The organism is Pseudoalteromonas sp. MMG006 (assembly GCF_018101025.1).
Taxonomy (GTDB): domain Bacteria; phylum Pseudomonadota; class Gammaproteobacteria; order Enterobacterales; family Alteromonadaceae; genus Pseudoalteromonas.
This window is the reverse complement of record NZ_JAGJEJ010000014.1, coordinates 57,183-109,173: the sequence shown is the minus strand read 5'-3', so window position 1 is coordinate 109,173 and position 51,991 is coordinate 57,183. Positions and strand designations below refer to the sequence as shown.

Here is a 51,991-nt window from a genome sequence, read left to right as displayed (position 1 = left end):
ACCCGAGCTTAGTCTCGGGTTTTTTAATGCCTGAAATTTAGCATGCATGAAGGTGGCGCTCTTACCTTAGGCGTAGGTGCTTTGTAGTAACGTTCAATGAGTAATAGTTAACTTTTAAGTTAATTATTAGAAAAAGGTCACTTAGGTGGCCTTTTTAATGTCTGAAGAAAAGTGATTAGTTTTAAGCTATCAGCTATCTGATCTGACCCCGATAAAGTAGCTCGGAGTTAAATTTAGAGGGCTACGTTTGTGTTTAAGTTTAAGTAATTTAAATATAATTAAGGCATAAAAAAGCACGACTTCAAGCCGTGCTATTCATTAAACTCTTTGGCAACTGACACGCTAGTGTTTCTTAGCGTACTTTTCAGCTTGTTTTAACACTCTTAATAAATTGCCACTTAAAATCTTTTTGATATCAGCATCGCTATAATCTCTGTCCATTAAGCCTTGAACAAGATTAGGGTAGCTAGATACATCTTTTAAGCCTATAGGTAGTGAATCACCTACGCCATCGTAGTCAGAACCAATACCAACATAATCAATACCAATTAGTTCAACAACATGGTCAATATGATCCAGCACCTGTTCAAGGCTTGCATATGGGTATGGGTTTTTAGCACGATACGCAGCATCAAAATCTTTACTTAGCTTGGTGCCTTCTTTTTTAGCTGACTCTTTTGAGTTTTTTAACTGTTTACCCCAGCTACCCGCTTTTGCGGTAACAAAGCTTGAGCCAAAGTTAATTTGAATAACACCGCCATTTTCTTTAAGTGCGAGTAGCATATCGTCATTCATATTTCGCTCAAAACCAGGCGTGTACTTGCGCAGCGATGAATGCGAGGCAATTACCGGCGTTTTAGAGAGCTCCATTACTTGATAAAACGCATCATCAGAAATATGCGATACATCGACCAACATACCTACATTGTTCATTTCAGTTATAAGCTTTTTACCAAATGGGCTTAAACCTTTCCATTTACGGCGTATATCGTAAGAAGAGTCAGAAATATGATTACTTTGCGAGTGAGCTAGCGTGATGTAGCGAATACCACGGTCATAAAAATGCTGAAGGTTTTTCATATCACCTTCAATTGGTGAACCGTTTTCCATACCCATCGCAATAGATAGCTTGCCTTGTTTAAACTGCTCTTCTATATCAGCGCTTGAGCTGGCAATGGCAAACTTATCAGGTGCTCGCTGAGCAATGGCTTCCATACTATCAATCATTTGATTGGCTAACTGGTAACTTTTACCTTTGCCTTCAAACTCTAAATGCGCAGGAATATAAATCGACATAAATGGGGCGTTTAAACCGCCTTCAACAGCACGAGGGTAGTCAAAGTCGCCGCCGTCGGTGGCTTTAGTTACATCAACCCAGCCTTCGTGTATACGATAAGGCACATCAATGTGGGTATCTATTAAAATAGTGTCTTTGGCAAGTTTAACTGCTTTGTCTGACGGGCTTTTTACTTGCTCTGCAAAGGCTTGGGGGGGTAATGCTAGTGATATGGCTACCACTAGAGTGCTGAGTTTTATCATGTTTTGGCTCTTTGGGTAAAAAGCCATTGTGTACGTTCAGTTCAAAAGTTACAAGTGTTACGCTTTAATCAAATGACGGCGTCTCATGCTCTTCACTTTGTAGTGCTTTAAATTCGCCTTTTGAAATTATAGTTACTGATTCATGTAGCTCTGAAAAAAACACCATCGCTTCGCCGCTTTTCAGTTGTTGGTTAACCTGAGCGACTTTGCTTTCAATTGTTATTTCTTGCTCGCCATAATCAGTGCCTTCGCGCAGTACATAACTTTCAATTAAATTGTAAAGAGTGTCTTTATCGAGTTGTTCAAAAGGGATAATCATTACTGCTTGTTACTCGCTTTATTTAATATGTGTTGGCCAAAATAATACGGCACGGCTTTCTCTAACCAAAATACAGGTTTAAAAGGGTTGTTACCGCTAATAAAACCTACGTGTCCGCCTTTCTCTGAGACGCACAGCGTAACATGCTCACTGACATCTTGCCTACTCGGTACGGCTTTAATAGAGAGCATGGGGTCGTCTTTAGCGTGAATAATAAGCGTAGGAATAGCGATGTCTTTTAAATACGGCATAGCGCTGGCTTTACGGTAGTAATCGTGTGCGTTTTCAAAGCCATGTAATGGTGCCGTTAGCTGGTTATCAAACTCTAATAAATCGTCAATTTCCATTAATTGGTCGGTAGTAATCGGTATTTTCTGCTTAATTTGTGGCAACTTACGTTGCATTGACTTTTTCATTCTGTCGAGCAGATACTTTTGATAAATTTTACCTAAACTTTTACGTATAACATCGCTTGATGACGATAAGTCATAAGGTGCCGATACTACCGCTGCTGCACTTAATGGGCATATTTCGCGTTCTTCACCTAGGTACTTAGCAAGTACATTACCACCTAGCGAAAAACCAACGGCCATAATTGGGCGGTATGGATATTGTTGACGCAAATAATCTATAAAAAAAGCTAAATCGGCTGTATCACCACTGTGATATGCGCGGGGAAGACGGTTTACTTCAGTCGAGCAGTTTCTAAAGTGCATAAGCACAACTGCATAGCCTTGTTTTTTTAAGGCCTTCATCATGCCTTTGGCATAAAAGCTATTTATGTTGCCCTCAAGACCATGTAAAACAACGGCAAGTGGTGCAGTTTCGTTATGTGGAAGCGACCACGCAAGCTCAATAAAATCACCATCAGGTGTATCAAGTTGTTCAAGTTCGTAGGACGTATTGTGAAATGGGCGGAAAAAACGCGGCATTATGGTCTGAACGTGACGATTGGTCATCCACCATGCTGGTTTGAACTGAGAGATCATGTTTGTACTACGCACTTTGTATTAAACGAAAAGCTAGTGTATCAAATTTTTCGCTTCAGAAAATAAAAAGCGCCTAACTAGTAAACTAATAAGGCGCTTTAGTGCGTCGTGCTTAATTTTTAATGCTAATCAGGAACTTCCGCTTCACTTATTTTTTTAATAAAGTAAAAAGCGTAAAATAAACAAAGAGAAATCACGACACCTAAGATCCCAAAAGACATAAATAATACAGGGTCGCTAAAAAAGTCTCTAAAGAATACGTTCATGAGTTTTCTCCTCGTTGGTTGATGAGTTAATCATAGAGGAGTTTGCAGGGAGTAATGTGATCGAGATCAAACTATTTTTCTAAGTGGGAAGAGTAACCACTCTAAGTTGATTTAGATCATGTTTTAAAGACTATTAGATTATTACCGAAGCGCTGTTTTAATTTAGGCTAGCTTTACGTATAGCTCGATATTATTAGGTTTTATCACTTCTAACATTTTAAACTGGTTAGCTTTATCAACAAGCATTTGCTGTTGCTGTTTTTCAAGTTTTAACTCGGCGCTTAATAGCGCTTTACGTATTATTGCGTAGTCACTAATCGTATGCTGATGTTCTTTCAAATAGCTACGGGCAGAGCGAAGAGGCTTAAGCGCTTGCGTATCAAATTCGTTAATTGAGGCTATTAAGTCACTCAGCTGCTCGGCGCTAATGCTAAGTTTAAGTGAGTCTAAATACAGTAAAAATAGACACACATTAACATTTTTACCTTGCTGATTTTGCAGTGCCAGCAAGGTTTGTTGTTGCCCAGGCTTTGCGTACAAGGTGCACGCAAATTGCCAAAAGTCATTGCTATTGAGCAAGTTCATCGGCAAAGGCCTGTTCTTTTTCTTCCATTTCTTCAAGCGCCATGAGGAGCTCTTCTTCAATGTCGTTAAGTTTAGGTGTGAGCATTGCTTGCTTAGCAATTAACTCTTTTAGCTGAGCTTTATTGTCGTCGTTGTAGAGTTCGTTATCGCCAAGTGCGACCTCTACTTCGCTAAGCTCTGCAGAGTATTTGTCTAGTTGCTTTTCAAGCTTTTCAATTTGTTTTTTAAGCGGTTGAATGGCTTTTCTAAATTCGGCTTCTAGGCGTTTTTGCTCTTTTCGGTTAACACCTGAGTTAGCTTTAGGCTCATCATTTTGCTGGGCTTTAACAGCTTCTTTATTGGCATTGAGTAACCATTGATAATATTCATCTAAATCGTAACCAAATTGAGTTACTTTGCCATCGTCTACTAAATAAAATTCATCAGCGGTGTTTTTAAGCATGTGGCGGTCGTGCGATACCGTAACCATGGCGCCTTCAAAACCTTGTAGTGCCATAACAAGTGCATGGCGCATTTCTAAATCAAGGTGGTTAGTTGGCTCATCGAGAAGCAGTAGGTTTGGCTTTTGATATACCAACATGGCAAGCACTAAGCGTGCTTTTTCGCCGCCCGAAAAGGGGGCTACCGGCTCAAGTGCTTTGTCGCCAATGAAAGCAAAGCCACCTAAAAAGTCACGCAGCGATTGCTCAGTGGCTTTAGGGTTTAAACGCTGTAAATGCGTAATAGCGCTGGCTTTTAAATCAAGCGATTCAAGTTGATGCTGCGCAAAGTAGCCAATGTTTAAACCATGGTGCTGCACAACCTTACCTGCTTGTGGCTCTAAATCACCAGAGAGTAGTTTAATTAGCGTTGATTTACCTGCGCCATTTCGGCCAAGCAAAGCAATACGACTACCAGGGACTAAATTAAGCTCTATATTATTTAAAATAGTGACTTCACCATAACCCGCTTTCGCTTTATCTAAGCTCATAAGTGGGTTTGGAAGGGCTGTAGGCTCTGCAAATTCAAAGTTGAACGGTGAGTCGGCATGAGCAGGAGCTAGCTTTTCCATACGCTCTAGGGCTTTTACGCGGCTTTGTGCTTGTTTGGCTTTACTGGCTTTTGCTTTAAAGCGCGTAATAAACTGCTCAAGGTGTGCAATTTGATCTTGTTGCTTTTCAAACATAGCTTGCTGCTGTAGTAAGCGCTCTGCTTTTTGGCGCTCAAATTGCGAGTAGTTGCCTTTGTACACATTAATAAGTTGCTTATCTACATGCCAGATTTGATCAACTACTGCATCTAAAAACTCACGGTCATGCGATATAAGTACAAGGGTGCCAGTGTAGGCACGTAGAAAGCGCTCAAGCCAATATACTGCGTCTAAATCGAGGTGGTTAGTTGGTTCATCAAGTAGCAGTAAATCGGCGTCGCGTATCAATGCTTGAGCAAGGTTTAAACGCATACGCCAACCACCAGAGAATGCGCTTACGGGGTTTTCTATTTGATTGTTGGCAAAGCCTAAACCATGCAGTAATTCGCCAGCCTTAGACTCTATGCTATAGCCTTTAATATTTTCTAATTGAATGTGTACTTTAGCTTGTGTATCGCCATCATTGATTTGCTCTGCTTCACGAAGGGCAATACGTAGCGCGTAATATTCAGGGTGGCCTTGCAGTACATAATCAATGGCGCTTATTTCAAGTGCAGGGGTTTCTTGCTTAACAGAGGCTATAGACCAATCTTTAGGGATGCTGCAGCTACCGGCGTCTAACTGTAGTTCTGATTTTAATAAACCAAATAACGTTGATTTTCCGCAGCCATTGGCTCCTACAAGGCCAACTTTATGTTCTGGAAATAAAGTGGCTGATGCATTTTTTAATAAGGCTTTACCGCCACGAAGTAGTTCTATTTCTGAGATTTGGATCATGAATGCGTTACTTTGCTGTGCCCTTGTTAAGTTGCCCCTATCATACCATAGAACTTAATGCGCTTATCAAGCGTATCAACAGGTGAAGTTATACGATAAAATAGCCACAGTTCAAACCACAGGAAAAATGTTGTGAGACAAAAGAAGCGATTTATTGCTGGTGCGTCGTGCCCTGAGTGTAAAGCTATGGATACCATGATGCTATACAGAGAACATGATGTTGAAAAAGTAGAGTGTGTTGAGTGTGGGCATAAAATGTCGCAACCCGATAATGCTGTTCAGGCGTCAACTCGCCAATTTGAACAAGTAATTGGTGTGTTTAAACCGGGCGATTAACCCGGTTTTTATTTTTACCCACTTTAGTAATGTGGCGGCGGAGGCTCTTGCATTTGCGACATTAACGATGGCTGCTGCGACTCTTTTAGCTTTTCTGCTAGTAGCTCAGTTTGGCGCTTCATTTTTGCAAGCTGCTGTTGGTGTGCTTTTAGCTCGTCATTTAATATATCAATCGTTTCGTCTTGAAAAGCCACTTTGGCTTCAAGTTCCATTAAGCGATGTTCAATTGTGTTCATTATCTTCTCGTATAATAAAGCGCTCAGCGATACCGCTTGAGCTCTCGGTTAACAACGACTTGCCGTTTTGTATAAACGTTACATCTAACACCACTGCCGATTTAGGCTTACTGCCTTCGCGCGGTGTTACTTGCCAAGTTTGAATTTTTTCACCGCTGGGTAATTGCCATAAATCAACACGCTTATTAGGCGAGCCCGTAGCAAGCAATGTGCCTTGCTCATTAAAGCGTACCGCAGTAAAAATTTTCTGACGCGCAATATACGCCAGTTTACTCACAAGGTCACCTGTAGTCAGCTTCCATACATGTGCTTGCTTCATACTATCTGCGGTAAATGCATAGCGACCTTGAGGGTCAAGCGTTACTTGGGTTACACGAGTAGGGTGATTAAAGCGATGAATTACTTGCCCTGTACGTGTGTCCCAAAAATAAGCAACGTAATCGTTAGAGCCGCTTAATGCATAGCGCCCGTTAGGTGATAAATCAACAGTGTTTACTTTATCTTGATGGCCTAAAAATTCGATACGACGTCCTGTTTCGAGGTTTATAAAAACCACAACACCGTCGCTTCGACCGTATAAAACACTACGACCTTGGTTACTAATAGCGATATCACGAATACTGGCTTTTTGTATTTCGTAGTAACCTTTATTTTTGCCTGTGGTTATATCCAATACGGCAAAGGTGGTTTTTTCTGCGGTAACAGCCACGCTGTTATCAAACGCTATAGCAACGGCATAAACTAAACTGTCTTGCGATTGCTGCTGATACCATTGATATTTTAATACCTGCTGTTGATTATCCCACAGTGCGACCCCATGGTTGATAGAAGAGATTAAGCTGTATTTACCATCGTTAGATAACGCTGACGAAAACGCGCCTTGCGCTGCGTGTTCGTAACTAGCTACAGCCTGCTGTTTTTTTTCGGTACAGGCGATAGCTAAAAAACAGCTAAATACGATTAAAAAAGTACGAAATATCGACATAATACAGGTATTTTCCCTTAACTCTTCGTGATTGAGAGGTTAGACTAGGTCACGTTTAAGGCCTAGGTTGTTTGTCTAATCACTGGATATGTTTTAGTTTAGCTAACAACGTGAAATTTAGTCATTAAACAAGCAGCCTATCATGTGGGCCGTTGATCTTTAACTAGTAATAATACATTAAAATGACAACTGCAAAGTGTGTCGGAGATTTAAAATGAAAAAGACGATTAGATTGTCATTGATTGCAGCGTCAGTTTTAGCGCTTACAGCTTGTAATCAAGAAGCAAAACAAGAAAAAGCTGAAGTTAAATTAGACACTGTAGAACAGCAACAAGCATACGGTATTGGTGCATCTGTAGGTAACTTTTTAAATAAAGATCTTGCAGAAAAATCAGAAATTGGTATTGAACTAGACCAAGCACTTTTAATTCGTGGTTTTGAAGATGCGCTTGCTGGCAATGCAAAAATTGACGAAGAAAAAATTCGTGAAGTACTTACTGAGCTAGATACATCAGTGCGTACTAAGCAAGAAGCAAAAGCAAAAGTAGAGTCTGAAAAAAGCAAAGAAGCAGGTAAAAAATACCTAGAAGAAAATGCTAAAAAAGAAGGCGTTACAGTAACTGAGTCTGGTCTTCAGTACGAAGTACTTAGCGAAGGCGACGGTGAAAAGCCAGTAGCAACTGATGTAGTTAAAGTTCACTACAAAGGTACTCTATTAGACGGCACTGAGTTTGATAGCTCATACGCTCGTAACGAGCCTACAACTTTCCCTCTTAACCGCGTAATTGCAGGTTGGACTGAAGGTTTACAGCTTATGTCTGTAGGGTCTAAGTACAAGTTTACTATTCCTTCAGAACTTGCTTATGGTGATCGCGATTTAGGTAAAATCCCTGCTAATTCAACATTAGTATTTGAAGTTGAATTACTTGAAATTCAAAATGAAGAAGCACCTGCGCAATAATAAGCTTATTGTACAAATGCAAAAAAAAGGGACCTTAGGTCCCTTTTTTAATGTGTTCAATTAATTTAGTGGTTGGAAAACAAGTTATCAATTAGCTCATCTTCAAGTGCAAAACGGGCTTCAAGTGCTTCTCCAACAATTGATAAATCTTTATCGAAATCAGCTAATAAGTCTTCTTTATCTACTTCGGCGTATTTATCGTTAAAATCTAGCGCTACATCAGTTGTATTTGAAATTCGCGGGTAAATAGAGTTTGCAAGCTCTTGGCTTTGTAAGCCTTTTTTTTCACACGCTTTTGCAATATCGTCATATACCTCAAAATGCCCAGCTGATAGGTAATCCATTAAGAGTTGGCAAAAAGACTCAATAACTTGCGGCTCTGGCAATGCATGATCTTTTTTATCGTAAGGCGAAAAACCAGCCATTTTACAATACAACACAATAAGTTCTTGGCGTTCGTTAAGCCATTTATCAATTACTGTGTGGCTACCACCCCATTTTTGTTGAGCTTTTTCTACACGCGTCAGCATAATTGTTCTCCTAGCTGGGTTGGTCTTTTAATTTAAAATAATAAAGTTTATGTACATCAAGATATATTTAATTAGCGCGTATATCAACAAGTAAAGTAGCCTTCTTACGGGTTGTACTTTTTAAAAGATATTTAGACAGGAAATTTTATTGCAGGCAAGAAAAAACCACCAGTTACGGTGGTCTAATTTCTTTCAATGACTTGTTAGTACAAGTTTTCTTATTTTTATGGGGTAATTTTTATTATTGTTATATTAAAACTATTATTTTTATTGTTTTAAGATTTTTATTATTGTTCTTGTTAACGCGGGACAAACAATATCAAGGTTTTCGTGATGTTGCAAACGTATTAACAAAAAGTTTTTATTGTTAGTTGTTTTTGCTTATTTACTAATCAAAAAGGTGTTTATTAGCAACAAACCTTGTTCTCAAACAGCTATCCAATCTTTTCGTCCCTAAGCAATAGAGGGGGGATGAATATGGTGATACAATCTTGCACAATTTCTACCAGCCTTAGGATCATTTACGCTATGAGCGAATTAAAAAACGACCGTTATTTACGTGCACTTGCAAAACAACCAGTTGATGTAACACCGGTATGGATGATGCGCCAAGCAGGACGCTATTTACCAGAGTACCGTGCTACACGTGCACAAGCGGGCGATTTTATGAGCCTGTGCCGTAATGCTGAACTTGCCTGTGAGGTAACACTACAACCACTTCGTCGTTACCCATTAGATGCCGCTATTTTATTTAGCGATATTTTAACCATTCCTGACGCAATGGGCTTAGGTTTGTACTTTGAAACTGGCGAAGGTCCTAAGTTTGAAAACCCTATTTCGTCACTTGCTGATGTTAAAAAAATTCCAAAACTCGATCCAACTGACGAGCTTGGTTATGTAATGAATGCAGTAAGTACAATACGTCGTGAACTTAAAGGCGAAGTACCACTCATTGGTTTTTCGGGTTCACCGTGGACACTTGCTACTTACATGGTTGAAGGCGGTAGCAGTAAAGTATTCGGTAAAATTAAAAAAATGGCGTTTGCAGAGCCGCAAACACTTCATTTATTACTCGATAAACTCGCTGATTCGGTGATTGATTACTTAAACGCGCAAGTAAAAGCCGGCGCGCAATCGTTGATGGTATTTGACTCATGGGGCGGCGTTTTAAGCCCGCGTGATTACAACGAGTTCTCATTGCAGTACATGCACAAAATCGTAGATGGTTTAATTCGCGAATACGATGGTCGTAAAGTACCGGTAACGCTATTTACTAAAAACGGTGGCCAATGGATTGAAGCAATAGCGGCTACAGGCTGTGATGCAGTGGGTCTAGATTGGACTATTAACATTAGCGACGCTAAACGCCGTGTAGGCGATAAAGTGGCGCTACAAGGTAATATGGACCCATCAATGCTTCATGGTACGCCAGATCGTATACGCCAAGAAGTAGGTACTATTTTAGAAGATTTTGGCACAGGCAATGGCCACGTATTTAACTTAGGCCACGGTATTACGCCTGACGTAGATCCTGAAAATGCTGGCGTATTCATTAATGCAGTACATGAGCTTAGTGCTAAGTACCATAAGTAATAGCCACTTAAACAAGCTTTAAAACTGTTTAAAAGTAAAAAACCCGCTAAGTTGCGGGTTTTTTGTTACCTATTTATAAAGGCTTTTAAAACTACTTATTGAAGCGATTATTTAAATAAGCGATTTAAACCATTTAACGCTGCAACACGATAAGCTTCAGCCATGGTTGGGTAGTTAAACGTGGTATTTACGAAATAATCGATATTATTGCCGCCATTTTTTTGTTCCATAATGGCTTGGCCAATGTGAACAATTTCAGAGGCACGTTCACCAAAGCAATGCACGCCAAGTACTTCTTTGGTTTCGGTGTGGAATAATATTTTTAAGCTACCTACTTCAGTGCCTGCAATTTGCGCGCGCGCTAAATGTTTAAACTGAGCACGGCCAACTTCATAAGGTACTTTAGCTGCGGTAAGTTCTTGCTCGGTTTTACCCACAGAACTCATTTCTGGAATAGTATAAATACCAGCAGGAATATCTATAATTAGCTTATCTTCACAATTACCACAGGCAATCGCATCAGCAGCTATACGGCCTTGATCAAATGCAGCACTGGCAAGGCTAGGGTAGCCAATTACATCACCCACAGCGTACACGTTGTCTACTTCTGTTTGGTATGTTTCGTTAACTTTAAGCTGGCCACGGCTATCAGCTTTTAAGCCAATGGCTTCAAGGTTAAGTGTATCAGTGTTACCAGTTCGGCCATTGGCAAATAAAATACAGTCAGCCTTTACACGTTTGCCTGATTTTAAATGCATAATAACGCAGTCATCACGTGTTTCTATACGATCAAACTCTTCATTATGGCGAATAACAATGCCGCTATTCCAAAAGTGGTAGCTAAGCGCATCTGATATTTCAGCATCCATAAAGGCAAGTAAACGGTCACGGGTGTTAACTAAATCAACTTTGGCGCCTAAACCTTTAAATATAGAAGCGTACTCACAGCCAATAACCCCCGCACCATATATAAGTACACGGTGTGGGTCGTGCTCAAGGCCGAGTATAGTGTCACTTTCGTAAATACGAGAGTGGCTAAAGTCTACCTCTGGTGGACGATAAGGGCGTGAGCCTGTAGCTATTACAATCGTTTTTGCTGTTAGGCGTTCAGTTGAGCCATCATTACGTTTAACTTCTACCGTGTGCTTGTCTACAAAGCTCGCATCGCCTTGAAACATATGAATGCGGTTACGGTCGTAAAAACTACTGCGTAAATTAGACTGTTTTGAAATAACCGAACTAGCGTGACGTAAAATATCAGGAAAGGTTAAACGGCTAGGGCGCTCGCCTACATTGAATAATGGGTTTGCTTTGTATTCAATGTAACGACTAACCGAGTGACGTAGCGCTTTTGAAGGAATAGTACCCCAATGTACACAGCCGCCGCCTACAGTTTCTTGGCGCTCAATAACCGCTACTTTTTTGTCGTTTTTTGAAAGGTTCATGGCGGTACCTTCACCGCCAGGACCCGTGCCAATAATTATTGCGTCATATTGGTATGTCACGGGTACTTTTTTTTGTTCTGGTTGTTTGGCCACAGCCACTCCTAAATTAATTAAAAGAGGCTTTTAATAACCTCGCATTAAGTGCTAGCCATGCCTGTTTTTGATTTTCCCAGGCGGCTTCCAACTCATGGTATTGTGCCATTAATGCTGATTGTTCACACTGCTTTGCCATGTTATTTTTTTTAACTTCTAACACTTGTTTTTGTAGTGAACAATAATTTTGCAGTTTTTTCAGCAATAAATCGTACTCTTGTTGTAATAATGTAAGCTTATCTTGGGCTAAAGGCAATTTTGCAAGGCGAGTTTGGGTTTTACTCATGAGCGTTTCGGCCTTTGCTTTTTCTATACGTTCAACCGGAGTGCGCTTTAATTTGCTGGCTAAACCTAGTGCCGCTAATGTGCGAATCATCCATTTTGTAGGATCGTAATGAAACCACTTAATACCGTTACGGTAGTCGCTTGCAAAAATATGGTGGAAGTTGTGATATCCCTCACCATAAGTAAATAACGCTAAAAAGCCATTATCACGTGCTGTATTTTTTTCAGTGTATGGGCGTGAGCCCCAAATATGCGCAACTGAGTTAATAAAAAAAGTAAAATGCTGACTTAGCACCAAACGCAGTAAACCGGCTAAAATTAGCATTCCCCACACATCACCCACCAATAAACCAAGCACAAGCGGAAGGCCTACATTCATTGCTATAACAAGTTTTAAGTAATGCTTGTGTTGCCACATAACTATTTTATTGCGTTGTAAATCGCGACAGTTACTGTAGTCACCGTAGCTGTCACCTTGGTAATCACGAAGCATCCAGCCAATATGGCTATACCAAAAACCGTTAGTTGCGGCGTATGGGTCTTTTACTGGGTCGTCGACTTGGCCGTGGTGTATACGATGATCGCTACTCCAATGCAGGGCACTGTTTTGTAATGCAAAAGCACCGCCAAGTGCAAAAATAAATTCAACTGCAGGATGTGCATTATACGCTTTATGAGCCCATAATCTGTGGTATCCGGCAGTGATAGATAGGCCTGCATAAAACATGCAGCCTACAAATGCAATCCAATGTGCGCTGGTAAATCCGTAGCTAATGCCGTACCAAGGTACAAGTGTGGCAGCCGCCAAAAAGGTTAGGCTAAAAAACAGGACATTTGTCCAAATAATCGGTGGTTTATTCATCGTATTTACTCTCAGCGTACAACTGTAAGCTAAAATAGTGTTTCAATCTCTTGGCGTCAAGTATTAGACTAGACAATTAAGCTAATTATCACTAAAACTTCATATAAATAACTTCAGGGAGCTGTGGATGTCGGGTGTTAGAGCACAACAGAAACAAAAAACACGACAAGCCTTAATTGAGGCGGCATTTAACCAGCTAAGTGCTGATCATAGTTTTTCTAATTTAAGTTTACGCGAAGTAGCGCGTGAAGCCGGAATTGCTCCCACCTCATTTTATCGCCACTTTAAAGACATGAACGAACTAGGTTTAACCATGGTAGATGAAGCCGGTTTAACCCTTCGTCAACTTATGCGCCAAGCTCGTAGACGCATAGCTAACGATGGTGGAAGTGTTATAAATACCTCCGTAGTGACTTTTATGGAGTTTATTGACAACTCAAGTAACCAATTTAGATTACTACTGCGCGAGCGATCTGGTACCTCAAAAGCTTTTAGAGCCGCAGTAGCGCGCGAAGTAAAACACTTTATTTTAGAACTTGCTCACTATTTAGAAAGCGAGACTAAATGCGATGCCATACATGCCTACATTCAATCTGAAGCCATGGTAACGCTTGTATTTAACGCTGGTGCAGAGGCACTCGATCTAGAAGGTCAGCAACGAGATGAGTTAACTGAACGTGTGATTTGGCAATTACGTTATATTACCCGTGGAGCAGGGCATTACAGTAGAGAAACAAATAAAGAAGCGTAGCTTAAAAAAATAGCAAAAAGTTAATATAAGCAGAGTATTCTTAAGCGCTTATTAAATTAAGCCTAAGCGCACCTGTTTTTGATTTTTTAATTCTCATAATGGAGTTTTATTGGATTGAATGTCCCTGTTGATTCGGTTTTAAATATGTTGTGTGGAATATTTATGCTTGCACCTACTGCGCTGTAATGTTAAAAATAGGCCTCACTGAACACACACAAGAAACAAGATGCAAAATATTCGTTTAATTACACTAAAACTTAACCTCTTACTGCTATGGTCAGTGAGCGGGGATTAGTGTGTTTGCATTGAGTTAAACATTAAAACCCCGCAATTGCGGGGTTTTTTTTATCTCGCGGCTGGGATAAATTGAAATTTGGGTAACACAGGAATGAGGGGCAGTTATGCAAGACAAAGATAAAGTATGGATTTTTGATACCACCTTACGTGATGGCGAGCAGGCACTTAAAGCAAGCCTTACAGAAGACGATAAAATTCAGTTAGCGCATACTATTAGCCGCTTGAATGTGGATGTGATGGAAGTGGGTTTTCCGGTTTCAAGCCCTGCTGATTTTCGCTCGGTGCAACGTATTGCAACCGAGGTAAAAGGCCCGATTATTTGTGGCTTAGCACGCTCTGTTGCCAAAGACATTGAAGCCTGTGGCGAGGCACTTCGCACAGCACAGCAAAGCCGTATTCATACTTTTATTGCCACAAGCCCTTTGCACCTTGAACATAAATTGCGCATGAGCCTAGATGACGCAACTGCAATGGCGGTTAAATCAATTAAATTAGCGCGTAACTACACAGATGATGTTGAGTTTTCGTGTGAAGATGCTGGGCGTACGCCGCATTGGGATTTATGTAAAATTGTTGAGCAGGCAATTAATGCGGGTGCCTCTACTATTAACTTACCCGATACCGTTGGCTTTGTAACGCCAGACGAATACGCTGCGATGATCCGCCACTTAATGAATAACGTGCCAAATATTGATAAAGCTCGCTTAAGTGTGCATTGCCACAACGATTTAGGTTTAGCTGTGGCAAACTCGGTAGCTGCGGTACAAGCGGGTGCTCGCCAGATTGAATGTACAATAAATGGTATTGGTGAGCGTGCGGGTAACTGTTCGCTTGAAGAAGTGGCGATGATCATGAAAATGCGCAAAGACCACTTAAACGTACACACCGATATTAAAAGCGAAGAAATTTATCGCGCATCTCGCCAAGTGGCAAAAATATGTAATATGCCGGTACAGCCAAATAAAGCCATTGTGGGCGAAAACGCCTTTGCACATAGCTCGGGCATTCACCAAGATGGCGTATTAAAAGCGCAAAATACTTATGAGATTATGTCGCCAGAAAGCGTCGGTGTGCCAAATAACCAATTAAATATGACTTCGCGTTCGGGTCGTCATGTTATTGAGCACCGCTTAGAAGAGTTAGGTTACCAAAAAGCTGATTACGACATGGACAGCTTATACGAGAGCTTTTTAGCGTTAGCTGATCAAAAAGGCACCGTATACGATTACGACCTTGAAGCCATGATTTACTTTAATCAAATTAACGACAAAGACGAAAAATACCAATTAGAGTTTGTAAACTCAGCGTCTAACTCGCAGTCGGTAGCCAGCTCTACCATTGGGATGTTAATTGATGGCGAAGCAAAGCAAGAAGCAGCCACAGGTAATGGCCCTGTTGAAGCGTCGTTTGCAGCTATTGAGCGCTTAACAGGTATGAGCGTTGAAATGATTGAATACAACTTAGAAGCGACAGGGCAAGGCGCAAGCTCGCTTGGTCAAGTAAACATTATTGCTAAATACGATGGTCGCCCTTATCACGGAGCGGGTATTGCTGCGGATGTGGTGGAGGCGTCGGTACGCGCCATGATCCGTGTTTACAACTTAATTTATCGTGCACAAAAAGTGTCTGATTTAAAACAACAAAGGAAAGCAGGATGAGTAAAACAAACTACAGCGTTGCAGTATTAGCTGGCGACGGTATTGGCCCAGAAGTAATGGCAGCAGCAGAGCAAGTGCTTGATGCTGTAAGCAATAAGTTTGGTTTTACCCTGAACCGTCAGCATCATGCTATTGGTGGCGCAGCTATTGACGAATTTGGTGAAGCATTACCACCAAAAACGCTAAGCGCGTGTGAAAACGCCGATGCCATTTTATTTGGCTCAGTAGGTGGCCCTAAGTGGGAAAACCTACCACCAAACGAGCAACCTGAGCGTGCATCGCTTTTACCACTTCGTAAGCACTTTGGCTTGTTTTGTAACTTACGCCCAGCACAACTTTTACCCGCACTTAGCGCTGCATCGCCATTACGTGCAGATATTAGCGAAAAAGGCTTTGATATTTTATGTGTGCGCGAACTTACTGGCGGCATTTACTTTGGTGAAAAAGGTCGAAGTGGTCAAGGCGCTGAAGAAGCCGCATTTGATACACAAACCTACTCACGTAAAGAAATCGAACGTATTGCGCGCTTTGCCTTTGAAGCAGCAAAATTACGTAGTAACCATGTAACCTCAGTAGATAAAGCAAACGTACTTGCATCAAGCGTATTATGGCGTGAAGTCGTTACCGAAGTGAGCAAAGACTACCCAGAAGTAAGCCTAGATTACATTTATGTAGATAACGCAGCTATGCAGTTAGTTAAACAGCCTAGCCAGTTTGACGTGTTACTTTGCGATAACTTATTTGGTGATATTTTGTCAGATGAGTGTGCAATGATCACAGGCTCAATGGGCTTATTACCTTCGGCCAGCTTAAATCAATCGGGCTTTGGTTTGTACGAGCCTGCTGGTGGTTCAGCCCCTGATATTGCAGGCAAAGGTGTTGCAAACCCTATTGCGCAAATTTTAAGTGCTGCACTTATGCTACGTTACTCATTAGGGCAAGACGAAGCTGCACGCACCATTGAAAAAGCCGTAGCCGAAGCCGTTGAAGCAGGCGTTGGCACGCCAGATATCTACCCACAAGGTGGATACAGCACAAGCGATGTGGCAGCAGCCATCGTTTCACGTATTTAATTATTAAAGCCGCAGCACCGTTATGCTGCGACGTAACAGAGTAGGGAATTAGCAAGTGGCCCAAACGTTATACGACAAAATTTGGCAAGCACATACCGTTGCCAGCATAAACGAGCAAACTGATTTACTTTATATTGACCGCCATTTAGTGCATGAAGTTACTTCTCCACAAGCTTTTGCAGGCTTGCGTGAAAAAAACCGTAAAGTACGTTGCCCAGAAAAAACCTTTGCAACGATGGATCATAACGTATCGACTAAAAGCCGATCACTTGATGCCGCAAGCGAAGTATCTAAAAACCAGTTAATGGCGCTAGATGCGAACTGTAAAGAGTTTGGCATTGTACTTTACGACTTAAACTCAATTAACCAAGGTATTGTTCATGTAATGGGGCCTGAACAAGGTATTACCCTACCTGGCACTACCATTGTATGTGGTGATAGTCATACCTCTACGCATGGTGCGTTTGGCGCATTAGCGCACGGTATTGGTACGTCTGAGGTTGAGCACGTATTAGCAACGCAAACGCTACAGCAAAAAAAGGCAAAGTCGCTAAAAATTCAAATTAACGGTGTGCTTCGCCCAACGGTAACCTCTAAAGATTTAATTATGGCGGTTATTGGTAAGTTAGGTACTGCTGGTGGTACAGGTTATGTTGCTGAATTTTGCGGTGAAGGCATTGAAGCACTTTCAATGGAAGCCCGTATGACGCTATGTAACATGAGCATTGAAATGGGTGCTAAAGCAGGTTTAATAGCGCCAGATAAAATTACCTATGATTACTTAAAAGGTCGTCCGTTTGCACCAAAAGGCGCTGACTTTGACGCCGCAGTTGAATACTGGGAAACCTTAAAAACAGATGACGGCGCTGAGTTTGATTTAAGTGTTGAGCTTGAAGCTAACGACATTCAGCCACAAATTACGTGGGGCACCAGCCCAGAGCAAGTAATAGGCGTTGATGAATGCATACCAGATCCAGACCAAGAGCCTGATTTAATTAAAGCCGACGCTATACGTAGTGCACTTAAATACATGGACTTAAAAGCAGGCGATAAATTATCAAGTGCAAAAGTAGATACAGTTTTTATTGGTTCGTGCACTAATAGCCGTATTGAAGATTTACGTGCAGCGGCAAAAATTGTTGAAGGCAAGCAAGTTGTAGCTGGCATAGAAGCGTTAATTGTACCGGGCTCTGGCCTTGTTAAAAAGCAAGCAGAGGACGAAGGCTTAGCCGATATTTTTAAAGCGGCAGGTTTTGAATGGCGCGAGCCGGGCTGTTCAATGTGTTTAGCAATGAACGATGACCGCTTAGAAGCTGGCAAACGCTGTGCATCTACGTCTAACCGTAACTTTGAAGGCCGCCAAGGCCGTGGCGGGCGTACGCATTTAGTGAGCCCTGCAATGGCAGCCGCTGCTGCAATACATGGTCACTTTGTTGATATAAGAGGAGAAGCCTAATGAGCGTATTTTTTAGTGGCTTAATGGCCCCACTTGATAAAAACAATGTAGATACAGACCAAATTATTCCTAAGCAGTTTTTAACATCAACTAGCCGTGGTGGTTTTGATGCAGCACTGTTTTACGATTGGCGTTACCTAGAAAACGGCGAACCAAACCCTGATTTTATTTTAAACCGCCCGTGCTACCAAGGTGCGCAAATATTATTAACGCGCGACAACTTTGGTTGTGGCTCATCACGTGAGCATGCACCGTGGGCACTTAAGCAATATGGTTTTGAAGTGATTTTAGCAGAAAGCTTTGCTGATATTTTCTTTAATAACTGTGGTAACAACCAAATGCTATCCATTGCGCTACCAGCCGACACGCTTGAGCAATTGTTTGTACTTAGCGAGCAGCACGACGATATAAACATTCAAATCGATCTTGAAAACCAAACACTAACAAGCGATAAATTTGCGCCAATTAGTTTTGATATTCGTAAAGACGTAAAAGAGCGTTTATTAAGTGGCTTAGATTTTATTGGTGTGACCGAAACGTTAAACCCACAAATAGATGCGTTTGAAAAACAACTTGCTGCTGAGCGCCCTTGGCAGTAAGGCTAAATCATTAAATTACATATGAAAACAAAGCGCGGCTGAGTATATTAGCCGCGCTTTTTTATGGTTACGTTTTTAGTTATTAATGTCTAAAATCAGCCATTAGCGCTGGTATGCCAGGCAGCATGCCAACAATGGCCATCACTGTGGTTAAAACCACAAACATAATTAGCGGAATAACCCAGCGGCTCATTTTAGTTAAATTAGCACTGCGCTCTTTACAGCCAATTAAGCCTAAGTTATCAAGCAGCATAGTCAGTGACCAACCAAAAGCAGGATTAACCAAGCTTGACGCAAACACCACAATAGCAGCCGATTGCGTTGTTTTACCTTCGCGTGTCATTTCCATACCCGCCTCAAGCAGCGGAATAAACACACCAACAATAAGCGCAACACACAGCACGGGTTGCCAAATAGCTAAATCCATTGGGTAACCCCATAAACCCGCAATAATACAAAATACGGCTGTTAAAATGGCGCCCGCCGGAATAGGGCGTTTAGCAATAGCGGCAGGTACAATGTAGGTTCCCCACGATGAGGTAAAGTTAGCACCACCGGCAAGTGAACCAAAGGTTTGTCTAACCGACGCACTTAGCATGGTGTCGTCTATGTTCATTTGTACTTTTTCAGTACGTTGCGGGTAACTAATTTTTTGAAAAACTTGATGCCCTAAAAAATCTGGTGACCACATAGCTACAGCCAATACTGCAAACGGCAGTACAACCACAAAACTTTCAAGCGTCGGTAGGCCAAGCATCCAACCCGTATTTTCGCCCCACCAATAAGCTGGGTTCATATTTGGTAAGCCCGGTGCTGTATGAAACTCAAATGGGGCACCGAGTGCAAATGCAACCACACCGCCAATGAGGCAGCTAAGCGGTACAGCTAACCAGCGCTTTTTAAAATGCTCAAGTAACGCATACAATAAAATGGTCGCCAAAATAACAATAAATGCAATATGCGCCATATCAATGGCCTCAGCCCATGCAAACAGCTTTTTAACCTGCGAAATAGTGCCAATAAAACCTAAGTATATGAGCAAGCCTCCGCACACCCCTTTACTGGTTAAGCGTGCCAGCAAACTCCCTCCTTTGGTTATCGCCAAAATAAAGCCAAAGGCACCAATGAGCAAGCCAAATGCCATAGGGTGGCCGCCAGCGGCAACCACAATAGGAATAAGAGGAATAAGTGGGCCGTGAGTACCGGCTAAGTTAGCCGTGGGTAAAATAAAGCCCGAAAACAAAATAATAAAAATAGAAACAATGAGTAATTCATAGCGTACGTTTTCTAACACAAACGCATCGCTTAAACCTAGTGGCGCAGCAAAAGTAGCGGCAATAGCACCTACCATAACGACTTTACCAATGGTGCCCGCCATGGCTGGAATCGTGTCTTCAAATTCAAAGCGGTAGTCTCTAAATGGTAAATTAGGTCGCCAACGCTTAGGCTGCATAATTTGCAGTTCGTGTTCTAGGTATTCGTCGCGAGTATTAAACTCTGAACTTGGTTTATGCTTATTTTGATAGCTGTTGGCATCATCTACGTGCGATGCGCTTGTTTTTTCTGGCTCGTTACCCTTTGGGGTTACTGACATAGTCCCTCCTGTTACTCGTTGCTTATTTATTAATACGGCTTTTGTTAAAGCAAATGAATAGTGAAGGAGCAGGGTAGATCAGCTTTTACTCAGGAATGTATAGGCAAAAGGTCGTGTATGGCTTTATTTTATGCTAAGTCAGTGTGTTGGTATTCTTAAATGTAAAGTATATTTTGTTTAAAATCAGTGTGTTGATTTATTTTTGATGTGTTTTAATTAGGTGGGATATTATAAAAACAAGGCTGTTATCCTTTAGTCTAAGTAGTGGACTGTGTATTTTAATTGAACTGACATAGCGCATCTGCTAGGTTCAATTTTTACTAAAATAATAAGAAATACAATGCAAATTCAATCCCCTAAATCAATTGGTATTTTACTCGGTACGCTTTATGGCATATTTATGCGGCTGTTTGTAGAGCTACTTGATGCATACAATTTAAGCAGCCTTGTTTCTATTTCCTTTATGTTTTTAGTGCCCGTTGCAATTGGCTATATTCGTATTCACTTTGAATTTAAAAGCTCAAAAACATTAACAAAAAGGCAAATGATGACAATTGCTTGGCAGCCAATTTTTGTTTTTTTACTTGTAAGTGTTATTACGTTACTTGAAGGAAGTATTTGTGTGGCCATGGCTTTGCCTGCTTTTATGCTCTTTGCAAGTATGGGTGGTTTACTGGCAGGCTTTATTAAAAGTCGCAAAACAAAAAACGCTAACCGTTCTTTACTCTCAATTGCTTTGCTCCCCGTATTACTTTCACCTATTGAGGTGAATTATTTACACTTATCAAAAACGTACGAAGTCACTAACTCTATAATTATTGAAGCGCCTATAAACCGTGTGTGGCAGCAGCTTGCAAATGTAAGCAAGATAGAACCACAAGAGTTACCATTTTCGCTTACCCAATTAATAGGTGTGCCTAAGCCCTTAGAGGCAAATATGAATGCTACGGGTATTGGGGCTGTTAGAACCAGCAAATGGCAAAAAGGGGTTATATTCAAAGAAGTGATTACGGATTGGCAGCCAAATAAACAGATGCTTTATAGATTTGACATAGACCCAGATGCCATTCCCGATGATGCACTCGATAAACACGTAAAATTAGGCGGCGAATACTTTTCACCTCTATACGGTGGATATGAGTTAAGTGAAGATAAAAGCGGCAATACAATTTTAACTTTAAAAACAACCGTGCAAGATAATACAAATTTTGGTGTTTATTCACGAATATGGGGTGAGGTAATTTTTCAAGACTTCCACCATTCACTTTTAACATTAATGAAAAATAGATCAGAAAAGCCACTTGTCGCAGCTATTTCCCATTTTTAGCTTAAACCGCTATGGTATTAAAAAACTGTTATAAGAGTACTTTATGAAATTATTAACGGCAACTACGTTATTACTTGCCTCATCAGCAGCTATTGCGCGCCCTGCGCCTTTGGTATCTATACCAACACAGGATGCGTTTTTTAATAATATTGCAGCGCATTGTGGTAAAGCGTTTGAGGGTAAAGTAAGCGTAGATAACGCAAAAGGCCCAAGCTCATTTGATAATAAAAAACTAATTATGCATGTACGTAAATGTACCGATAGTGAGCTGCAAGTACCATTTCATGTAGGTGATGATGCATCACGTACGTGGATTATTACTAAAACGGGCAGTGGTTTGAATTTAAAGCACGATCACCGCCATGAAGATGGTACCGACGATGCTTCCACTATGTATGGCGGCCATACGCTTGATGCGGGTTTTGCACAAATGCAGTCGTTTCCTGCTGATCAATATTCAAAAGAATTATTTGTAGCACAAGGGATAGCGCAATCTGCGGGTAATACATGGCAAATGTATATTTACCCTGAGGTATTTACGTATCGGTTAATTCGCCAGGGGCGAGAGTTTAAGGTGGACTTTGATTTAACTCAACCAATTACTCCACCAGCAGCGCCTTGGGGTTATGGGCAATAAAACAGGTTGGTTTTTTGGCTTACCTTATTTAGGTAATAGCACAATGTGTTATTTTGCCTTTTTCTTTGGGGTATCGCATTGTAGTAAAATGTTTAATGGTGGTTGATAAGCGCGTGGTTTGGTAGGAAAACGTTCGTACTCTTGCACGCCTTCAAGCACTTTTAACATAAAGGTTCTGCCACGGCATAATCTGTCTGCGTGGCGCAGTAAAAACACACTTTGATTAGCAAAGTGTTTGTAATCGTCTGATTGAATTTCTATTTTATAGTTATCTTCACCAATTTTGGTTTGGTAGTAATGTACTTTATTATCAAAGTCATATGACTTTTCTTTTTTACCTACTTCGGCAAAGGCGGTCCCTATACCAGAAAAGGCTAGCAATGCAGCGCCAGCAAGTAAATGTGGTGTGTATAAGCCCTTCATAAAAATCTATCCTTTAATTTGCGAACTTAATACCCATTAATTACTCATACAAGTTCGATTTCTTTATATTTAGTCTAACACCCAAAAAGGGATAATGTGATGTTCAAACAAATAAAACAGCTTTTTGCTGTATTCGATGATCAAGAGCCGAGTATAGAGCCGCACGATTTAAAAACCGCAGTGGCTGCATTACTTATTGAAGTAATGCGTGCCGATACAAAGCTGGACCATAATGAACAACACACCCTGACTGTAACCTTAAAAAAATACTTTAATTTAACAGATTTAGAAGTAGAAGAGTTAACCACTAATGCTGCTAATAGTTTAGATGGGTCTATAGATTACTTTCAATTTTCGAAACAAATTAATGAGCATTGTAGTGCTGCTCAGCGTATTGAAATAATAGAATTGTTATGGCGTTTAGCGTATGCAGACAATGAAATAGACCCGCAAGAAGACTACGTAATACGTAAAATAGCAGGGCTACTGTATGTGACTCATGTTGATTTTATCGCCGCAAAAATAGCGGCGACAAAGTAATGTTAGCTTAGCTTACTGCTAACCGACACAAGCTGTTGAGTAAGTGCTGATACCTTTTCTGCAGTGGCTGGGTCACTTATTTGGCCATTTTCGTCAAATACAGTAAATGCTGAAGGTACAGCAAGTTGATCGGCAAGCACTAATGAACCAATGCCGCTTAAAATGTCGCGTACATGATTTAAGCCGCGCAAGCCACCCAGCCCACCAGGTGATGTAGCAAATAACGCCACTACTTTATTGCGAAATGCAGGCGCAGCGCCTTGCTCAGTACGTGACGCCCAATCAATTGCATTTTTAAGTGCGGCAGTAATTGAGCCGTTGTACTCTGGGCTTGCCAGTAAAATTCCATCAGCAGCGCGTAACTTATCTTTTAAAAGTTGTGCATCGGCTGGTGTGCCTTGTGCTTCAATATCTTCGCTAAATAATGGCAAATTTAAATCGGCGAGTTTAATTACTTCTACCTCCGCGCCTGTTTGCAGAGCAAAACGTGCCGCTTCGTTAATAAGTTTTTGGTTAAAGCTATCTTTACGCAGGCTACCCGCGAGAGCGATAATTTTTGGTGCTGACATAATTGAGACCTTTTATTTGCTGGGTGTGACACTAATGTAGCAAATTTTTGCTTGTAGAAAACCCGAATAAACGCAACACTTATGTGCGTATATGCACATAAGTAGAAGGCGGGTAGTGTGGCAATTAAATTTGACGATTGGCAAGATGTAAAAGTAGCGTTTGAAGTGGCAAGGCTGGGTACGCTAACGGCTGCCGCAGAGGTTTTAAATGTGCACCACAGTACAGTACTGAGACGTATTAATAGCCTTGAAAAAAACTTAGATACGCGTTTATTTCATCGCCATGCACGGGGTTATAAAGTAACTGAAATAGGCGCTAAACTATTCGCAACAGCTGAAATTATAGATTCATCACTTGAGCAATTACATAACGATATTGCTGCTGCCGACAGTACGTTACGCGGAAGTTTATTACTTACCACAGTCAGTGGGTTTATGGATGTACTAGGCGATGTCTGTGAGGAGTTTCAGGCTTTGCACCCTCAGGTGCAGCTTGAAGTAATTTTAGAACAAAAGCGGTTGAGGCTGGATCATGGGCAAGCACATATTGCAGTACGTGCAGGGCCAAGGCCAGACGAAGGGGATTATATTGCTCAGCATTTAACTAAGCTTAAATCTGGCTTGTACGCCAACAAACGCTACATAAACAAGTATGGTATGCCTAAAACATTAAGTGATTTACAGCATCATAACTTTGTATCTGGTGTGGCAGGCTTTAATGCACAAGTCCCTTATTTTGAGTGGGCCGATAAGTATATTCCGGCGCAGCAAATAAAGTTACGGGTATCAGAAACCTCCGAAGCAGCAAGAGCCATAATTAAAGGCTTAGGCGTTGGCGGTTTACAACATGGGGTAGCCGCTCAATATGCTGATTTAGTGCCTATTTTACAAAGTGAGCTCAGTTGGCAAACAGATGTGTGGCTAGTAACACATCAATTAGTGCATCGCACCGCGAAAGTCCAAGCTTTTGCGGGATTATTAAAAACGCACTTTAATAAACCCCAAACCCTTAAATAGTTTTTTTAACCTTAATACCTAAACGTTTAGCAAGGCGTACAAGGTTGGCTCTGTCGAGTTCTAGCACTCTTGCCGTTGCTGCCCAGTTATAATTATGCTGTTTTAGTTGCTCGGTTATAACTGTAAATTGTAAAGATTCAACGGCCTGCTTTAATGGCTGATTACAGGCAGTGTGAATGGTGTTTTGCGTGTTAACTTGTACTGTATTACTTAGCTGTGGGATTAAATCACAGTGCTCGCTTGTAATCGTAACTATAGGGTTTTGCCATTGGCTTTGCTTAGCCTTTAGTGCGCTGCGGCTAATAACATGTTCAAGCTCGCGTACATTACCAGGCCAACTGTATTGGTTAAGCAATGCTTGCGCTTCAGTGCTTAGCTTTAATTGCTTAATACCTAATTTACGGGCTGTTTGCTCAATAAAATAACCAGCAAGTAAGGTTATATCGTGCTCACGTTTATTAAGTGGCGGCACGGTAATAGGGTAAACACTTAGCCGGTGATATAAATCGGCTCTAAAGCGACCTTGCGCTACCTCACGTTTTAAATCACGATTAGTGGCAGCCACTACTCGAACATCTACGTATTTTGGTATATCTTCACCAACGGTTTGAATTTCACCACTTTGTAACACCCGTAATAATTTACTTTGCATTGCTAATGGCAGCTCGCCAATTTCATCTAAAAATAATGTGCCGCCATCAGCTAGTTGAAACTTACCTTGGCGGGCATTTTGTGCGCCAGTAAAAGCGCCTTTGGCATGGCCAAAAAATTCACTCTCAGCAAGGTTCTCGGGAAGTGAGGCACAATTTAAGTGAATAAGGGGCTGATCTTTGCGGGCAGAATTTAAGTGAATATTACGCGCTACTAACTCTTTTCCTACGCCCGTTTCCCCTAACACTAATACACTAAAGTCAGAGGCAGCAACCAGTTTTATTTCATTTTTAAGCGTTTGCATTACTGGGCTTTGGCCAATTATTTCACCGCCATCGCGAGTAAGCGCATCACGCGTTAACTCTTGCACAAGTGCACTTGAATGCTGCGCATGGTGTTTGTAATGGGCAAGCTCTAGGGCCGTTTTAAAATGTGCACTACACAGCGTTTGTAAAGTGCTAAGTGTATTTGCGCTGATATTGCTAAAGGCATTTGCATTAAGGCTATCAAACGTGAGTACGCCAAGTAGTGCATTTTTATTATAAAGGGGTAAGCCTAAACAGGCATGCACAGGAATATCGCCCGTTTTAGCCAGCAGTAGGCCGTCGTATGGGTCGGGCAGTGGGCAGTCGTGTGCAAATTGTAATGCGTGGCTTGCACTGCAAATAGCCTTAAGGCGAGGGTGCTCTGCTATTTTAAAACGCCTGCCAAGGCTGTCGGGCATCAGGCCTTTAATGGCTAAGGGCTTAAGTTGCTCGCCCTGCACGACAAGTAATGCACTGGCATCGCTAGGTATTACACGCTCAACCGTTGCCAGTAATTGATCAAAGCTATGCTCGTGCAGAGTGCTTTGGGCAAGCTCTAAAGCTACTTGGGTAAGGTTGAATTGCTGGTTCATGTCAAAATGACCTATACGTGTTTTTATGATTTAAAATAGGGTAGGTCATAAAGACTCATTTTGTAAAGCGATTATATTTAACTTACTGAATAGTAATGCTTTGTTTTGTTGGCACAGTATGTGTAATAGCTAAGTAACATCAATGGTTACTGAGGTAGTTATGAACACACTTACAATAAATAATGTAAGCAACAATGTTGAGTTAGGCTCATTTTTTGAATCGCTTTTATTTACTGCTAATGCCGTATTAGGGTTTAGCGTTTTTTATAGAGATGCCAAATTTTGCTAACGCTAATTTATGGCTTGTCACTGTGCTACAGCTAGCATGGTGGCTAGGTGCAATTACTGCGCTGGCTAATATGCTATTAAAAGCACGCAGTAAAAATAACTATCAGTTTTTAGCTATTTTAAGTGTGTTGTGCGCCCTCAATACACTTTATTTATTATTTGTTTTAAATAACAACATGCAGCTTGCTTTGGCTGTGGTTGACACCTCTGTACTCGTTATTAGCTTACTGGTAGGCATTGTTGCAGGGCGGGTGCTTCCCTTTTTTACTGCTAAAGGTTTATTGCTTAGCGAGCAAACACGTACTCCTAAAATTGATAAAGCGCTACTGTATTTATCAATATTGGCATTTACTTTATTTTTTATCAGCAAGTTATTTTTAAGCTCAATTAGCCCTGCATTCATTGTTGCAATAGTGGCTGCGCTTCACTTAATTCGATCTGGGTTTTGGTGGGACGCAAAAGTGCTAAAAGTGCCTTTATTATGGTCTTTGCATTTTTCTTATCTTGCTTTAGGTGTTGGCTTGATGATGATTGCATTTAGCTTTTACACAAGCGTAATACCCTTCAAAGATGCGCTCCACCTTATCACTATTGGCACAATAGGGATGATGATTTTAGCCATGATGACCCGTGTATCGCTTGGTCATACAGGGCGTACGCTTAATACTCCTAATTATATATCTATTGCTTTTGCACTTGTGCTGGTGGCAGCTATTACTCGCTCAATACTCCCCTTAATTATTGGGCCACACTTTGCTTGGCAGATAAGTGCTTTGCTGTGGTTAGTGGCTTTTTTGTTATTTTTAATTTACTGCACACCTATATTGACGCGGCGTCGTGTTGATGGGCGTCGTGGTTAGTTTACCTACAGGAATACATTATGTTATCTGATAAAACCATCGAGATTGTTAAAAGCACCGTTCCGTTATTAGCCAAGGCCGGCACGGTTGTTACCGATCATTTTTATAAGCGTTTGTTTAGCCATAACCCAGAGCTTAAAAATATTTTTAATATGGCGAATCAAGACACCGGCCGCCAGCAATTTGCTTTGTTTAACGCCTTAGCGGCATACGCCCAAAATATTGATAACTTAGCGGTGTTAAAAGAGGCATTAGCGCGCATTAATCATAAACACACCAGTTTAAATATTTTACCAGAGCACTACCCCATTGTTGGTGCTCATTTAATTGGCACCTTAAAAGAGCTAATACCAGAGCAGTTTACGCCAGATGTAGAATACGCATGGCGTGAAGCTTACGCACTGCTTGCTGATATTTGTATTACCGAAGAAGCGGCTTTATATGAGCACAGCAAAAACACACTCGGTGGCTGGGCGGGTACTCGCCAATTTGAAATAACCAGCAAGCAAACTGAATCAGAATTGGTTACAAGCTTTACACTTACGCCGGTTGATGGCGAGGCCGTTATTACCCATAAACCTGGCCAATATTTAGGTATTAAAGTTAAGCCAGAGAGCGCTGAATATGAAGAAATTCGCCAGTATTCTATTTCGCAAAAAAGTAACGGTAAAAACTACCGTATTAGTGTTAAAAAAGAGCTACAGCCAAAGTCTGGCATGGTGTCTAATTATTTACACTCACTAGCTCCAGGTGACATAGTTGAACTATACCCGCCTGCAGGAGATTTCTTTTTACGAAATAGTAAAAACCCAGCGGTACTTATTTCAGCAGGTGTTGGGCAAACGCCAATGCTTGCGATGCTCGAAACGTTATTAAGCGATAATCCTAAGCAAAATATTATGTATTTACATGCGTGCGAAAATACCCAGCAGCACTCGTTTGCACACTATTTAAATGAATTAAGTACGGCTTATAACAGCTTGCAAACTATAACGTGGTTTAATCAAAGCAGTGATGGGGCTGATTTTACTGGGCTAATGGATTTAACGGCCATAAAAACACAGTTACCTCTTAAAAATGGTGATTTTTACTTATGCGGCCCCGCTGGGTTTATGGTGTTTGTGAAAAGCCAGTTACTGGCACTAGGCGTTAAAAACGAGCATATTCATTACGAAGTGTTTGGTCCGCACCAAGACTTATAAATCAGGTAAAAAATGATAAAGGTACACAGTATTAATGCTGTGTGCCTTTTTAATAGTATTTTATTGCGCTTTACAACTTACGTTTTTAAGCTCAATAGACATATCTTTTTTAGGATAATAAAGCACGCACTGCTTGCCGATTATTTGTAAAACAAATTTTTCAGACTTTATATTATGCGCGCCCATTATGGGCATGCCATTTGAATCTTTACTTGTACCATGGTTTAGTAACAGCTCGCTGCGTTTAGTAAAAACAGTGTCGGCCAGCGTAACTAGCTTGCCACCTTTAGCTTTTATAATCGCTTGTTGCAGCGTAGCTATAACGCCAGGGGTTACCTCAATAAGTAGCGCAGGCTTTGCAGTGGCATTATTCATACTGTTACAGCCTCCAATAAATAATAATATTAATACTGCCACTAGCTTTGTCATTACTTATCCTTATTTAACGTAGGCCATGTTAAATCCATATTGCCACGGTTAAAGTTATCAGGTGCATTTAAAGGTAATAGTTGCTTGCTATCGCCAGCAGCGCTTTGTACTTGCGTTTTATTACTCGCAGAGGCCGTGCTAACAGGGCACGTGCCGTTATTATCAATATGGTAAAGTGCAGTAGAGAGTATCCCTTCGTTTGGGCCGCCTAGTGGACTGTCAAAGTCGTCACTCACTACACAACCTTTCACATCAGCATCAAATTGCGGCGAAGGCGTAGGCGTAAAGCCTGCTGCATATTCGCCAAATCCTTTACTGTTCACGCCACTAAATTGAATAGTGTAATAAGTGGTTGCGCAGTTATGAGTTGGGGTAAAGCCGTATGGCTTGCCACAGGTGGTATCGCCAATGAGTACAACCTCTGCGTCTATACCTTTTAAGCCATTGATAAAAGCTTCTGATGCCGAACAAGTGCCCGATGTACTAAGCACATACACCTTAGATAGGTTTAAATCGGGCAGGCTTTCGCCAGTGCTAAAAAAGGTTGAGTAATCAATTTCTTCATCTATAAACGGAAAAGGTGATTCAACGGGTTGTTTATCGTTTTGCTGGGTTTGGTAATAAATACGATTTTGCACATTTGCACTGCCAGCTACCATGAAGGCAAGCTGCGAAGAAAGCGCTAATAAGCCGCCACCATTGTATCTAAAGTCTATTACTAACTCGTCTACGTTATCGGTTTTAAATTTGTTAACGGCAGCAATTAGGCCTTCTTGGGCAATACCTATATGGCTATTAAACTGCATGTAACCTACGCTTGTGCCATTCGCTGTGGTTAAGGTTTTAACGTTTTGAACAGGCGTTTGCTCTATGTTGCCAGCGGTTACGTTAAAGGTTTTTTCGGCGCCATCGTTACTACGCACAACGATGGTGTGCGAGTCACCATTAGTTGGGCTAAATAAACCTTCGTTTAGGGTATCTACGCCAGCTTGTGTATTGGTATTAATACTTACGCCATCAACTTCAAGTACAGTATCGCCTCGTTGAAAGCCAATTAGGCTTGCTGGTGAGTCATCTTCTAGGTAGGCAACACGTAAAACTCTATCGGCTGAGTCGCCTATAAATGCCCAATTTATGCCGTAGCCTGAGGTAACACCTGATTGCGCTTCTTGAAAGTAGTCCTCTGAAGGCTCTGAAAAATGAAAGTTATCTTTTTTAGCACCAGAGTCAGTCAGTTCTTCGGTTTTTAGTTGTGCGAAGTATTCGGCCACTGTAGCAAAGTTTTCAGGGTCGTTATCGGCAATTTCATCATACCAAAGGTAGGTTTCGTCACTCCACGAGCGAAGCCAAAGCTTCTCGTAAAGTGCTGAGCCTGCTTGGTCTGGGTAAGGCTCATTATTATTAAACGGGTCGTTACCTGTGCGGGGTGTTTCGCAAAAGTTTTTTAAATCATCAGATGGCGCAAATACACCAGCTGTCCAGGTTGGGGCTGAGCTTGCTGGAGGCGTGACTACTGGGTCTGGCGTTTCATTCATGCTGCTACCGCCGCCACAACCAGCAAGTGTAAGGCCTGAAAGTGCAGCAATAATAGCCAGTGATGCTTTATTATTTTTAAACATACAAAATTACTTTTTGTAAATGAGTTGTTTAAAATACTACAACACCCGCCTATATATTCAACGTATTTGGCCCTGATTTATGTAAATGAGTATACAAACCAGGCTTTTTAGAGCTTGCTTGCACTACTTTTATTAGCAAATGCTTGCCTTTGCCACGCATCAAATAGCTTTTGTTGTTTATCAGATATTTTTAGCCCGTATGTTTTTTGCATATAAGCGTAGGTGTCGGCAATGCGTTTACGGGCATAAAATGGTGGCTCGACTACGCGTTGTTTAAAGTTAACTTTTACTTCGCAGCGGCCATATTGTGTGGCGTTTTCGCTAAGCATACCAAAGCGATAGTTAGAGCGATCTGCGTTAATTTCGCCAATAGCGGGGGCTAAGTTGTGTATGTCGGCTTCCATTTTCCTAAATTTAGCACTGACCTTACGGCAGTTTTTACGCCCACCATTTTGCCAGCATTGTAGCTGGTGGCCAAATTCCCATGCGGGCACTATGTGCTCCCATTCAATACGTAAAGCGCGCTGGTTTACTTTGCCTGAGCGGGTAAATGTATTACGAGGCACATAACCACAACCCGTTGGATCTGGCACTAGTTTTTTACCTTGTTTTTTAATGTCGCAGCCGCAGTAGAGGCTTTTGGCGTTATTAGGCAGGGTTTTAATTAAGTGCCTTTTAGCCGTTGAAAAACGGGTGAATTCTTCACTCGATGCCGAAAAACAAATACAACAAGCCACAAAGGCTAAAATAAATTTAAGCATATCCATCACATACGTGAACTACAGGAGGCGCTAGTTTAAAGCCTTGAAATTAAAATATAAACCTATTTAAAAATCCTTTTAAGCCTTAAATTTTGCAAAAGTAGCAACATGCCGCATAAACAAAATAGCACGCTGGTGGCTGCAAAGCTGATTAGTAAAGGGTTGTTAAAATCTTCTCGCTCGTCGTAATCCATTATGTGCAGCATCCAAAAAAAGTCGAATATACGCCATAGAGTGCTGCGAACAGTAATCACTTTGCCGTTAATTGCATTTAAATACAGCGTGGTATTAAAGGTGTCGTTAAATTGTACTTGCCACACATTTGTTTTGTATCCGACCTCTCGAGTCCCTTGTTTTAAAAGTGTGGTACTTACTGGTTTAGCGTCGATGAGTAAATGGGCTTGCGCATTAGCGGTAATTTGTATTTTAGTGGGTGGTTCAAAAGGGCGACCCGTTAAACCATTAAAGCTTTGCTGTTCGATATTATTGATAACAGTAATAAGTGGGGTAGTTAAAAAGTTTTCAAATGTTATTTGAGTGGGGTTAGCCACTTGTGAAGTAATATCATCGAGTGATGCGGGGTAGTCTGCTTGTGTAAATGGGTTTGTCAGTGTGCGCTTAGCAAGGTGCTTGCCGTGCACATAGTCAAGTGGAATAGCGCTCATAACTAAGCCACCTAAAAGCCAAGCTAAAATTTGTAAGGCAAGTAAATAGCCTAGCCACTTATGTAATTTGCGTGCACGCTTAAATATTTTTTTGCTCATATTTATCTTCTTATTATTTTTAGCGTTAGTTTATTATAGCTTCCCATGCTTTTGCTGCGGCATTTTGTCGCAGTTTTTCATAAGTTTATAAATATGAGGCTTTAATGGCATCAATAGATTTTAGTTAATTTTAGCTTTCACGCAGTGCATTTATTAATTCTTGTTTACTCATTTTAGAGCGCCCGCTAATACCCACTTCTTTTGCTTTATCGTATAACTGCTTTTTTGTGCGTTGCTCATACTGAGAGGCTTTGCCGCCTTTAATAGCTGTTTTGTGGGTATTACTATTGGCAATACGTGCTGCTTTTTGTTTACTCATGCCTTCATCGCGAAGTGCATCGTACTGATCGTCATTTTTAATTTGTGGACCATGATCTACCATTTTAATGCTCCTTAAAAATCGTTATTTACACAGTGTGTGTATTAATTTCATTGTTTAATTGTAAAACTAAGCGATTAAGCCTGCTTAGTTAAAACGAGCAAGTTAGGTACCAAAAGCGTTTAAAAGTGTATTTATGAAGATAAAGCAAGGATTACTGCTTTGTTAATTTGGTATAAAAGTAAAACTGCGTTAAAGTTTGCGATGAAACTATAAGAGGGTAAAAAGCAGACAATGTCGGAAATTCAATTTTTAAATGTAGATCTAGAGCTTGAGTCTAAGCATGATATTAGCGCCTTAGTGGCAGACTTAAAGAAAAACGCGACGGTTTTGCATTATGATAAAGACGAATATCGTCAACTTGCGCGTATTGAAGCCTCAGGTGAAATATCAACACCAGATAAAGCGATTAACCATTTGTGCGAGCTTATTGAGTCGTGTTCACGTAATGCGCTTAAACAATGGCTCAGCTGCTCGCGAAGAACGTTTGATATTGGCTTTGAATCGGGCACGTCGCCTAAATGCTTTAACCAAGCCTTACATGCAGACACACTGCTACGTATATCTGCGATTGGTGCAGGTATGGAAATTACTATTTATCCTATAGAAAAATAATAATAAGTAATTATCTGCGCTCTACAACTGCTGCGGTCATTTTTGATACGCAGCACAGCTCATTGCGGCTATTTGTTATTTTTATTTCCCACACAGAACTACGTTTACCTATATGAAAAGCCCTAGCGGTTGCAGTTAAAGTACCATTGCGAGATGCTTTTAAATGGCTCGCGCTAATTTCCTGCCCTACACAATAAAACTTTGTAAAATCGACAACAAAATTAGCAGCATAGCTTGCTACTGTTTCAGCAAGTACTACATTTGCACCACCGTGAACCATCCCCATAGGATTATGATGCTCAGGAATTGCTGGCATAGTAGCAACTAGGTAATCGTCACCAATTTCTGTGACTTCAATACCCATGGTTTTCATTAATGTGCCTTGGCCGTTAATGCCTTCCTCTAACTGTTTGCAAAGCTCTAAAGTGATGGGTTGGTGCCAAATACTCATAATTACTCCTTTGAATTAAGACCAAGTTTATTGCACTTTATAAATGTGAATTTTATAAATACCTAAAATGTACACATATGCTTTTAGTTTAGCTATTTCAAAGCAGAATTTAAATTTGCGATTTTTATTTAACTGTATATACTCACAGTTAAATGTACTGTATGGAAAACCAGTTGTATGCGACCATTAACGAAACGCCAAGCTCAAATACTAGAACTCATTAAAGTTTTTATTAAAGACACTGGTATGCCTCCTACACGTGCCGAAATAGCGCAAACATTAGGTTTTAAAAGTGCTAATGCAGCAGAAGAGCACTTAAAAGCGCTTGCCAAAAAAGGTGTAATTAAGATGAAGCCAGGCGCAAGCCGTGGCATTCAATTAATTGAAGAAGAAGAGCCAGAGCAATTAGGCTTACCTCTTATAGGGCGTGTTGCTGCAGGCTCACCTATTTTGGCGCAAGAACATGTTGAGAGCCATTGCAAAATAGATCCTTTAATGTTTAAACCTGCCGCCGATTTTTTACTTCGTGTAAATGGCATGAGTATGAAAGATATTGGTATTATGGATGGCGATTTACTGGCTGTACATCGCACTCAAACAGCTGAAAATGGACAGGTTGTGGTTGCACGAGTAGATGAAGATGTAACCGTAAAACGCCTAGAAAAAGCAGGCCGTAAAGTATTGTTACACGCCGAAAACGAAGAGTTTACGCCAATAGAAGTAGACCTTGAAAATGAGTCTTTTAATATTGAAGGCTTAGCAGTAGGCGTAATTAGAAACGCCGATTGGATGTAATTTCTAGCCTATATTAGATAGTAAATTTATAAATGCGCACTTTTTAGTGTGCATTTTTGTTTTAAAAACCCACCTTTTAGCAATACTAAAACAGCTATATAGGTATTTAAGCTGTAAACTTTTTTGCACTCGCAGTTAACTCTTCTTTCATGTGATACACCCCCTATTTTTACTCGTTTTTTGATTATTAAATTGTATTTATGTTGGTCTAATTAAGGTAAATTCAAAATATGAGTAGGTTGTTTTTTATACTAAAGCTTGCTTGTTGTATGTTTTTTAGCTAATCATTAATGTGCTGAACCAACAATAACTCACAACTTTTAGTTTTGAGCACACACACAATACATACCCTTTGTTGGTGCAGCTCTACCAATTAATTACACAAATAAGATTGGTTAAATAATAAAAATAACGAATAGGCGTTTAAGCCGTATGCCTCTTCGCTTTGCACTCGCAATAGCATCAAAGGAGCCGTCACATGGGTAAACTGACCTCTACCGTGTGGCTTGTATTGATTGTTTTTTCGCAGCATGTAATGGCAAATAGCCAATACAATATGCGCAAAGGCGTAACCGATATAAGCAATAATGTATATCAGCTACACATGACCATATTTTTAATATGTTGTGTGATTGGGGTGATAGTGTTCGCCATTATGTTTTGGGCACTTATTCATCATCGTAAATCTAAAGGGGCGGTACCTGCCCAATTTCATGAAAGCACTAAAGTAGAAATACTTTGGACTGCCATTCCATTTGTTATCTTAATTGCCATGGCAATCCCTGCCACTAAAACACTTATTGCAATGGAAGATGCCAGCAAAGCTGATTTAACCATTAAAATTACGGGTTCGCAGTGGAAGTGGCATTACGAATATATGGGGGAGGACGTCGCGTTTTATTCTATTTTATCTACCCCTCAAGATGAAATAGCCAACCTTGCAGATAAAAACCCAAATTACTTGCTTGAAGTTGATAAGCCATTAGTGCTGCCAATTAATCAAAAAGTACGTTTTTTAATGACCTCAGATGACGTTATTCACTCTTGGTGGGTACCTGATTTTGCCGTTAAAAAAGACGCCAACCCCGGCTTTATAAACGAAACATGGACCAACATTAACGAAGAAGGTATTTACCGAGGACAGTGCGCTGAGCTGTGCGGTAAAGATCATGGTTTTATGCCAGTGGTGGTTGAGGCTAAATCGCAGAAAGATTTTAACGCTTGGCTTGCCGATGCAAAACAAGCAAAGCAAAAAGCGGCATTAGCCGATGCAGCACTGCTTGATAAAACGCTACCAAAAGAAGAGTTAATGACTTTAGGCGAGCAAGTGTATATGGCAGGTTGCGCCGCGTGTCATCAGCCAACGGGCATGGGCTTACCAGGCGTATTTCCTGCACTTAAAGGCAGCCCCATTGTGCTGGGTGATATAAAAGATCACATAGATGTTTTGATCCATGGTCGCCCTGGTACTGCAATGCAAGCTTTTGATAAACAGTTATCAATAAAGCAACTTGCGGCAGTAATTACCTACAAACGCAATGCGTGGGGTAACGATACGGGTGATGTAATTCAACCTAGTGAAATTCAGGCAGCACTTGATGCTGATGGGGAGGCGAACTAATGAGTAGCATAGTAGAAAAATCTAATGCCAATGAAGCTCACCACGGTCACCATCCTGCAAAAGGCTTTAAGCGCTGGCTTTACACAACCAATCATAAAGACATTGGCAGTTTATATTTAATTTTTTCGCTGACGATGTTTTTAATTGGCGGCGCTATGGCCATGGTCATTAGGGCTGAATTATTTCAACCTGGGTTACAGCTAGTTGAGCCTCATTTTTTTAATCAAATGACCACTGTACATGGCTTGATTATGGTATTTGGTGCCGTTATGCCAGCCTTTACTGGCCTTGCTAACTGGATGGTGCCATTAATGATTGGCGCGCCAGATATGGCATTACCAAGAATGAATAACTGGAGCTTTTGGATATTACCCTTCGCATTTTTAATCCTGCTGGCTTCTTTATTTATGCCTGGCGGTGGCCCTGCATTCGGCTGGACTTTTTACGCCCCACTTTCAACTACTTACAGTAACGATAATACTGCGTTGTTTGTATTTGCCGTTCATATTATGGGTATCAGCTCAATTATGGGGGCAATCAATGTAATTGTGACCATAGTTAATTTACGTGCCCCGGGTATGACATGGATGAAGCTTCCGTTATTCGTGTGGACATGGCTAATAACTGCATTTTTGTTAATTGCTGTTATGCCTGTACTTGCGGGAGCTGTGACCATGGTGCTCACTGATAAATACTTTGCTACTAGCTTTTTTGATGCGGCCGGCGGTGGCGACCCGGTTATGTTTCAGCACATATTTTGGTTTTTTGGTCACCCTGAAGTATACATCATGATTTTGCCAGCTTTTGGCATTATATCGACCATAGTACCTACCTTTTCACGTAAAAAACTATTTGGTTATGCGTCCATGGTGTACGCCACCTCATCCATTGCACTACTTAGTTTTATTGTGTGGGCTCACCACATGTTTACCACAGGTATGCCGGTGGCTGGCGAGCTATTTTTTATGTACGCAACGATGCTTATATCGGTGCCAACGGGAGTAAAAGTATTTAACTGGGTAGCCACTATGTGGAAAGGCTCAATTAGCTTTGAAGTCCCCATGCTATTTAGTATTGCCTTTATTGTGCTGTTTACCTTAGGGGGCTTTTCTGGGCTGATGTTAGCCATTACACCTGCTGATTTTCAGTATCACGATACGTACTTTGTGGTGGCGCATTTTCACTATGTATTAGTAACCGGGGCCATCTTTTCGATAATGGCGGGTGCTTATTACTGGCTGCCTAAATGGACCGGTAATATGTTTAATATTACTTTGGCCAAATGGCATTTTTGGCTATCACTTGTCAGTGTAAACGTACTATTTTTTCCTATGCACTTTGTAGGACTTGCCGGTATGCCTAGGCGTATTCCCGATTATGCGCTGCAGTTTGCCGATTTTAACGCCATTATAAGTATTGGTGGGTTTGCATTTGGTTTATCGCAGCTTTTATTTGTGGCCGTGGTAATTAAGTGCGCCCGAGGTGGCGATAAAGTGCCTGCAAAAGTTTGGGATGGTGCCGAAGGTTTAGAGTGGGAAGTTGAATCGCCAGCGCCGTATCATACCTTTTCTACACCACCGGAAATTAAGTAATGACTCACGCGCCGCTACTTAAACGCTTAGTGCTTATTTGCATAGGTATGTTTGCTTTTGCTTTTGCCTTAGTGCCCTTATACGACGTATTTTGCGATGTAACAGGGCTAAATGGTAAGCCATCGCTTGAGAAAGCAAAGCTAAGTACACAAGTAACTCAAAACCGCGAGGTAGCGGTGAGTTTTACAACCCATGCGCAAAGTGGCGCGCCATTTGTTGTTAAGTCAAAAGAATACAGTGTTGCTGTTAAACCCGGCGCTATGCGTGAGGTAATGTTTAGCGCTAAAAATAACAGTAACCTCGATAAAGTAATGCAAGCTGTGCCCTCGGTTTCTCCCGGTAAAGCGGCTAAGTATTTACATAAAATTGCCTGTTTTTGCTTTGATCAGCAACCACTAAAAGCAGGGGAAGAACTTGAGTTTAAACTACTTTTTTATGTCGATACCGCATTACCAAGCGATATAGAAGAGCTAACTTTATCGTACACCGTATTTGATATTAGTGAGCAGCTAGTAGCGAGCAATAACTAGCCTGCATGTCTAGTGCAAAACTAGGAGCAAGTAACATGAATCAAGAATATGAAAATTACTACGTACCAGAGCAAAGCCCTTGGCCAATAGTGGGCGCTATTGCTTTATTTTTTATTGCGGTAGGTGCTGCATTAACGGTTATGAGTGCCTCAAAAGAAGAAGGTGGGAGCGGCGTTTACTTGCTATATGTTGGTATTGCCGCGCTTTTATACATGCTTTATAGCTGGTTCAAAAATGTAATTACTGAGTCCGATCAAGGCTTATATTCAGCGCAAATGGATCGTTCGTTCAGACAAGGTATGAGCTGGTTTATTTTTTCTGAAGTAATGTTTTTTATGGCCTTTTTTGGCGCGTTATTTTATGCACGAATATTATCAGTACCTTGGCTTGGAGGTGCAGGCAATAATGCGATGACTAACGAGGTTTTGTGGCCCACTTTTGAAGCGGTTTGGCCGCTAGTGACAACGCCAGCAGGGGATACAACTCAAGCTATGGGTTGGCAAGGCCTACCGCTTATTAATACGCTTATATTACTCGCTTCATCGGTTACTTTACATTTTGCCCACGTAGCAATGGAAAACAATAAACGTACGCCACTTAAAGTATTTTTAGGGGCAACTATTTTATTAGGTGTTTGCTTTTTGGCTCTGCAAGTTGAGGAGTATATACACGCCTATAACGATTTAAATTTAACGCTTGATGCCGGTGTTTACGGTAATACGTTCTTTTTATTGACTGGTTTTCATGGCATGCATGTAACCCTTGGCACTGTACTGTTACTGGTTATATTTTTACGAATATTAAAAGGGCACTTTACTAAAGATAAGCATTTTGCATTTCAAGCTGCTGCTTGGTACTGGCATTTTGTAGATGTGGTATGGCTGTGTTTATTTGTATTTGTATATGTGCTGTAGCATTTATTGGTGAATTATTAGCTTTAATAAAGTCAAATTTAAGTGCGGCAATTACCATAATTAATACAACAACAGAAAACATCACTCGGCGGCCTAAAAAGTGAGACATAGGCCGTCCATCTGTTTTACCCGATACCATAATAAATAAAGCTCTAAACAAGTTAAAAAGTATAAATAATAACAACAGTACGATAATAATTTTAATAATCACTGGGTTGAACCTTATGCAGTTAATTTTATGGCACAAACAAGAGCTTAGCTCAATAATCACACTTTGTATGGTAGCGGTTGTGGTACTTGTTTGTGTGCGCTTAGGATTTTGGCAGCTACAAAGAGCTGAGCAAAAACAGCAACAGTTAACGGCTATTGAAAAATTGCAAACCCAAGGTGTTATGAGTTGGCAGCAACTTACTAATTTACCCTCTAACTGGAATAAAACAGGGGTGTTGGTTGAATTAACGGGGGTATTTATTCAAGATCAATATTGGCTGTTGGATAATCAAGTTTACAATGGACAAGTCGGATACGACTTATTAGTATTGTTCAAACCAGCAGATGACTCCCACACTATTTTGGTAAACCTTGGCTGGGTTAAGGCCCCGCTATCTCGAAGTGAATTACCAAAAATAAAGCTTCCTACTAAGCGCTTTACATTAATTGCACAAATAAAAGAGAACAACCTCAGTGGCTTTACGCTCGAACGCGAAGCTGTTCCCTCCAATATTAGAATTCAAAATATTGACCTTAATAAGCTAAGCCAAACCAGTCAGCAAAAACTCGTTAACTACATGGCTTATAGGCAAGGTGAAGGGGATGAATTAGCTACTCCTCATTATAAAGCTGTTGTTATGAGCCCGCAAAAACATCATGCCTACGCAGTACAGTGGTTTTTAATCGCCATTGCCTGTGTATTCGTGGCTGTTTTTGCTAGTAAAAAAAGGACACACAATGAAAAATAAACCACTTTTATTATTTGTAATCTGCTGCGCCATACCATTAGCTTTAGCGTATGGGGCGCTTAAATTTGACTGGTTACCAACGGCAATAACAAATCATGGTGAGTTTTTAAAACAAGAAGTAAAGCTTACTAATTGGCAAAAAAACAACCCCAAACAGTGGACGATTGCGCTTAATTACTCCGCAGAGTGCACCAGTGCATGTAATGAACAATTAAGTGCGCTAGATAATTTATATGTGGCATTGGGTAAAAACCAAGGCAAGGTCGATATGGCGGTGATGGGGACCGTTAATGATAAAAAACTGCCTTGGAAAATGATAAGCGGCCAACAAAATTTAAAGCCAGCCAGCTTGTATTTAATCGATCATATGGGGCTTGTGGTTCTTGAATATCCTTTTAAAACGCAGCCACAAGAAAACCGTTTAGTACAAAAAGGTTTATTAAAAGATCTAAAAAAATTACTTAATTATTCTCGTTCGAGCTAATTGCTAAGCTTACTTAAGTTGGAGTATTTAATGTATAAAAATTATAAAAACTATGTATTAATAACAGGCCTACTTGCTTTAGTTGTAGTGGCATTGGGTGCCTACACCCGACTAAGTGATGCAGGCCTTGGTTGCCCAGACTGGCCCGGCTGTTATGGTTTTTTAACCGTCCCAAAACATGAAGCCGATATAGCACTCGCTACGCAAAGCTACCCCGACATGATGTTTGAAACCGCAAAAGCGTGGAAAGAAATGATCCATCGTTATTTTGCAGGTGCCTTAGGTTTACTTATTTTAGGTTTGTTTATATTGGCCTTTTTAAAGCGCCAATATCCAACTACACCCGTTAAGTTGCCTCTGGCTTTACTTTTACTTGTAGTATTTCAGGCCGCACTTGGTATGTGGACTGTAACCATGAACTTACAGCCGCTTATTGTGATGGGCCATTTATTAGGTGGCTTTAGTATTTTATCGCTAATTACACTTTTGTATTTACGCTTAACAGCCAACCCTATAATGGGTGGCGATAGCAGCGCAAAGCGTTACTTTAGTTTAAGCATAGTGGCATTGGTAGTACTGGTAATTCAAATTGCGCTGGGTGGTTGGCTTGCTGCAAATTATGCGGCACCGCATTGTAATGGTTTACCTTTGTGTAGCTACGCTCAACCATTTTCGCTCAGTAGTGTATTTCAGTTACCCCTTGAGCACAGTAATTACGAGTTTGGTGTGTTGTCGCAACAAGCGCGTATGTCTATACATTTATTGCATCGTATTTGGGCGCTTGTAACGTGTGTTGTTTTGGCTCTCATAATGTGGCGAATATACAGCCACGCTTACTCGCACAAAATAAAAAATTGTGTGGCTAGCGTACTTGTTGCCTTACTTTGTCAGATAAGTTTAGGGCTTGCTGTGGTGCATTGGCACTTTCCGTTAGGGGTCGCACTGGCGCACAATTTAATGGCTGCCATACTATTATTAACAATGGTTAGGTTGTGTTACTACCTGAAGTCACGCACATAAAGGGGAATTGTTATGGCACTTACAATTGATAAAAAAGCACTACAGGGCGAGCGCTCGCAACCTTTAATTAATCGTACTTATAATTTGCTTCAAGATTACTTAGCCATTAGCAAATTTAAGGTTGTGGCTATGCTCGTATTAACAGCTTGGGTTGGCTTAGCACTGGCTCCAGATGTAGGTAGAGGCATAGCTGTACAATTTACGAGTTTATTAGGTATTGGTTTACTATCTGCGGCGGCTGCGGTGATCAATCACGTTGTTGATAGCGAAATTGATTCAAAAATGGCGCGTACGCGTCACCGTCCTGTAGCTAAAGGGCGTTTGAGTAAAACCCACGCACTTGGTTTTGCAGCTGCTATTGGCGTAGCAGGTTTTGTTATGTTGATGGTATGGGCAAATACACTGACCGCAATACTAACCTTATTTGCCTTGGTTGGTTATGCCTTTGTGTATACCTCATTTTTAAAACGCGCCACTCCGCAAAATATAGTGATTGGTGGCCTAGCGGGCGCTATGCCTCCGTTACTTGGCTGGGTATCTGAAACAGGCCAAATGGCAGCCGCTCCATGGTTACTAGTAATGATTATTTTTACCTGGACACCACCGCACTTCTGGGCGCTTGCTATAGCGCGTAAAAGTGATTACGAACGAGCTAAAATACCCATGTTACCTGTTACTCACGGAATAGATTTTTGCAAAACATGTGTGGTTGCCTATTCTGTTTTACTGGCCGTTGTATGTGTATTGCCATACTTAATTGGTATGTCGGGGTTAATATATTTAATTGGAGCCTGTGTATTAAATGCAGTCTTTATATACAAAGCCGTTAAGTTAAAAATTGCCGGAAACGATAAAACTGCAATGGACTTATTTCGTTTTTCAATCATTCATTTAATGGTACTCTTTGTTGTATTATTTATAGATAAATGGCTCCCTTTATGATGCGATTAAAGCTTTGTTTTAGTATTGTTTTTATGCTGTTTTTATCAGCCTGTTCAGATAAAAATAGCCCCCCTGATGTAGATGCATTAGTTTACGAAACCGCAAAACCACTGTCTGACTTTAAGCTCAATAATCAAAATGGGGAAACGGTCACTAAAGCGCAGTTTTTAGGGCAATGGAATTTAGTATTTTTAGGTTATACAAGTTGCCCCGATATTTGCCCATTGACCCTGGCTAAGCTAAATAGCGCTTATAAAAACTTACACAGCGACTACCCGCTACAAATTTGGTTTATGTCGGTCGACCCTAAGCGAGATACAGTACAAAAACGAAAAGCTTATATAGATTATTTTAATCCTGATTTTTTGGCTGTTTCAGGCCCACATAAAGACCTATTCCCAGTAGTAAGGGAGCTTGGTTTAATTTACGCTATAAGTGATTCTAACGAATCAGAATATGCAGTTGATCATAGCGCATCTGTGGCACTGGTTGATCAAAATGGTGCTGTAAGAGCTATTTTCAAACCTGAATTTAAACAAGACAGCGTACCGTTAATTAATGCCTCACAGTTAACCGAAGAGTTTATAAAAATAGCTGACTACTATAAAAACTAGTTTTTTAACTTTTAATGAATTTTAAAGGAGCTTTATGCTCCTTTTTTTGTATTTTTAATGCTTTTATAATTTTTTTTTACCCTTTGATGGCAATTTCAATAACTAGGTCTAAGCTTTTATTATGAATTGAATTGACAGGGAAAGTCCCCAAAAAATGCTAAAGCTACCCAGTGAACTTGCCATCACGCAGGTTGAGACTCTACATCAAGATTTACTCCAAGAACTCAATAGCAATGATGATATTTGCATTGATGTTAGTGATGTTAGAGCGGCTGACACGGCTTCAATTCAACTTTTATGTTCCTTACAAAAACACCTGCAAACCATCCATCATAAAATAATTTGGGTTGGTAGCAGCGAAGCGTTAACACACACCGTTAATCAACTCGGTTTAAGTCATTATTTAATACTCGAAAGTAAAGGTTAGAGGTATATATGAAAAGAATTTTAGCAGTTGATGATTCTGCATCAATGCGTCAAATGGTGAGTTTTACTCTAAAAACAGCGGGGTTTGATGTAACCGAAGCTAAAGATGGCAGCGAAGCTTTAGCAATTGCAAAGCAGCAAGATTTTGATGCGGTAATATCCGATGTAAATATGCCTATTATGGACGGTATTACATTAATAAGAGAGCTTCGTACTTTACCTAATTATAAATTTACACCATTACTTATGCTTACGACCGAATCGGGCCTTGATAAAAAAATAGAAGGTAAAGCCGCAGGTGCTACGGGTTGGATTGTAAAGCCTTTTAATCCTGAACAGTTGTTAGCGGTGATTAAAAAGGTTATTCGCTAGTAAAGGAGCGCAGTGTGAGCATAGATTTAAGTCAATTTTTTGAAGTTTTCTTTGAAGAGAGTTTTGAAGGCCTAGATACCATGGAGGCTGAGCTTTTAAATTTGGTACCTGGTGAGGAAGACTTAGAAACTATAAACACAATTTTTAGAGCCGCCCATTCAATAAAAGGCGGCAGTGGTACATTTGGTTTTACCTCCGTTGCCGACTTCACCCACGTGCTTGAAACACTGCTTGATCAAATACGCCAAGGGGAACGTGAGCTAAGTACCGAGCATGTTAATTTACTTCTTAAAGCAGTTGATTGTTTACGAGGGTTACTTGCTGCACTTCAAAGTGAGCAAGAGCCCGATTTAAATGAAGCCAATGCATTACGTTTACAGTTTGAGCAAGTGCTTGAAATAAATAATGATGCAGAAGCATCTGTGCAACTAGCCGATGCTAAAGATACCGGCAGTAATACTTACCAAATAGATTTTAAGCCACACCAGCATCTTTTTAAAACCGGTAATGAGCCATTATTTATGATCAGCGAGCTGGCTGAGTTAGGCGAATTAGAAACACATGTATTTTATGACGAAGTACCCGATATAACAGAGCTGAGCAGTGATGAATGTTTTTTGCATTGGCGCTTTTTTTTAAATACAGCTAAAGATGAAAAAGCAATAAATGAGGTATTTGAGTGGGTAGAAGATGACGCAGATATAAGCATTGAGCTGTGTGGCGGCCTATTTACCGACGACCTTCAAAGCAATACTGTTAATCAAAGCGCTGTGAGTGAGGAATGTACTTCCAAAAATGAAGAGTCGAGCACGACTCAACCTACCCCCGCTCCAGTAAAGCCTAAAGCTCAAAGTAATGATAAAAAGCCTGCGACCACGCCTGAGTCCACCTCAATAAGAGTCGGAATTGATAAGGTTGATTCGCTAATAAATATGGTTGGTGAATTGGTTATTACCCAAGCCATGCTTAATCAGCTAAGTGAGCAAGAAATAACACCCGCTACAATTACCTCACTTCAAGAAGGGCTTGCACAACTTGCACATAACACTCGCGACTTACAAGAAAACGTTATGCGAATTCGCATGCTACCGATTAACTTTGTTTTTAGTCGTTTTCCTCGCTTGGTTCGCGATATTGCACAAAAGCTCAATAAGCAGGTCGAGCTTAAGCTTTTAGGTGAACAAACGGAACTTGATAAAACGGTCATGGAAAAAATATCAGATCCTATGGTTCACTTGGTTAGAAATTCACTAGACCATGGCCTTGAAACGGTTGAGCAAAGAGTTGCAGCGGGAAAAGATCCTGTAGGTACTGTTACTTTAAATGCGTTTCATCAAGGCGGAAACATCGTTATTGAAATTATGGATGATGGCCAAGGGCTTAATACTAAAAAAATTAGAGAAAAAGCAATTGCTAATGAGCTGATTACGGCCGATAGCATTTTAAGTGATGAGGAAGTAAACGAACTGATTTTTATGCCTGGTTTTTCAACGATGGACGAGGTAAGCGACTTATCTGGTCGTGGTGTAGGGATGGATGTTGTTAAACGAAATATACAGTCTTTAAATGGCTCTGTTGAGGTTACCTCAGCGCCAGGCGTTGGCTCTACATTTACGATACGTTTACCCCTTACACTCGCTATATTAGATGGGCAGCTCGTTAAAGTAGCTAAGCATACTTACATTATTCCACTCATTTCTATTGTTGAATCACTGCAAATTGATATTACAAAAGTAAGCCGAGTAGGTAAAAACCTTGATGTACTAAGGCTGCGCGACGAATACATTCCAATTTTAAGATTATACGATATTTTTAATCATCAAAATGCCATTGAATCTTTAGATAAAACTCTCCTTGTTGTTGTTGAAACAGATAATCAAAAAGTGGGCTTACTTGTAGACGATTTACTCTCTCAGCAACAAGTTGTTATTAAAAGCTTAGAGGCAAATTACCACAAGGTTGATGGTGTATCTGGCGCCACTATTTTAGGGGATGGGCGCGTGTCACTAATTGTAGATATAAGCGGTTTAATAAAGCTTTCTGGTCTTAAAAAGCCAGGTAGCCAAGATCTTATTATAGATCAGCATATAGCGGTGGAGGCTTAATGAACGCTGAGCAAAGCGAGATAAATAATGCACTAAGCCTGCAACAAGAGCAGGGAGTTAAGCAGTTTTTGACCTTTATTATGGCTGATGAAGAATATGGCGTTGATATTTTAACAGTACAAGAAATTCGTAGCTGGGAAGAAATAACCGAGCTACCAAACTCTCCTGATTTTGTAAAAGGCGTAATTAATTTACGCGGCACAATAGTACCCATTATAGATTTACGCTTACGTTTTGGCCTTCCAAGCGTCGAATATGGCTCATTAACGGTTGTTATTGTAGTAAAGGTTGGGTTTGAACAAGGCAGTAAAATTATGGGAATTGCGGTTGATGCGGTGTCTGATGTTTACAGTATTGCAGAGCAAGACGCTAAAGCAGTGCCTAGTTTATCTGAGTCGAATAGCTGTGAGTACGTAGCTGGTTTGGTTAACGTGGGTGAGAAAATGGTCGCATTAATCGATTTGCAAAAAACAATGAATATTTAGTTAGTTAAATCTAAATATAGTAATACAAAATAACTTAAAGGTGGTGATGGGCATGGGATGGTTTAGTAATCCAAAGCAGTCAAAATCCAGTAATGATTTAATTGTCGATGCATTAAATAAATCATTAGCGGTAATTGAGTTTGAACCTAACGGGCAAATAATTACTGCAAATTCTAATTTTTTAAGTGCAATGGGCTACAGGCTTGAAGAGGTCCAAAGCCAGCACCATTCTTTATTTGTCGACTCCGATGAAGCGCAAAGTAACGACTATAAAAACTTTTGGCAGCGCCTACGCAATGGTGAATTTATTTCTGATGAATTTAAACGCAACGCTAAAGGTAATAAAGAGGTTTGGATACAAGCTACTTATAATCCTATTGTGAATGAGAGCGGCCAAGTATTAAAAGTTATAAAGTTTGCGACAGACATAACCAAGCAAAAAGAGCTAGAAAAAGCCTCTCGAAAAGCGGCCGATTTAGCCAGTGCATTAAAAGTATGCCAAGCAAATGTAATGATTGCAGATAAAGACCTTAATATAGTGTTTGTGAACGATCAGGTTCGTTCCATGTTAAAAGCTAGAGAAAAAGACTTACAAACAGTACTTCCTAATTTTGCTGTAGATAGTTTAATTGGTACATGTGTTGATGATTTTCATAAGCACCCATCGCATCAGCGTGACTTATTAAAAAATTTAGAGCAACCGCATAAGGCCGAGTTAAGATTGGCTGGGCTCATATTTACCCTTATTGCATCACCTTGGGTAAGCCATGAAGGAGAGCGCTTAGGAACTATTGTTGAATGGGAAGATATAACGCAAAGCGTAGCAAAAGCAGAAAAAGAGCGAAGCGAGGCGCAAGAAAACCTACGTGTACGCCAAGCGCTTGATACTGTTGCAACCAATACCATGATAGCCGATGCATCAAACGTTATTGTTTATATGAATCAAGCTGTTAAAAACATGATGAGTGCAGCAGAAAATGATTTACGTAAAGACTTGCCTAATTTTGACAGTACAAACCTACTTAAACAAAATATTGATGTTTTTCATAAAAATCCAGCGCATCAGCAAAACCTGCTTGCTAAGTTAACTACGACCTATAAAGCCGAAATACTTGTGGGTGGACGCACGTTTGGCTTGGTAGCAAACCCTATTTTAACACCTGAAAACGAACGCATAGGCACAGTGGTTGAGTGGGAAGATAGAACCGATGAAGTCGCTATTGAAAAAGAAATTGCAGAACTAATTTTAGCCGCGGGTAATGGCGAATTAGATGCGCGTGTTATTGAGACAGATAAAAGCGGGTTTTTCTTACGCTTAGCTAAAGGGTTAAATAGCCTAGTTAAAATTGTTGATGATGCAGTTGCTGATACAGCAAATATGCTCGATGCAATGGCAAGTGGTGATTTATCAAAACGCATAGAAAGTGATTACAAAGGCTCATTTGATAAGCTAAAACGCGATGCAAATACAACCGCAGATAAACTAACAGAAGTAATCAATCGCATAAACTCTTCAGCAACGCTTGTAGCAAGTGGCGCAGAAGAAATATCACAAGGAAATGCTGATTTAAGTCAACGTACTGAAGAGCAAGCTTCGTCACTTGAAGAAACAGCATCGAGTATGGAAGAGATGACCAGTACCGTTCGCCAAAATGCTGATAACGCAAAAGTAGCGAACGATTTAGCCGAAGAAACCTGCGAAAAGGCAATACAAGGCGGGGAAGTTGTAAACCGTGCGGTGACTAGCATGTCGGCAATAAACGAATCGAGTAAAAAAATTGCAGACATTATTGGTGTGATTGACGAAATTGCCTTCCAAACCAATTTATTAGCACTTAATGCTGCCGTTGAGGCTGCAAGGGCGGGCGAGCAAGGTCGTGGCTTTGCCGTTGTGGCGGGTGAAGTGCGTAACTTAGCGCAGCGCTCAGCAGGAGCCGCTAAAGAAATTAAAGAGTTAATAAGGGACAGTGTAGGGAAAGTTGCCGATGGCTCTCAGTTAGTAAATGAGTCAGGCGCAACACTTAAAGAAATTGTTGTGTCGGTACAACGCGTGACGCAAATGATTTCCGATATTACCGAAGCATCAGAGGAGCAAAGCGCAGGCATTGAGCAAGTGAACAAAGCTATTTCTCAAATGGATGAAATGACTCAGCAAAATGCTGCACTCGTAGAAGAGGCATCTGCAGCTGGTGAGTCTATGGCTGAGCAAGCAAACGAAATGCGCAGACTCCTTCACTTCTTTTCGTTAGGGCAGCAAGACATACCTTTAGTGTCATCAAGTATGAGTACACCCGCTTTAACGCAGCAACCACAAAGTAGCTTTAGCCGAAGTAAGCCAAAGGGAGAAAACTTTGTAGATTCAGCTGATGAGTGGGAAGAGTTTTAGTTAATAGCAGAGCTTTAGATAAGAAACTTGTTATCTAAAGCTTTTGTTAAATACACTTAGCTTAGCGCAATAAATTGCGCTAAGCGCCGCTTATTCTGCATTTGAGAGTAACCAATGAAAGAGTTTTTATTTACCGATCGCGACTTTAAAGAAATTGCCACTTTAGTGTACAACGCATGCGGTATTGTACTTGGTGAGCATAAGCGTGAAATGGTGTACTCACGTATTGCACGTCGAATACGTGAGAGAAAACTAACTGATTTTAGTACTTACTTAGCTTATTTAAATAGCCATAAAGATCAGGAGTTTGATGCATTTATTAATGCGCTAACAACTAATCTAACTTCATTTTTTCGTGAATCCCACCATTTTGATTATCTAAAAAAACAATTAGTTCCTGCTTTGCTTGTGCAAAATAAAGACAGTCGGCGAGTACGAATTTGGTCGGCGGGATGCTCAACAGGAGAAGAGCCCTATAGCCTTGCAATGGCGTTACATGAGTTATTTCCTAGCAACTGGGACGTTAAAATTTTAGCGACTGACCTAGACTCTAATGTACTTAAAAAAGCGCATGCTGGTGTGTATAGCGCAGCAAATGTGAATGGGTTAGATGATGCGTTGTTAAAGCGTTGGTTTTTAAAAAGTAAAGATGGCGAAAGCTATAAGGTTAAACCAAAGCTGCAGCAATTAATTTCTTTTAAACGCTTAAATTTATTACAAGAGTGGCCAATGAAAGGGCCCTTTGATTTAATTTTATGCCGTAATGTTGTTATTTACTTTGATAAAGACACTAAAGATTTATTATTTAAACGTTATGCAAAAATACTCGCTCCACATGGGCATTTATTTTTAGGTCACTCAGAAACCATGGGTAAAGAGCATACTGAGTTTAAAAATTTAGGTAAAACTATGTACCAAAAGGCTGCTGATGCACGCTCAGTTTAAAGGTGTTCTTCCTGGGTTTGATCATATAAAGCGTTATTGGGACTCTGGGCGAGAAAGCGTGGTCGCTAAAATTTTACCGGGTGAATTTTATGTATCAAAAAATGATGAGCTAATATCAACTGTTTTAGGCTCTTGTATTGCGGCATGTGTATACGATGAAAAGTTAGGGATTGGTGGCGTTAATCACTTTATGTTGCCGGTAAAAAAAGGTGAGCATGTTGAAGGCGCGCATAGTTTAAGCGGGCGATACGGTAATTGGGCTATGGAATATTTAATTAACGAAGTGCTTAAAAATGGCGGATCACGCAAAAATTTAAAAGTAAAACTTTTTGGCGGTGGGCGAATAATAAGTGCAATGACAGATATTGGGCTCGGGAATATAAGTTTTGCGAATGCCTATATAAAAGAAGAGGCGCTCAATTTAGTTGCTCATGATATGGGGGGACCTTGGCCGAGGAAAATATTTTTCCACCCTCATACTGGTAAAGTACACGTAAAAAAACTTAAAAATCTTCATAACAATACGATTGAAAAGCGCGAAGTGAAATACTTACAAAATCTTCAACAGCAAGATAAAAAAACAGATATTGAACTGTTTTAGGGGTGCATATGATAAAAGTATTAATAATTGATGACTCTCCATTAATTAGACAGTTACTTACCGAAATATTAGGCCAAGCAGACGACATTAAAGTTGTAGGTTGCGCTGAGGATCCGTACGAAGCGCGGGAAATGATAAAAAAGCTTAACCCTGATGTGCTGACTCTCGATGTTGAAATGCCAAAAATGGATGGTATTAGTTTTTTAAAAAATTTAATGCGGCTCAGACCAATGCCCGTAGTGATGATTTCTACTTTAACAAAAAAAGGTTCACCTATTACGTTAGAGGCATTAGAGCTCGGTGCAGTAGATTTTATTGCTAAACCCACCGTTAATGTTAAAGAGCACATGAGTCATTACAGTGCTTTAGTACAGCAAAAAGTAAGGGTTGCTGCAGGTGCAAGGGTAAGAGGTTTTAAAAAGCCTGTATCTAACGAACCTATTGCAGCTAACACGCAATTTTTGCTGAACAAAGTTATTGCAATAGGTGCATCTACCGGTGGTACAGAGGCTATTAAAGAGGTGTTAATTAAAATGCCAAAAAACTGCCCACCCATTGTAATTACACAGCATATTCCTCCAGGTTTTAGCGCTTCGTTCGCCCAGAGGATGGACCGTACATGTACCATAAATGTGAAAGAAGCAGAACAAGGCGATAAGTTAGCAGCAGGCTGTGCTTATATCGCACCGGGTGGATTACACTTAAGTATTGTTAAGCGTGGAGTGGGTTTATATTGCCAGCTTGACGATAACGAGCCCGTAAATAGGCATAAACCTGCGGTAGATGTTTTATTTAACTCATTAATACAAACAGGTGCAAAAAATGTCGTCGCTGCAATACTTACAGGTATGGGGAGCGATGGTGCAAAAGGCTTACTTGGTTTAAAACAAAGCGGGGCATATACAATAGCGCAAGATGAGTATTCATCCGTTGTGTGGGGAATGCCTAAGGCAGCAATTGATATTGGGGCTGAAAATGAAGTTGTGGCGCTAGATAAAGTTACCCAGCGCCTTTTAAGCCAAGCTATTAAGGCTTAGCGTTTTCGATAACCCAAGGTTGTGAAAACCAGAAGTAACTACCAGGGTTTGAAATAGAAGGCGCAGTGCAATTAAAGCGTGAACGGCCTTTATTAAGTGCTTTTGGTGAGGTTATTTCAACTGTGTTTTTATTGATCCAGTTTAAATCTGCTTGGCCTACGCTTGATACGTAACAAGCAAATTGGCTTTTATGAAAATCGCCCATATTAAACTCAATTGTAAGCATAGGTGGGTTTTGCTCTGTCACGCTGTCTTTGTAAGTTAGTTTAGTAATATTAAAAGCCCGCGAATTAAGCTTAGTAATAAGTGTTTCCAATTTACTGTAAAAACCAGATGCCGGAAAACGCGGTAAACGGCTAAAGTTAGAGTCTTTAT

54 protein-coding genes and 1 pseudogene (1 of these 55 running past the window's edge) are annotated in these 51,991 nt (G+C 40.6%); 33 read left to right on the top strand and 22 right to left on the bottom strand.

Features of this window, described 5'->3' with window-relative positions:
- Positions 1-342: 342 nt before the first annotated feature.
- The 5 genes from J8L73_RS13825 to J8L73_RS13805 all read right to left on the bottom strand — a co-directional run bounded on the left by J8L73_RS13825 (position 343) and on the right by J8L73_RS13805 (position 5,604).
- A complete protein-coding gene (locus tag J8L73_RS13825; RefSeq protein WP_211017930.1) occupies positions 343-1,539 on the bottom strand; it encodes a dipeptidase in 1,197 nt (398 codons plus the stop codon).
- Positions 1,540-1,603: 64 nt separating this feature from the next.
- On the bottom strand, positions 1,604-1,858 hold the full coding sequence (locus J8L73_RS13820; RefSeq protein WP_211017927.1) for a YheU family protein: 255 nt from the start codon (positions 1,856-1,858) through the stop codon (positions 1,604-1,606).
- Complete coding sequence (locus J8L73_RS13815; protein ID WP_211017926.1) at positions 1,858-2,847, bottom strand: hydrolase; 990 nt, start codon at positions 2,845-2,847, stop codon at positions 1,858-1,860. Before J8L73_RS13815 ends, J8L73_RS13820 begins: the two co-directional genes overlap by 1 nt.
- A 428-nt stretch (positions 2,848-3,275) precedes the next feature.
- Positions 3,276-3,698: a TIGR02444 family protein gene (locus J8L73_RS13810; RefSeq protein WP_211001375.1), complete on the bottom strand. Its 423-nt coding sequence runs from the start codon at positions 3,696-3,698 to the stop codon at positions 3,276-3,278.
- A complete protein-coding gene (locus J8L73_RS13805) occupies positions 3,682-5,604 on the bottom strand; it encodes an ATP-binding cassette domain-containing protein (RefSeq protein WP_211017925.1) in 1,923 nt (640 codons plus the stop codon). The genes J8L73_RS13810 and J8L73_RS13805 overlap by 17 nt, the downstream gene beginning before the upstream one ends.
- 132 nt (positions 5,605-5,736) lie before the next feature.
- Between J8L73_RS13805 and J8L73_RS13800 the strand changes: the two genes are divergently transcribed.
- A complete protein-coding gene (locus J8L73_RS13800) occupies positions 5,737-5,940 on the top strand; it encodes a YheV family putative zinc ribbon protein (RefSeq protein WP_058547982.1) in 204 nt (67 codons plus the stop codon).
- 23 nt (positions 5,941-5,963) lie between these two features.
- Here the strand turns inward: J8L73_RS13800 and J8L73_RS13795 are convergent, their stop codons facing one another.
- Positions 5,964-6,176 (bottom strand): SlyX family protein, encoded by a 213-nt coding sequence (locus J8L73_RS13795; protein ID WP_058547981.1) that lies wholly within the window; start codon positions 6,174-6,176, stop codon positions 5,964-5,966.
- Positions 6,163-7,161: a hypothetical protein gene (locus tag J8L73_RS13790; protein WP_211017924.1), complete on the bottom strand. Its 999-nt coding sequence runs from the start codon at positions 7,159-7,161 to the stop codon at positions 6,163-6,165. The genes J8L73_RS13795 and J8L73_RS13790 overlap by 14 nt, the downstream gene beginning before the upstream one ends.
- 214 nt (positions 7,162-7,375) lie before the next feature.
- Between J8L73_RS13790 and fkpA the strand changes: the two genes are divergently transcribed.
- Positions 7,376-8,122, top strand: a complete 747-nt coding sequence (fkpA, locus tag J8L73_RS13785; protein ID WP_211017921.1) for an FKBP-type peptidyl-prolyl cis-trans isomerase — start codon at positions 7,376-7,378, stop codon at positions 8,120-8,122.
- 65 nt (positions 8,123-8,187) lie between these two features.
- On the opposite strand, the gene rsd is transcribed toward fkpA, so the two are convergent.
- A complete protein-coding gene (gene rsd, locus J8L73_RS13780) occupies positions 8,188-8,652 on the bottom strand; it encodes a sigma D regulator (protein ID WP_211001371.1) in 465 nt (154 codons plus the stop codon).
- 528 nt (positions 8,653-9,180) lie between these two features.
- On the opposite strand from rsd, the gene hemE reads away from it, so the two are divergent.
- A complete protein-coding gene (gene hemE, locus J8L73_RS13775) occupies positions 9,181-10,245 on the top strand; it encodes a uroporphyrinogen decarboxylase (protein WP_138682963.1) in 1,065 nt (354 codons plus the stop codon).
- Positions 10,246-10,352: 107 nt separating this feature from the next.
- Here the strand turns inward: hemE and sthA are convergent, their stop codons facing one another.
- Positions 10,353-11,783: a Si-specific NAD(P)(+) transhydrogenase gene (gene sthA / locus J8L73_RS13770; RefSeq protein WP_211001370.1), complete on the bottom strand. Its 1,431-nt coding sequence runs from the start codon at positions 11,781-11,783 to the stop codon at positions 10,353-10,355.
- A 13-nt stretch (positions 11,784-11,796) separates the two neighbouring features.
- The gene (locus J8L73_RS13765) at positions 11,797-12,930 is read right to left on the bottom strand and encodes a fatty acid desaturase (protein WP_211001369.1); all 1,134 of its coding nucleotides are present in this window, start codon (positions 12,928-12,930) and stop codon (positions 11,797-11,799) included.
- 127 nt (positions 12,931-13,057) lie between these two features.
- Here J8L73_RS13765 and fabR point away from each other — a divergent pair, with 127 nt between their 5' ends.
- From fabR to leuD, 5 genes are all read left to right on the top strand, one after another.
- On the top strand, positions 13,058-13,681 hold the full coding sequence (gene fabR, locus J8L73_RS13760) for an HTH-type transcriptional repressor FabR (protein ID WP_211001368.1): 624 nt from the start codon (positions 13,058-13,060) through the stop codon (positions 13,679-13,681).
- A gap of 401 nt (positions 13,682-14,082) precedes the next feature.
- Entirely contained in the window at positions 14,083-15,636 is a 1,554-nt protein-coding gene (leuA, locus tag J8L73_RS13755) for a 2-isopropylmalate synthase (protein ID WP_004589389.1), read from the top strand.
- Positions 15,633-16,709, top strand: a complete 1,077-nt coding sequence (gene leuB / locus J8L73_RS13750; protein ID WP_211017919.1) for a 3-isopropylmalate dehydrogenase — start codon at positions 15,633-15,635, stop codon at positions 16,707-16,709. Before leuA ends, leuB begins: the two co-directional genes overlap by 4 nt.
- A gap of 55 nt (positions 16,710-16,764) precedes the next feature.
- Complete coding sequence (gene leuC, locus J8L73_RS13745) at positions 16,765-18,165, top strand: 3-isopropylmalate dehydratase large subunit (protein ID WP_211017917.1); 1,401 nt, start codon at positions 16,765-16,767, stop codon at positions 18,163-18,165.
- Entirely contained in the window at positions 18,165-18,764 is a 600-nt protein-coding gene (gene leuD / locus J8L73_RS13740) for a 3-isopropylmalate dehydratase small subunit (RefSeq protein WP_211017915.1), read from the top strand. The genes leuC and leuD overlap by 1 nt, the downstream gene beginning before the upstream one ends.
- A gap of 82 nt (positions 18,765-18,846) precedes the next feature.
- On the opposite strand, the gene J8L73_RS13735 is transcribed toward leuD, so the two are convergent.
- Positions 18,847-20,358: a DUF3360 family protein gene (locus tag J8L73_RS13735; protein WP_089348923.1), complete on the bottom strand. Its 1,512-nt coding sequence runs from the start codon at positions 20,356-20,358 to the stop codon at positions 18,847-18,849.
- Positions 20,359-20,698: 340 nt separating this feature from the next.
- On the opposite strand from J8L73_RS13735, the gene J8L73_RS13730 reads away from it, so the two are divergent.
- Positions 20,699-21,685: a hypothetical protein gene (locus tag J8L73_RS13730; RefSeq protein WP_211017913.1), complete on the top strand. Its 987-nt coding sequence runs from the start codon at positions 20,699-20,701 to the stop codon at positions 21,683-21,685.
- A gap of 43 nt (positions 21,686-21,728) precedes the next feature.
- Positions 21,729-22,322 (top strand): hypothetical protein, encoded by a 594-nt coding sequence (locus J8L73_RS13725; protein WP_211017911.1) that lies wholly within the window; start codon positions 21,729-21,731, stop codon positions 22,320-22,322.
- A 48-nt stretch (positions 22,323-22,370) separates the two neighbouring features.
- Here J8L73_RS13725 and J8L73_RS13720 read toward each other — a convergent pair whose 3' ends face one another.
- The gene (locus J8L73_RS13720) at positions 22,371-22,745 is read right to left on the bottom strand and encodes a hypothetical protein (protein WP_211017909.1); all 375 of its coding nucleotides are present in this window, start codon (positions 22,743-22,745) and stop codon (positions 22,371-22,373) included.
- A gap of 99 nt (positions 22,746-22,844) precedes the next feature.
- On the opposite strand from J8L73_RS13720, the gene J8L73_RS13715 reads away from it, so the two are divergent.
- Complete coding sequence (locus J8L73_RS13715) at positions 22,845-23,285, top strand: TerB family tellurite resistance protein (protein WP_211017907.1); 441 nt, start codon at positions 22,845-22,847, stop codon at positions 23,283-23,285.
- A gap of 2 nt (positions 23,286-23,287) precedes the next feature.
- Here J8L73_RS13715 and J8L73_RS13710 read toward each other — a convergent pair whose 3' ends face one another.
- Complete coding sequence (locus J8L73_RS13710; protein ID WP_211001361.1) at positions 23,288-23,854, bottom strand: NAD(P)H-dependent oxidoreductase; 567 nt, start codon at positions 23,852-23,854, stop codon at positions 23,288-23,290.
- A gap of 117 nt (positions 23,855-23,971) precedes the next feature.
- On the opposite strand from J8L73_RS13710, the gene J8L73_RS13705 reads away from it, so the two are divergent.
- On the top strand, positions 23,972-24,871 hold the full coding sequence (locus J8L73_RS13705; RefSeq protein WP_211017905.1) for a LysR family transcriptional regulator: 900 nt from the start codon (positions 23,972-23,974) through the stop codon (positions 24,869-24,871).
- Here J8L73_RS13705 and norR read toward each other — a convergent pair.
- Positions 24,864-26,420, bottom strand: coding sequence for a nitric oxide reductase transcriptional regulator NorR (gene norR, locus J8L73_RS13700; protein WP_211017903.1), 1,557 nt, complete (start codon positions 26,418-26,420; stop codon positions 24,864-24,866). The two genes, J8L73_RS13705 and norR, sit on opposite strands and share 8 nt — an antisense overlap.
- A gap of 254 nt (positions 26,421-26,674) precedes the next feature.
- Here norR and J8L73_RS13695 point away from each other — a divergent pair.
- Both J8L73_RS13695 and hmpA read left to right on the top strand, forming a co-directional pair.
- Positions 26,675-27,568, top strand: a pseudogene (locus tag J8L73_RS13695) (NnrS family protein); the annotation flags it as partial.
- Positions 27,569-27,588: 20 nt separating this feature from the next.
- Complete coding sequence (gene hmpA, locus J8L73_RS13690) at positions 27,589-28,770, top strand: NO-inducible flavohemoprotein (RefSeq protein ID WP_211017901.1); 1,182 nt, start codon at positions 27,589-27,591, stop codon at positions 28,768-28,770.
- A gap of 60 nt (positions 28,771-28,830) precedes the next feature.
- Here the strand turns inward: hmpA and J8L73_RS13685 are convergent, their stop codons facing one another.
- From J8L73_RS13685 to J8L73_RS13665, 5 genes are all read right to left on the bottom strand, one after another.
- The gene (locus J8L73_RS13685; RefSeq protein WP_211017899.1) at positions 28,831-29,199 is read right to left on the bottom strand and encodes a hypothetical protein; all 369 of its coding nucleotides are present in this window, start codon (positions 29,197-29,199) and stop codon (positions 28,831-28,833) included.
- Positions 29,199-30,818 (bottom strand): S41 family peptidase, encoded by a 1,620-nt coding sequence (locus J8L73_RS13680; protein WP_211017897.1) that lies wholly within the window; start codon positions 30,816-30,818, stop codon positions 29,199-29,201. Before J8L73_RS13680 ends, J8L73_RS13685 begins: the two co-directional genes overlap by 1 nt.
- Before the next feature lie 107 nt (positions 30,819-30,925).
- Positions 30,926-31,585 carry an endonuclease gene (locus tag J8L73_RS13675; protein ID WP_211001354.1) on the bottom strand — a complete coding sequence of 220 codons (660 nt, stop codon included), beginning with the start codon at positions 31,583-31,585 and terminating at the stop codon, positions 30,926-30,928.
- A gap of 56 nt (positions 31,586-31,641) precedes the next feature.
- On the bottom strand, positions 31,642-32,343 hold the full coding sequence (locus J8L73_RS13670; RefSeq protein ID WP_211017895.1) for a hypothetical protein: 702 nt from the start codon (positions 32,341-32,343) through the stop codon (positions 31,642-31,644).
- Positions 32,344-32,473: 130 nt separating this feature from the next.
- A complete protein-coding gene (locus J8L73_RS13665) occupies positions 32,474-32,725 on the bottom strand; it encodes a Rho termination factor N-terminal domain-containing protein (RefSeq protein ID WP_211017893.1) in 252 nt (83 codons plus the stop codon).
- Positions 32,726-32,956: 231 nt separating this feature from the next.
- Here J8L73_RS13665 and J8L73_RS13660 point away from each other — a divergent pair, with 231 nt between their 5' ends.
- A complete protein-coding gene (locus J8L73_RS13660; RefSeq protein WP_058547956.1) occupies positions 32,957-33,337 on the top strand; it encodes a hypothetical protein in 381 nt (126 codons plus the stop codon).
- A gap of 10 nt (positions 33,338-33,347) precedes the next feature.
- Here J8L73_RS13660 and J8L73_RS13655 read toward each other — a convergent pair whose 3' ends face one another.
- A complete protein-coding gene (locus J8L73_RS13655; RefSeq protein WP_211001351.1) occupies positions 33,348-33,788 on the bottom strand; it encodes a PaaI family thioesterase in 441 nt (146 codons plus the stop codon).
- 177 nt (positions 33,789-33,965) lie between these two features.
- Here J8L73_RS13655 and lexA point away from each other — a divergent pair, with 177 nt between their 5' ends.
- The 5 genes from lexA (at position 33,966) to J8L73_RS13630 (ending at position 39,240) form a co-directional block, all read left to right on the top strand.
- Positions 33,966-34,583 carry a transcriptional repressor LexA gene (gene lexA / locus J8L73_RS13650; RefSeq protein WP_058547954.1) on the top strand — a complete coding sequence of 206 codons (618 nt, stop codon included), beginning with the start codon at positions 33,966-33,968 and terminating at the stop codon, positions 34,581-34,583.
- A 478-nt stretch (positions 34,584-35,061) separates the two neighbouring features.
- Complete coding sequence (gene coxB, locus J8L73_RS13645; RefSeq protein WP_211017891.1) at positions 35,062-36,204, top strand: cytochrome c oxidase subunit II; 1,143 nt, start codon at positions 35,062-35,064, stop codon at positions 36,202-36,204.
- Positions 36,204-37,796, top strand: coding sequence for a cytochrome c oxidase subunit I (gene ctaD, locus J8L73_RS13640; RefSeq protein ID WP_211017889.1), 1,593 nt, complete (start codon positions 36,204-36,206; stop codon positions 37,794-37,796). Before coxB ends, ctaD begins: the two co-directional genes overlap by 1 nt.
- Positions 37,796-38,326 (top strand): cytochrome c oxidase assembly protein, encoded by a 531-nt coding sequence (locus J8L73_RS13635; protein ID WP_211017886.1) that lies wholly within the window; start codon positions 37,796-37,798, stop codon positions 38,324-38,326. The genes ctaD and J8L73_RS13635 overlap by 1 nt, the downstream gene beginning before the upstream one ends.
- A gap of 35 nt (positions 38,327-38,361) precedes the next feature.
- Positions 38,362-39,240: a cytochrome c oxidase subunit 3 gene (locus J8L73_RS13630; RefSeq protein ID WP_211017877.1), complete on the top strand. Its 879-nt coding sequence runs from the start codon at positions 38,362-38,364 to the stop codon at positions 39,238-39,240.
- Here the strand turns inward: J8L73_RS13630 and J8L73_RS13625 are convergent.
- Positions 39,143-39,451: a DUF2909 family protein gene (locus tag J8L73_RS13625; protein ID WP_211001347.1), complete on the bottom strand. Its 309-nt coding sequence runs from the start codon at positions 39,449-39,451 to the stop codon at positions 39,143-39,145. The genes J8L73_RS13630 and J8L73_RS13625 overlap by 98 nt on opposite strands.
- A 13-nt stretch (positions 39,452-39,464) precedes the next feature.
- Here J8L73_RS13625 and J8L73_RS13620 point away from each other — a divergent pair, with 13 nt between their 5' ends.
- The 13 genes from J8L73_RS13620 to J8L73_RS13560 all read left to right on the top strand — a co-directional run bounded on the left by J8L73_RS13620 (position 39,465) and on the right by J8L73_RS13560 (position 51,616).
- Complete coding sequence (locus J8L73_RS13620) at positions 39,465-40,199, top strand: SURF1 family protein (RefSeq protein ID WP_211017875.1); 735 nt, start codon at positions 39,465-39,467, stop codon at positions 40,197-40,199.
- Positions 40,189-40,683 (top strand): transmembrane cytochrome oxidase associated protein, encoded by a 495-nt coding sequence (locus J8L73_RS13615; RefSeq protein ID WP_211001345.1) that lies wholly within the window; start codon positions 40,189-40,191, stop codon positions 40,681-40,683. Before J8L73_RS13620 ends, J8L73_RS13615 begins: the two co-directional genes overlap by 11 nt.
- A 30-nt stretch (positions 40,684-40,713) precedes the next feature.
- The gene (locus J8L73_RS13610) at positions 40,714-41,703 is read left to right on the top strand and encodes a COX15/CtaA family protein (protein WP_211001344.1); all 990 of its coding nucleotides are present in this window, start codon (positions 40,714-40,716) and stop codon (positions 41,701-41,703) included.
- 12 nt (positions 41,704-41,715) lie between these two features.
- A complete protein-coding gene (gene cyoE, locus J8L73_RS13605; protein WP_211001343.1) occupies positions 41,716-42,645 on the top strand; it encodes a heme o synthase in 930 nt (309 codons plus the stop codon).
- Positions 42,642-43,259: an SCO family protein gene (locus tag J8L73_RS13600; RefSeq protein ID WP_211001342.1), complete on the top strand. Its 618-nt coding sequence runs from the start codon at positions 42,642-42,644 to the stop codon at positions 43,257-43,259. Before cyoE ends, J8L73_RS13600 begins: the two co-directional genes overlap by 4 nt.
- A 154-nt stretch (positions 43,260-43,413) precedes the next feature.
- Entirely contained in the window at positions 43,414-43,686 is a 273-nt protein-coding gene (locus tag J8L73_RS13595) for an STAS domain-containing protein (protein WP_211001341.1), read from the top strand.
- 8 nt (positions 43,687-43,694) lie between these two features.
- Positions 43,695-44,057 (top strand): response regulator, encoded by a 363-nt coding sequence (locus J8L73_RS13590; protein ID WP_211001340.1) that lies wholly within the window; start codon positions 43,695-43,697, stop codon positions 44,055-44,057.
- 14 nt (positions 44,058-44,071) lie between these two features.
- Positions 44,072-46,162, top strand: coding sequence for a chemotaxis protein CheA (locus J8L73_RS13585; RefSeq protein ID WP_211017873.1), 2,091 nt, complete (start codon positions 44,072-44,074; stop codon positions 46,160-46,162).
- Positions 46,162-46,647 (top strand): chemotaxis protein CheW, encoded by a 486-nt coding sequence (locus tag J8L73_RS13580; protein ID WP_211017871.1) that lies wholly within the window; start codon positions 46,162-46,164, stop codon positions 46,645-46,647. Before J8L73_RS13585 ends, J8L73_RS13580 begins: the two co-directional genes overlap by 1 nt.
- A 52-nt stretch (positions 46,648-46,699) precedes the next feature.
- The gene (locus tag J8L73_RS13575) at positions 46,700-49,033 is read left to right on the top strand and encodes a methyl-accepting chemotaxis protein (protein ID WP_211017869.1); all 2,334 of its coding nucleotides are present in this window, start codon (positions 46,700-46,702) and stop codon (positions 49,031-49,033) included.
- 114 nt (positions 49,034-49,147) lie between these two features.
- Positions 49,148-49,978: a protein-glutamate O-methyltransferase CheR gene (locus tag J8L73_RS13570; protein WP_211017867.1), complete on the top strand. Its 831-nt coding sequence runs from the start codon at positions 49,148-49,150 to the stop codon at positions 49,976-49,978.
- Positions 49,962-50,579, top strand: coding sequence for a chemoreceptor glutamine deamidase CheD (gene cheD / locus J8L73_RS13565; RefSeq protein ID WP_211017865.1), 618 nt, complete (start codon positions 49,962-49,964; stop codon positions 50,577-50,579). The genes J8L73_RS13570 and cheD overlap by 17 nt, the downstream gene beginning before the upstream one ends.
- A gap of 8 nt (positions 50,580-50,587) precedes the next feature.
- Complete coding sequence (locus J8L73_RS13560; RefSeq protein ID WP_211017863.1) at positions 50,588-51,616, top strand: chemotaxis response regulator protein-glutamate methylesterase; 1,029 nt, start codon at positions 50,588-50,590, stop codon at positions 51,614-51,616.
- Here the strand turns inward: J8L73_RS13560 and J8L73_RS13555 are convergent.
- Positions 51,606-51,991 carry the end of a polysaccharide deacetylase family protein gene (locus J8L73_RS13555; protein ID WP_211001333.1) on the bottom strand. Its footprint extends 652 nt past the window's final position, so 386 of the gene's 1,038 nt are visible here — the last part of the coding sequence; its start codon lies off the right edge, out of view; it ends in the stop codon at positions 51,606-51,608. The genes J8L73_RS13560 and J8L73_RS13555 overlap by 11 nt on opposite strands.

Excerpts from the sequence above, each read along its gene's own strand:
- J8L73_RS13825 (WP_211017930.1), bottom strand. The coding sequence starts at position 1,539 with ATGATAAAACTCAGCACTCTAGTGGTAGCCATATCACTAGCATTACCC.
- J8L73_RS13820 (WP_211017927.1), bottom strand. The coding sequence starts at position 1,858 with ATGATTATCCCTTTTGAACAACTCGATAAAGACACTCTTTACAATTTA.
- J8L73_RS13815 (WP_211017926.1), bottom strand. The coding sequence starts at position 2,847 with ATGATCTCTCAGTTCAAACCAGCATGGTGGATGACCAATCGTCACGTT.
- J8L73_RS13810 (WP_211001375.1), bottom strand. The coding sequence starts at position 3,698 with ATGAACTTGCTCAATAGCAATGACTTTTGGCAATTTGCGTGCACCTTG.
- J8L73_RS13805 (WP_211017925.1), bottom strand. The coding sequence starts at position 5,604 with ATGATCCAAATCTCAGAAATAGAACTACTTCGTGGCGGTAAAGCCTTA.
- J8L73_RS13795 (WP_058547981.1), bottom strand. The coding sequence starts at position 6,176 with ATGAACACAATTGAACATCGCTTAATGGAACTTGAAGCCAAAGTGGCT.
- J8L73_RS13790 (WP_211017924.1), bottom strand. The coding sequence starts at position 7,161 with ATGTCGATATTTCGTACTTTTTTAATCGTATTTAGCTGTTTTTTAGCT.
- fkpA (WP_211017921.1), top strand. The coding sequence starts at position 7,376 with ATGAAAAAGACGATTAGATTGTCATTGATTGCAGCGTCAGTTTTAGCG.
- rsd (WP_211001371.1), bottom strand. The coding sequence starts at position 8,652 with ATGCTGACGCGTGTAGAAAAAGCTCAACAAAAATGGGGTGGTAGCCAC.
- hemE (WP_138682963.1), top strand. The coding sequence starts at position 9,181 with ATGAGCGAATTAAAAAACGACCGTTATTTACGTGCACTTGCAAAACAA.
- J8L73_RS13765 (WP_211001369.1), bottom strand. The coding sequence starts at position 12,930 with ATGAATAAACCACCGATTATTTGGACAAATGTCCTGTTTTTTAGCCTA.
- fabR (WP_211001368.1), top strand. The coding sequence starts at position 13,058 with ATGTCGGGTGTTAGAGCACAACAGAAACAAAAAACACGACAAGCCTTA.
- leuA (WP_004589389.1), top strand. The coding sequence starts at position 14,083 with ATGCAAGACAAAGATAAAGTATGGATTTTTGATACCACCTTACGTGAT.
- leuB (WP_211017919.1), top strand. The coding sequence starts at position 15,633 with ATGAGTAAAACAAACTACAGCGTTGCAGTATTAGCTGGCGACGGTATT.
- leuD (WP_211017915.1), top strand. The coding sequence starts at position 18,165 with ATGAGCGTATTTTTTAGTGGCTTAATGGCCCCACTTGATAAAAACAAT.
- J8L73_RS13735 (WP_089348923.1), bottom strand. The coding sequence starts at position 20,358 with ATGTCAGTAACCCCAAAGGGTAACGAGCCAGAAAAAACAAGCGCATCG.
- J8L73_RS13730 (WP_211017913.1), top strand. The coding sequence starts at position 20,699 with ATGCAAATTCAATCCCCTAAATCAATTGGTATTTTACTCGGTACGCTT.
- J8L73_RS13725 (WP_211017911.1), top strand. The coding sequence starts at position 21,729 with ATGAAATTATTAACGGCAACTACGTTATTACTTGCCTCATCAGCAGCT.
- J8L73_RS13720 (WP_211017909.1), bottom strand. The coding sequence starts at position 22,745 with ATGAAGGGCTTATACACACCACATTTACTTGCTGGCGCTGCATTGCTA.
- J8L73_RS13715 (WP_211017907.1), top strand. The coding sequence starts at position 22,845 with ATGTTCAAACAAATAAAACAGCTTTTTGCTGTATTCGATGATCAAGAG.
- J8L73_RS13710 (WP_211001361.1), bottom strand. The coding sequence starts at position 23,854 with ATGTCAGCACCAAAAATTATCGCTCTCGCGGGTAGCCTGCGTAAAGAT.
- norR (WP_211017903.1), bottom strand. The coding sequence starts at position 26,420 with ATGAACCAGCAATTCAACCTTACCCAAGTAGCTTTAGAGCTTGCCCAA.
- hmpA (WP_211017901.1), top strand. The coding sequence starts at position 27,589 with ATGTTATCTGATAAAACCATCGAGATTGTTAAAAGCACCGTTCCGTTA.
- J8L73_RS13685 (WP_211017899.1), bottom strand. The coding sequence starts at position 29,199 with ATGACAAAGCTAGTGGCAGTATTAATATTATTATTTATTGGAGGCTGT.
- J8L73_RS13680 (WP_211017897.1), bottom strand. The coding sequence starts at position 30,818 with ATGTTTAAAAATAATAAAGCATCACTGGCTATTATTGCTGCACTTTCA.
- J8L73_RS13675 (WP_211001354.1), bottom strand. The coding sequence starts at position 31,585 with ATGGATATGCTTAAATTTATTTTAGCCTTTGTGGCTTGTTGTATTTGT.
- J8L73_RS13670 (WP_211017895.1), bottom strand. The coding sequence starts at position 32,343 with ATGAGCAAAAAAATATTTAAGCGTGCACGCAAATTACATAAGTGGCTA.
- J8L73_RS13665 (WP_211017893.1), bottom strand. The coding sequence starts at position 32,725 with ATGGTAGATCATGGTCCACAAATTAAAAATGACGATCAGTACGATGCA.
- J8L73_RS13660 (WP_058547956.1), top strand. The coding sequence starts at position 32,957 with ATGTCGGAAATTCAATTTTTAAATGTAGATCTAGAGCTTGAGTCTAAG.
- J8L73_RS13655 (WP_211001351.1), bottom strand. The coding sequence starts at position 33,788 with ATGAGTATTTGGCACCAACCCATCACTTTAGAGCTTTGCAAACAGTTA.
- lexA (WP_058547954.1), top strand. The coding sequence starts at position 33,966 with ATGCGACCATTAACGAAACGCCAAGCTCAAATACTAGAACTCATTAAA.
- coxB (WP_211017891.1), top strand. The coding sequence starts at position 35,062 with ATGGGTAAACTGACCTCTACCGTGTGGCTTGTATTGATTGTTTTTTCG.
- ctaD (WP_211017889.1), top strand. The coding sequence starts at position 36,204 with ATGAGTAGCATAGTAGAAAAATCTAATGCCAATGAAGCTCACCACGGT.
- J8L73_RS13635 (WP_211017886.1), top strand. The coding sequence starts at position 37,796 with ATGACTCACGCGCCGCTACTTAAACGCTTAGTGCTTATTTGCATAGGT.
- J8L73_RS13630 (WP_211017877.1), top strand. The coding sequence starts at position 38,362 with ATGAATCAAGAATATGAAAATTACTACGTACCAGAGCAAAGCCCTTGG.
- J8L73_RS13620 (WP_211017875.1), top strand. The coding sequence starts at position 39,465 with ATGCAGTTAATTTTATGGCACAAACAAGAGCTTAGCTCAATAATCACA.
- J8L73_RS13615 (WP_211001345.1), top strand. The coding sequence starts at position 40,189 with ATGAAAAATAAACCACTTTTATTATTTGTAATCTGCTGCGCCATACCA.
- J8L73_RS13610 (WP_211001344.1), top strand. The coding sequence starts at position 40,714 with ATGTATAAAAATTATAAAAACTATGTATTAATAACAGGCCTACTTGCT.
- cyoE (WP_211001343.1), top strand. The coding sequence starts at position 41,716 with ATGGCACTTACAATTGATAAAAAAGCACTACAGGGCGAGCGCTCGCAA.
- J8L73_RS13600 (WP_211001342.1), top strand. The coding sequence starts at position 42,642 with ATGATGCGATTAAAGCTTTGTTTTAGTATTGTTTTTATGCTGTTTTTA.
- J8L73_RS13595 (WP_211001341.1), top strand. The coding sequence starts at position 43,414 with ATGCTAAAGCTACCCAGTGAACTTGCCATCACGCAGGTTGAGACTCTA.
- J8L73_RS13590 (WP_211001340.1), top strand. The coding sequence starts at position 43,695 with ATGAAAAGAATTTTAGCAGTTGATGATTCTGCATCAATGCGTCAAATG.
- J8L73_RS13580 (WP_211017871.1), top strand. The coding sequence starts at position 46,162 with ATGAACGCTGAGCAAAGCGAGATAAATAATGCACTAAGCCTGCAACAA.
- J8L73_RS13575 (WP_211017869.1), top strand. The coding sequence starts at position 46,700 with ATGGGATGGTTTAGTAATCCAAAGCAGTCAAAATCCAGTAATGATTTA.
- J8L73_RS13570 (WP_211017867.1), top strand. The coding sequence starts at position 49,148 with ATGAAAGAGTTTTTATTTACCGATCGCGACTTTAAAGAAATTGCCACT.
- cheD (WP_211017865.1), top strand. The coding sequence starts at position 49,962 with ATGCACGCTCAGTTTAAAGGTGTTCTTCCTGGGTTTGATCATATAAAG.
- J8L73_RS13560 (WP_211017863.1), top strand. The coding sequence starts at position 50,588 with ATGATAAAAGTATTAATAATTGATGACTCTCCATTAATTAGACAGTTA.